This window comes from Clostridium brassicae (assembly GCF_026738875.1).
GTDB lineage: Bacteria > Bacillota > Clostridia > Clostridiales > Clostridiaceae > Clostridium_H > Clostridium_H brassicae.
The window spans coordinates 1-57671 of record NZ_JAPQFJ010000020.1 but is presented as its reverse complement, the minus strand read 5'-3'; the positions used below and the strand labels follow the sequence as shown (position 1 = coordinate 57671).

Genomic DNA, 57671 nt, shown 5'->3' with positions numbered 1-57671 from the left:
TAGGGAATTATTATATTATTTGATTCCTGTCCATATATTATCACTCTAGGAATAGATTCTAATCCACTTTTCAGGTAATAGTATAATCGTTTTTCATATTCTGCTATATTTTTAAGTCCTTGAGATTTTAAGAATTTAAGAGCTGCCCCCATTGCCATAACTCCAAATATATTAGGAAAACCAGCTTCATAACGATGTGGTGTGGGAGCATAAATTACTTTCTCACTGCTTACAAAACTAGTGTTATCTGATCCCTGTATGGGTGGCAAATATTTAGCGAAAAATTTACTTGGTCCAATTAGAGCTCCACCATCAAATGGAGTATAGCATTTATGAGCACTAAAAACCACAAAATCTATATGACTACTATTATTATGTGGTTTCATACTAAATGGTCGGTGCTGAACTAACTGAACAGCATCTACCAATATTTTAGCTCCATAATCATGAACTATTTGTGCAATTTTATAAATTGGTGGTCCAATTCCAGTTACATTACTAGCACCAGTTACTGCAACTAACTTCACTTTATTCTTATATATAGTTAATTTGTATACAAGGTCATCTATATCTAAGTCTCCTTCTTTTGTTATATCTACAGTCGCTATTTTAAACCTACTTTTGAAAGGTAAATAATTAGCCATATGTTCCATAGATGTTGTTATAACTACTTGATCAGAATCTTCTTGATAAAAAAGATCTGCTAATAAATTTATACCTTCAGTTGAGTTGTGTACATAGATTACCTCATCTTTATCTACATCTCCTCCCACATAATCAAGTATAATCTCTCGTACATATTCATATTTTTTAGTATTTCTTTTACCAAGATATCCTGCTGCTTCAGTATATGTAATGAACGGAATATTTTTATTCACCTCACATATGACGGGCCTCAAAGCTAGTGCAGTACCTGAATTATTAAAATAAACACGTTTAACTATTTTTCCGTCCAAAGTCTCAACCGGAATATTCGCCCCCTCAATATATCTAGATAAGTTACTTAATAACATTTTATTTCACTCCTTATATTTCACCTAAAATTATACTAATATTTATTCCACTTATTTATAGAAAAGAACTCATTATTTATAATCCAAGATTTCTGTAAGGTATCTGTATTTGCTGTATAATTCCCTATTTACTAATAATTTTTTAATCCTTTAGGTAAATAAGTAACTATTTACTAACCTTATGAAACAATTTGGTTTGGTGTTTTTATGAAATTCACCATCACACTCAAAACATCTTGTTAGTTTCTAAAGCTTCATCTGAATTGTTAAATAAAACATTACTCTTCTTATACTTGTCATAACTCTTATCCCTGACCTGTTGCTTTTCACGTATATATTACAATCGTCTGCAAATATACAAAATCTATGCCCCTTTTCTCAAGTTCTTTATCTATTTCATCAAGCATAATATTAGCAAGTAGTGGACTTAGTGGACCACCTTGCAGTGTGCCTTTATCTAACTTTTTTTCATATCTCTTAGCATATTCTCCCTAGCTAGAGTTCTTTCAAGTAAGTTATTAGTATCATCTATTCCATTGTTTTCTCTTTCTTTTTACGTATTCAAAGTCATGTGTAGAACATAAAATAGTTTTCCCAGACTTATTTTCTAACTCTTGTTTTTATCTTTTCTTCTAACTTAAACTTCCTAAGCTGCCATTTGCAAATATAGCCTATGGAGCTTCTTAATAAATAAAGATGGCAACTACAATGTAGTGCCATCTTTTGTATCAGAAATTTGTTTTTTCTATATAGTGACAATTAACGTCGATATGGTTTAAGAATAACAATAATCTTTCATAAAGTGGGTGAGTTTTATCACCATACTTTGCTTCTAGATTTTCTCCAATATCTTTTACAGTTTTCTTGCCATTTATTTGCAAAAACACATAACTCCCATATTCATCCATGGAAATTCTTTTATATTCTGGAATTCTAAATTTAAGTTTTCTAAAGAAGTTTTGGATCTTGTGATCTTGTTTTTCAAGTATTGTCACAGTATTGTCCTTATCTACTTCATATTTTAAACTATCAGAGACTTTAAATATTATACTTAAGACCTCTTCATTATTATTCATCATTTTTTACCTTACTGTTCATTATAGGTATTATAGTAGCTATTATAAGACCTGCTAATATTAAAAATGCCATTCCATTAGAAGCAACGAATCCACTTGGTCCAGCTCCTTTTATAACACCTGTTACTTGAAGTACTATACCTACAAGTCCTATTATAGAACCACCAGCAACAAGTCCAGATGATAAACTTATACCATTAGAAACTTTAACTTCTTTTTCTTTTTCAGATTTACAAGTTCTTTCTACAAATAAACGAACTAATGCGCCTATTAGTATTATAGAAGTTGTAGATATTGGTAAATAGAATCCTATAGCAACTGTCATTACAGGAAGGTTTAATAAGAATAAAACAACTCCCATAACAGCACCAGCAATTATCATAACCCAAGGTAATTTACTTGACATTATACCAGCAGTTAATGTTGACATTAAGTTAGCTTGAGGTAGTGCAAATGGAACGTTATCACCAGTCATTGCAAGTTGGTTAGAAAGTAACAATATAGTACCAACAACTACTGTAACACCAACTATACCAGCTATAGCAAAGTATTTTTGCATTTCATTTTTGTCGCCACCTATTATGAAAGTAACTTTTTGTGATTGAGAATAACCACCAGCCATAGCTATAGCAGTAACTATAAATGTACCAAATAAAAGTAATGATTTGTTGCTTTCAGAATTTTTCCATCCCATTGCAACGAATAATAATGTTACAACAACTATAGAAGCTATAGTCATACCAGATACAGGAAGGTTCGAAGTTCCTATAGTACCAGTTAAACGACCAGAAACTATAACAAATAGTAATGATAAGAATAATGATAAAATAGAAGCAGCTATTGCCATTAATATATTACCACCAGATATCAAGAAACCGCCTATGAAACATATTACTATACCACCAAGTAATATTATGTTTCCAACAGATGAACCCTCACCACTATTTGAAGACTTAGCATTAATAGTTTCTTTTATGGAAGATACTATTGTAGGTATAAGCTTTATAGCACCTATTAACCCACCAGAAAGCATTATTCCAGCACCGATATATTTTACATAACTACCAGCTATATGTTTAACCTGCATAGCGTTTATAGCAACATCAGGATTATTCCATACAGCTGCGCCGTGTTGTCCAAGAGCAGCGAAGTAACCTATTAAAGGCATAATACAGAAGTTAGATAATATAGAACCAGCAAACATAGTTAAAGAAACCTCTAAACCAACTATATATCCTATACCTAATAATAGGGGATTGACTTCAATTTCAAATTTCCACTTGTAGAAGGCTTCGTTTACATAGCTTATAACATTGTTAGCTACATTTAAAAATGAACTAGTTACAACAGTTATAATACCGCCTATTCCAAACCCGATTCCCATGTATTTCATTGATTCTCCAGCACCTTCTGAAGCAACAAGTGTTTCAGCTATAGCCATTGACTCAGGATACATTAATTTACCGTGTTCTTCAACCATTAAGTAGTTGTGAACAAGAGAAGCTATTCCTATACCGAATAAAACTCCACCTACACCAACAGCAAAACCTTCTAAAAAAGTAACTTTAGAACCTATTAATAGAATTGCTGGTAAAACAAATATTATGCCACTAGCAACAGATTCTGCACCACTTGACATACCTTGAATTAGGTTTTTACCAAGAATACCTTTTTGTTTAGAAAATACAGCTATAAGAGCGGAGCCTAGTATAGAACCAGGTATACCAGCCGCAACTGTAAGACCTGATTTCATACCTGAATAGGCAGTAGATGCTGCAAACAAAGCAGCCAAAATGATACCAATTATCAATACGACAACGTTTCCCCCAGATCTAGAACCACTAGAAACGTAAGGTACGTAGTCTTTACCAGCTACACCACCATATGCATATTTAGATAACTTATTATCCACAATATATCCCCCTAATGTATTATATATACATATTATAATATAATTACCATTAAAATATACCATTTTTAAAATATCAATTTTTTTACTTATTTAATTGCAATGAGGCTACTAATTAGAACAATAAAATTTACATTTAAAAGACACAGAACATAGGACAAGGAAATAAACAGATTTTTAAGCTTCAGATGGAGTTTTTAATTCCACTGCAAATTATTAACAGAATTCTTAAGGGCTTTATTCTTTAGAAGTCGTTATCCAGAGACGTAGCCACTCTTTACTTCCACTTTGAAGAAGATAGGAGTATTAGAACAGGTAGTCATTGGATAAATTATAAGGACCAAAGATCAAAATCTTTGGTCCAAACATTTAATTATTTTACATTTTTTAATACCTCCAATAAGTATTCCCACGTCCTCTGAACTGAAGAAATACTCATGTGTTCATTTGGAGTGTGAACATCATATAGATTTGGTCCAAAAGAAATAGCATCTATTTGATCAAATTTTTCTGCAAACAATCCGCACTCAAGTCCAGCATGAATTGCAGTTATATGAGGTTTCTTTCCATACATTTTTTCATATACATCTTCAAAAATTGTTCTTATTTTTGAATCAGGATTATATGCCCATTCAGGGTAACCAGATTCCGCAACAACACTTCCGCCATTCAGTTTAGCCGTTACAACCAATCTATTATATAATTCGTTCTTTAAGCTTCTAACGGAACTTCTGATTGAGCTTATGAATTCTACCGAATCTTTATGAGTAACAATTACTCCAAGATTCAAGGAGCTTTCTACTAAACCATTAATATCCATGCTCATCGAAGTTACCCCATTTATAACTAAGTATAAGTAGTTAACTACATTATTAGTTGATTCTTTTGAAAGCATTTCTGGAGGCAAGGTAGGTAAAACTTCAAATTCTACTCTTACGTCAGGATCTGGTGTTCTCAATTCAGTTTTAAATAATTCTTCACACTCAGATATTTTTTGCTCAACTAAAGCTTTATCCTCAGCTCTTACTAAGATAACAGCATCTGTCTCACGTGGAATAGCATTGTGCTTAGATCCACCATTTAATGAACTGAGTCTAAAATCTATTTCAGATAAAATGGACATAAGTATACGACCCATTAATTTATTAGAGTTGCCTCTTTCTTTATCTATTTCCATTCCAGAATGTCCACCTTTTAAGCCTCTTATTCTAATTATATATGGAACAAGGTTTGCATCTATTGCTTCCCATGCTACAGAAATTGTTGTTTTAGCTGTAACTCCCCCAGCACAACTCACTAATAGCGTACCTTCTACTTCGGAGTCTATATTAATAAGTGTTCTTCCTTCTATATTTTTAGGTTCTAATGTCATTGCTCCACCCATTCCTGTTTCTTCTGAAGTGGTAACAAGCAATTCTATTGCCGGATGTTGATATTCATTAGAAGCCAAAATTGCGAGTCCCATTGCAACCGCAATTCCATTATCTGCTCCCAAAGTTGTGCCAGTTGCATATATCATGTCATCAATTACTCTTAACTTTAGCGGATCCTTAGTAAAATCATGCTCTATACCTATATTTTTTTCACACACCATATCCATATGACCTTGCAAAACAATAGCAGGACTGTTTTCATATCCGGGTGTTGCTTTCTTTTTTATAGCAACATTTAATGCAGAGTCCTGAACATATTCTAGGCCCTGCTCCTTAGCAAAGGATACTAAATAGTCGCTAATCCCTTTTTCATTTCCAGACCCTCTTGGAATCTGTGATAGCTTTTCAAAGTATTTAAATACTTCAACTGGTTGTAAACCTTTAAGTGCTTCTTTCATTGTTATCATCACCCTTTCTGATTTTGTATTATTTATGGAAATATTTCAAAATATTGTAAATATCTCTATATGTATATTTACCACAAACTAAAATAAAAATCAACATGTTTTATATCATACTCCCTAATTAAATGAGCAATAATATTCTTTTTTCCATAACAAAACAGCTTTCTATGATAGTTATATTTTATCATAGAAAGCTGCTATATTTTGTAATTTACATACTTTTTCACAATCCCTACTATTTAATCTAAAAATAGTAAAAACCTCATTTACTTATGATACGCTTCATTATAAATAATCCTAAATTTATATAAAAGGTAAAAAAACCTTAACAATAACTATCGTGGGTTTTAATGGTGGAGGCGAACCTCTTAAAACTCCTATAAAAAATAACTAGTTACATTCTTATCTTAGCCCCTCTCATACTTTGATGGCAAATCTCTTTTGTGTTTATTATACTCATGCTTCAACTTAATTTTCTTATCTACTTCTTTATCACCACAGCTACCATTTTCTATATACTTATTAATTTGCTCATAAGAAAAGCCTAACTTTTCCTCATCCGATTTTCCACTTAACCCATCACTTGGAGTTTTATGAACCAATTCATAAGGTAGCCCTAAAGAGTCTCCTACTGCTACAACCTCTTCAGTAGTTAAATCTCCTATAGGATTAAAGTCAAAGGCGTTATCACCCCATTTTGTTGTATATCCTACAAAACCTTCTGATTTATTTCCAGTACCACATACCCTATAGTTCATGTTAGTGCCAATCGCATACAAAGTAGTCATTCTAATTCTCGGAGGAATATTGATTTTAGCATCAATAGATAAACTTTCATCTGCAATACCCTCTAATAATCCATTGTAAGCTTTCTCTATATTAACTATTTTATAATTAATTCCTAAAATATCTACAATTCTTAAGCTATCAGCTATATCCTTCTGCTCACCATTTGGCATTAAAACTCCAAATACTCTTTCTTTTCCTAAAGCTTCAACTAATAACTTAGCTGCCACCAAGCTGTCCTTACCTCCACTAATTCCAATAATAGCTCCCTTAGCATTAGACTGAGCTTTAAAATATTCTTTAATCCAATTTATAATATTTTCACATTCGTTTTTTGCATTAAAATCTCTTCTCAATTTTTTATACCTCCCATAAAAATGAAAAAATTAATTTCCTGCCCTATTCTAAATTGTAGCTTTTGAAAATAATTACTACAAAAATGTTACTATAAGTTCCCATGCAGCCTATTTCTTATTTCTGATAATGAATAGTCTTTTATCAACTTACCATCTTTAAATACGGTTTCTAGTAGATTATCCTTATATTCTGCTTGTTCTTTTATAGTTAATTCATCTTTATATAAAATGTCTTGTCCTTCTCTATATACATAACACATTCCCTTTTGTGACTTTTTAAAATTATCCTTATCTGTTTTAGGAGCTTTGAAGATAAACTTTTCTTTACCATCTATTACTGCATGAGTAGCCTTTAGGGCAAATCCAAAAGTATCTCTAGTATTATATTGGTAGGTATATGACCCTATACCAAACACACAGTTATTTACTGCAAATCCTTTTTCTTCTAGACCCTTACAAATCTGCTCACATCTTTCCACAGTTATACTGTCTCCATAAATTGTCCCTATTTTACTATTCAAAACCTTATATCCTTTTGAATTGATTTCTCCCCCGAATATATCCCACAGTAGCTCAACAGTTCCCTTATATTCCTCACTATCCTTTGCCACATCCTTATCTCCACAAATTATTTTTACTGGATCCCCACTATCCCCTCTAATAACAATTTTGCCATCTCTATTTAATATATTTTCTTTCAATCTTGGAAGTATACCTGTTATAACATTCCAATAATCATAGGTATCAGATACTATGCTCAAAATTCCACTTGGGAACACCTCAGTGATTAATCTCTTATAGGCTGAAAACTCATCTTCACCGTAGCTACACATTACACTATGTTCTGTAGAAGGTGTTCCTAAGCCAATTATTTCCTCTTCTATATTACAATTATAATATTCCTCTAAATAACTAATGGCAGGTATTGTTGCTGTTCCTAAAAATGAAAGCAAGTGTGCTGCACCACTAAGTTCCGCACTTTCCACAGAGCTAAAACCTCTCATACTAAAATCTCCACAAGCCTTTTTTACATCCCCATTTTCTACAGTAATATTAAAATACTTTTCTACTATTTCTCTGTATCTATATGCAATAGTGGCACTTGTCATTGGCTGCCATATATTGCAGCTCATAAATGTTTCTAAATAATTCACTATCCAAGCAAAATCAGGCTGTGTATTGGTAATCTCAATCATTGGTGTTTTAATATTTACTCTTGAACCTTCTGCTACAGCTTTAATTTGTATTGGCAAATATCCTAAGTCATGCAAAGCTTCAATATGCTTTGTATCAGCTACAATATTTCCCATGGTTTTAGAGATGACTCTTTTATACTCAGAAACCACATCTTCCTTATCCTTTTGGAAGAAGTTTTCATTAAAGTATTGAATTAAATACTTCTTTATAAAAGGTTGTAGTCCAAACATAACAACTTTATCCATATTTTCTTTTCTAGACATTCTGGGAGTCCAGTAACTTACTAATTTAGTCATTCCCTGTGCATAGCACATATGATGAATTGTTTTATAAAAATCCGTTAACAAAAATGGATTTATCATCATAAGTTCCCCCTATTAATTACTTTTACCTGTAGACCTTCCATTACATCTAATGCTTTTTCATGTAGTTTATCATCAAAACTAGCACAAAGACTTGCATCTACTATAATGTCAGCATTTCTGTATTGGGACTGAAACAATACTACGTTACTAATTACACATATATTGGTAACAACTCCAACTATCTCAATTTCCTTGATATCTTCTCCTACTTCATTAGCTATTTGAATCATATCTTCTGGAGATATTCCAAAACCTTTTTTTTCATAATGCATCGTATTTTCTGAACTTGAAAAATCCTTTATTTTTCCATACAGCTTATGACCATTGGTATCTTTAATACAATGTACCACAGGTAAGTTTTTACCTTCTCTAGTTTTTAAATATTCTTCATAATGAGTATCATAAGTAAATATCACCTTATATCCCTCTTGTAAATACTTAGTAACCTTATCATATATAGACTTTTCTAATGTTTTTGCTTTTTCAAATCCAAGTGTTCCATCCACAAAGTCATTTTGATAATCAATAACTACTAATAGTTTTTCCATAATTAATCCCCCCTTTAAATCTCATACACCTTAATTTTTTCATGCCCTTTACTTAAAATACTATTAGTTGTATATAACCTAGTTATTAAACCACTAGTTAACAATTCACCTTCAAAAACTGTATTTTCACAATGGGTAACTACTAAGTATATTTCCGTTGCCCCCATTTCCTTTAACTTAGAAGCTGTAAGCATAAAAGTACCACCTTTTGAACATAAATCATCCACTATAATAGCCTTAAATCTTTTACTTTTCATATTCCCATTAATATCTAGTTTCTTAATAAATCCTGTTTTAAAGTCTCGTTCTTTGCTTGCAGTTAGGTTTTTTTCATAGTCTATTTCTTTTCCATATCTCTTAGCTGCACCTGCATCAGGATAAACTAAATATATCTCTTCTTTTCCATTATTCATCAATTCTTTTAAGAGGCTCTCAGCTAGCATTTTTGACATATTTACTACCTTAACCCTATCCAATAATGCAGTACATACATCTGAATGTGGTTCATAAATTGTTACGCTTTCAAATTTTAAACTATTAATTAATTTGCACAGATGCTTTAAAGTAAAAATTGCTATTCCCTCAGTTCTGTCCATTCTACTATAAGGCATATAGGGAAGTATTAAATTACATTTTACTTTTAATTCATCTAAATGATTTTTCAAAAATATTAGTTGAGTTATATCTTCATCATTCTCAAAATAAAGTCTAATCTCATTATCATCACTTTTTAACTTTAAATTTTTACTATAAATAAGAGATTCACCATTAGGGAATTTCTTAATCTCAACTCTCTCATTATTAAAATAAATCATTTTGTAACCTCCTGATTTTTAAAAATTATGCTCCCAATTTTCATTAAATTTAAATACCTTAGCTGGTCTAAAGGCTTTACCCTCTATTTTTTCATCAGTTTCTATAATCATTTCCCCCATCTTTCTTCTGAAATTTAAAATTTCTTTTCCCATTATCGCTTCATAGACATTCTGTAGTTCCTTTACAGTAAATACTCTTGGCAAAAGATTAAAAGCAATTGGTGTATACTCAACTTTATTTCTTAATCTATCTATTCCATAATCTAATATCTTATAATGATCAAAAGCCAATTCCTTTGTAGAATTATTTAATAATTTATAAGAAATTTCCTTTCTTCTAAAGATGTTTCTTCCAATTTCCTCTGTTACTTCGTAATTCATTATTGTTTTTTCATCAATAGATTTAAGAGATAAAAGATGTTTGTTTTCTGTATATTGTTCTTGCTTTTCAGAGCTGATAAGAGTCTTATCTATCCAAAACCACTCACTTTTCTTTTGCAAATCTACTTCTTTAAATCTTATGCTGCTCTTTTCTACTAAAGCAATATTTCCCACACTAATAACCCTTGTTCTTTTATCTCTATCAACATCTCCAAAAGTATAAAGCTGCTCTGTATAAACATTGTCTATTCCTGTCTTCTCCTTAAGTTTTCTCCTAGCACCAACTTCTAAGTCTTCTTCTATATCAATAAATCCTCCTGGCAGTGCCCATTTTCCTATATAGGGATAATCATCTCTTTTAACTAAAATAACCTGAAGTCCTTTTTTTGGTACCTTCCGAAGATTATCTTCTTCCTTATCATCAGTTGTAAATATTATAATATCATTTGTAACACTTGGTCTTTTATAATCATTCTCATCATAACTTCTTAAGAATTCTTCTTCCTTATCTATAAAATGTTTATCCATATTATTTTCCACCTCAACATATTTTCAGTTAGATAATATCAAATTGATGTTATCTAATAATAGTACAACTTATTCCATCATATGTCAATAAATATTTTTAAATAAAATCTCCATTATTTATATAAAATTTATGTCCATTTCTTCCAGGTAAGATACATATCATATAAATTTCCTTACAATTTTAAAATAATCCACGACAACACATTTCTGTATTGTCGTGGATTTCATAGTGGATGCGAGCCTTCACCAAACAATATCAGCAGCTAAGGCTAGTTTAATAATTACAAAAAACTTCTGACATAAAAACTTATTATCTGTACAAAATAACTTAGAAGGTGGTGATTATAAAATGGCTATTAAAAACAACCATTCTAATTTAAACCAACATAACAATTGCTCAAACTCTAAGCAGCAAAATAACTCTTTTAATATTATCCATGAGAACGAATTCTCTAACTCTAAGAAATATAAAAATGTTGAACCTCTTCCAGAATCCTCACGCCCAAGACGCGATGGTCCTGGTGGAGAGAATGGAGATTAATTTGTATTAAGTTAAATAAACAAGTGACAATATTCATACATATTATCACTTGTTTATTTAATCCTCTTTTATATTTATACTTTTTATATTTTTAGAAGGTTGTCAGTTATATTAAATCTTCTATAACTTTAACCACCTTATTTACCCCTCCAAAATTTATTAATTGCTCCCTTGCTTTTTTAGCATTGTTTACATAGGTAGGATTGTCAATAAAATCATTAACAATCTTTTTAATTGTTTCATTATTAAACCCAGTCTCTTCTAATGAGACCCCTGCCTTCAAGTTAACTATTGAATTGGCATTATATCTTCGCTCAAAAACATTGCCTGGATAAATTATTTGAGGAACTCCATACATTAATCCTGTCATAATACTATTTTGACCTCCATGATTTATGTATGCTATGGCTTCTGGCATAAGTTCACTAAAATCAAACCTTTTATTAACATTTATATTATTTTTTTTGTATGGCTTTACTTGTCCAGTCGCAATATATACTTGAAAATTCGTTTCTTCAAATGCTTTAGTTAAGTTATCTATAACTATTTTAGGATTAATTGTTCCAAAACCCATATACACTATGATTTTATTTTTTGGTTTTTCTACAAATTCAATATTGGATGTAAGGAATGGGCCCGTGAAAACTATATTTTTACCATCAATTGGTTCTAACTCGTATGAACTTGGAATTACTTTTAAGTCAGCCCAATCAAATATATCAAGAACTGAATCAATTTGAGGTAGTTTATTTTCCTGCAAAAATCTCTTAACATTTGTACTATATTCAGGATTTGAAGCAAAAGACTTTTGAAGTGGATAACTATATCCTGAGACTACTTTAACACCTGCTAATTTTGAAGCGACAATTGCAGAAATTCTGGCTTCGGCATATACTATATCAGGTTGAAAATCTTGAATAGCTCTTCTTATATAAAGCACATCTTTATAAAAGTGTTTCTTACTAATTGCCCCAACAAAATGCAATACCTGTTCAAAACTATTGACCTTTTTATTTTTCTGAACTCCAAGTAACTGTACCATTTTAAGCATTTTCTTTCCGATAAACATGGGTGTCCCAAATGGTGACGGGACAGGAGCATAATAATTTTTTACATTTTCTACACTTCTAAAATTAACATCTTTCGCTGAACAAAATGCAACCTCATGCCCCTTCTCAATTAGTTTGTGACATAGAGCAACTGATCTGGAAATAGGACCACTTGTTTCTGACATTGCAGACATAGGTGCTATTAATACTCTCATATTATTATCAATCCTTTACATATAATTAAACAAATATTGGTTTCCTTCTCTAAAATCTACTATCTTCGTATAAGCACTGGCTACATTACATTTATATCGTTGTTTACCATTGTATTTTCCGTTTCTTGATACAGTTTCAGCACCGCAATGAGGGCCATACTTTCCCCTTGACGAATCTAAATTCTTTAACTTCCTGTGTAATTTGGTTTACTTGTGAGCCTAATACAAACATTTCCTCTAAAAGAGAATATATATGCTGTTGTTGTATTTGAATTTGCCATAGTTAATGCCCTCATTCCATTGAATTTAGCATAATTACGAATTTACATCACATTTCAACATTGATTTAAAACATAGCCTTATTTTATTATATAAAATATTAATTACAATATCAGCCATATTTTTTTATTTTTGCAACAACCAGCATCCTCAACTTCACAGGGAGCAATTTTTGAATTCTATTTACGAAACCAGGAATAGTAATGTCTTTATTTTTCATAAATCGTTTATAAGCATATCCAGCAACTTCTTCGGCAGTCATTGCACTTCGTGGAGTTTTTGTTCCTTCTCGAGCAAAGAAATTAGTTTTTGTAGCACCAGGACATAATGTACAAACTTGTACACCTTTTTTCTTTGCTTCATAACGGACTGCCCTACTATAACTCAACACAAAAGCTTTACTGGCAAAATAAGTACTAGTATATGGCCCTGGCTGAAAAGCCCCAGTAGAAGAAACATTTAAAATTTTACCATTCCCTTGCCTATACATATCAGAAATATACAATTTACAGAGTTCTACAAGATTGATGATATTTAATATCATCATACTTTCATCCTGTTGTAAATCAATTTTATCTGTAGAACCAACTAGTCCTACTCCTGCATTATTTACAAGTATGGATATGTTTAATTTATCTTCTTTTATTCTACTATATAATTGTATTGCCGCTCCTATATTTCCCAAATTCTGTTGATAGATTAATACCTTTGTTTTGAACTGATCTTCTAATTTTTTCTTAGCTTTTTTCAATCTTTCACTGCTAGCAGAAACAATAACAAGTCCGTAGCCGTCTCTAGCAAAATTCTTTGCAAGTTCAAATCCTATTCCACTTGTTCCTCCAGTAATTAACACATATTTCATATATAAACACTCCTTTCTTCTTACATCATTATAGAAGAAAGAAATGTCATAGTAATTCACATAGGTTAATTGTAAGAAATATTTTTCATTTCTTTTCTTATCCTGCTCAAAGATGCAGCCCTAATACCTATATAGGATGCAATATACTTTAATTCAACTCTATCATGAAGATGAAGATATTGTCTGCAAAAATCAATATATCGCTCTTCAGCATTCATTAAAGCTGAATTTTTAACCCTATTTTCTAATTTTTCGATTTCCTGTAGATAATACTTAATAAATATATTATTTAAATTTTCATCTGCTTTTATAATTTTATATATCAATACATATGGAAGCTGAATACACTGGCAATGCTCTAGACATTCAATTGTAAATGATGAAACGCTTTCTTTCCGTAAGCCTTCAGAAGAAAAAAACTCATTCTCACTGCTGAAACATTTTGTAATATCATTCCCCTGTTCATCAATATAATAGCCTCTAACTATTCCACTGATGATAAAATAAAGGTTTGTCGATTTCATTCCTTCCAATAATACAATATGTTTTGCTGGGAAATCCACAAAAGAAGCTTCATTATTAATCATATCTGAAACATTTGCATCTATTTTTATTTTAAGTGCTAGTTCCAAATATCTACTAGCATTCATCAATTTTATCAACTCCTTTAATTTCATTGATAAAATGGTTCATTTTATCACTACTTAATTTTTCATTGTAACATATTTTGGTAATGGTCCAGTTCACTATATCACTATAATTGTAGTTTTTATAAAACTTATCCTCTATTTTTGTGTAACTGTAAATACTACACTATTTGATATAAAATTATTATCACCTATAATACCGTAAAAAAAGTGATGATTTCTGTATCTATGTTCATCCAGTAAGTGAGTTAAGTCATCTTCTGAATAATAATGATTATATGATCGATACACATCAAATCTATTTGAATCTAAAAGTACAATATTCTGATCTAAAAATACTTTTTCTTCTGGGTAATGAAACACTTCAGATAAAACAATATGATTTTCATTGCCCCAAAAGTCTTTCTGACTAGTATACCAGTTTTTCTCTATAATCTTATCCTTTTTAAAGTCCTCTGTAAATACATCAAAAATAAAAAATCCACCTGGCTTAAGTGCCTTGTATACCTTTTGTAGAAGCACCGCTCTGTCTTCATTACTTAATACCCCAAAGTCACAGTATATAAGAATAGCCACATCAAACTTCTCATCATAATCAATTTCTAAATAGTTTTGATATATGTATTCAATATTTAACTCTTGCTTCCTATCAGATTCTTTCGCATACTCAATAGACCGCTTTGAAAAATCAATTCCTGTTACATGATATCCTAATCTTGCTAGTCTCTCAGCATATAATCCAGGTCCACAACCCAAATCTAGTATTGTAGAATAGTCTTGTAAAAAGTTATCATTTATCCAAGCTACAGTTTTATCTATAGTTTTTGGTTTTCTACTGGCTGCATCCCAATCTGGGTTTAAATGAGCTTCTAACATATTTTTTGATATATAAGAATCATGCCAAAAGTTTGATGTTCCTGGTTCAAATACTTTAGGTTGTTTAATAAACTTAAATATATCATTAAAATCCATAAATTTATCTCCTTTTATCTAATAAATTTGTGTAACAATATGATTATATAAAAATAAAAAAGAACCGTAGTTTATTCTACGGCTCCTAGAAACAGAGTTACATGTTATTACCGAAAGAATAAGAGTAAAATCTTAATTGATAGACTAGGCATAACAAATAAACTGTTAGGACTAACAGTCTTTTTTGCCTATTCAACTAAAGATTCTATCTTTCTTCTCCACGTTTCACTTATATTAGATGATTACTTAACATCAAGTGCGCCGGATAACATGTCCCCTTTCAATATCATAATGTTACGTATTAAGTATAAGAACATATCTACATCACGTCAATACTTTTATAAAAGATTATTACCATTCTTAAAATTACAATACTTTCTCTATCTTACAAGGATTAATACTATTTTTACCAATTGATATAACAGTATCACATAGCACTCTTTATTCAAATAATTAAATCATGATATAATAATCATAATAACAGTAACTATAGGTCAATAAGCTTTAATATATGTTTAGATATAATTTTCATAACAGAAATATCTTTTGGAAAATCAATTTTATTTACTTAATTTCTTGTATTGGAAACAATATTATAAATCTGTTTAAACCCTTAATGTTTATTTATAAATTTCAAATTACTCCCATCTAAAAAACTTAATAGATACCCCAATACATATCACAGCAAGCATACTTACAAGTAAAATTGGTAGTATTGCCTTATCTATGCTTAAGTTAAGTGATGCACTTTTTAAAAGCTTTATTCCCTGAGTTAAGGGTAAGATATCTGCCACTTTTTGAAGCGCTGTTGGCATAACCTCATATGGTAATGTTGCTCCTGAGAATATAAGCATAGGAAAGTATAGAATACTGGCAATAACACCTGCCATTTTAATATTTTTCGCGATTCCCCCCACCATAAATCCAATGCTGAACATTGATGTCATCACTAATGCATATGCGCCTAAAAAGTTTATCCATGAACCTCTAAATTGAAACTTGAAAAATACTTTTGCTGTTAAATAAACAAGTATTAATGAAGAAATAGCATATAAAGCATAGATTACTCCTTGAACTATTAAAATCATAGATGGAGTAACTGGTGTTACTCTAAATCTTTTTAATATCTTTCTATGACGGTATTCAGATAATACTAATGGTAACCCCATGACACCACCTGCACATATTGCAATGGTTGATACAGCCGCAAAGGATTGTTCCAAGAATGTAAAATCTGCTTCAGGAAATGCGGGTTTATTGCCATAAATAACACCTAAAATAACAATTATTAGCACTGGCATACAGATTGCAAAGATGAACATATCCAAGCCTCTTAGTGATAACTTTAATTCAGTTTTTAACATTGCTTTAAATACTTTCATCATCCAATTCCTCCTCATCTACAAACCATAAATAAGCATCCTCAAATTTTTCATATGGACTCAGTGCCACTGCTTCTTCAACTGTTCCATAAAAATCTATTACTCCATTTTTTAAAATACATATTTTATCGCACAGAACTTCAACCTCATCCATAAAATGAGATGTTAAAAAGATTGTGAGTCCTTGCTTCTTTAAGTTTAACAAGCACTTCCACACATCTCTTCTAGACTTTACATCTAGCCCTGTTGTAAGCTCGTCTAGGAATACTACCTCTGGCCTGGGAATTAGCGCTAGGATAATAAATAATCGTTGCTTTTCACCTCCAGATAGTTCGCTTACTAGATTCTTAACCTTATCTTGAAGATCAAATTGCTCTAATAATTTATTACAATCTAATGGATTTTTGTAAAGAACTTCAGTTATTTCACACAACTCTTTCACTGTAATCTTATCTTGATAATTAGATTCTTGAAACTGAACCCCAACTTTCTGAAATAGCTGTTTTCTTTCTTTTTGAGGATTCATGCCTAGGATAGATACCTGCCCACTATCAAAATTCTTTGTACCTAAAATACACTCTATAGCAGTACTTTTTCCGGCCCCATTGGCCCCAAGCAATCCAAATACCTCCCCTTTCTCTACCGTTAAACTAACACCCTTCACCACTTGAACATCCCCATAGGATTTATAAAGATTATGCACTTTTATTACTTCCATGTGTTATTCCCTCCTTTTGATAAAAGAATAACACCATCACAAAGTCTGGTGTTAAAGTGTAGAGTTTGTATTAAATTGGGTTTTCATAAATTCTAATTGCTTCAATATACTATTTGCATTTTTTTCTGCATCACTTAAGGAAGTAAGAAGCTTATCACATGCTGTAACAATGTCCTCATCCTCTTTTGGTTTATTGATTACCTCTCTAATATCAATTTCCTTACTTTCTGATATGGCATTAAGCATTCTCAAAATTGCTGAAAGGGAATAGTTAGCACAACGTAAAGTACGTATTATTTTCAATCTATTAATATCACTTTCAGTATAAACTCGATATCCATTCTGCTTTCTCTTAACAGTAAGTAAACCATTCATCTCCCAATTTCTTAATGTGTCTATTGTGACTTGCAGATAATCTGCAGTTTGTTTTCTCGTAAAAAATATATCATTATCTTTAGCATCTATGCCTAATAAAAGCTTCTTTGAAAGCTCTATGGCTTCCTCTGCATTTTTTCGCTCTTGCTTTATCTGATTTATATAATCATTTGCACAGTTAATTGCTTCTTGAAACTCTCCCTTGGCAGATAACTTAACAACATTGATTATCTTCTTTCTAAGCCCATTTTGTAGAACCTCTACTTTAAAGGCAGTTCTAGAAAGGTTAAACTGCTTTATATGATAGTCAGTAAATACTCTATAACCATTTGGTAATCTATTCACCTTTGGTATTAATTCAAGCTTTTCGTACAAACGTACAGTGTTGGAATGTACCCAACGCTTTTAGCTACTTCTGCTGTTTTATATATCTTACCCATACTATTTATTTGCCCCCCATACCACTATCTATTCCGCATCAAAATCAATAAAGTACTTTTTCTCTGGGGTATGTATCGTAAGGGTCGCCAAATTAATATTGTCATCTAAAATATCCACTCTGTATTCGAACATGATGTCGTCATTTTGCTTCTTCAAGAATAAGTAACTTCCTTCTTCTTGTTCCTCCACCTCATCACTTATTTCATCGTAGATTTCTTCACCACTAACTTCTCCAGAATATCCTGATTTTCTTATCTTCTCTTCTATCGCTTTAAAAAACTGTTCCATATATTTTCTCTCTCTTTCTTTTTTATATAAGTATATCATGTTTCTAAATAAAAGTAGTCCTAACCATTATTAATTAATGATCAAATCCAAAATCGCATTTATTTATGACACGGTTGAGCGTATCATAAGTAAAAAATCTTAGACTTTCCTATATACAATATAATTAATAATATTTCAAATTCAAGTTTCAACTGTATGTTTTATATTATATTCAAGCACCAACCATTTCTTATAGTAAGTACTGTTTTAATTATTCAGCTAGATTATTATACCTTCAAAATGATCCATTTCATGTTGAATTATTTGTGCTGTAAATCCAGTAAACACTTGCTTTTGTTTCTTAAAAGTTCTATCAAGATACTCCACCTCTATCATTTCATATCTCTTTGTTTTTCTAAAGCCAATTAAAGATAAACAACTCTCTTCTGTTTCATACAGCTTTTCTTTCTTTAATATAACTGGATTTATCATAGGTACAATAAGGTTGCCTACAGTAAATACCAATATACGCTTTTTTACTCCTATCATGTTCCCAGCTAATCCAACACAATGCTCTAAATTTGCGCTTAATGTATCTATCAAATCATCAATTACTACTATATCATTTTTAGTTGCCTCTTCTGATTTTTGTCCTAAAAACAATATATCTTTTACAATTGGTTTTATCATAATTTATACCTCTTTTTCAGTTATATTTTTTATAAAAATAGTATATTCATCTATACCCTTTACTCAGCACTCTTAAGTGATTCTATCATATCAATTTTATCAAATCTTTTGTACATAGCTAAATTCACCACTACAGAAAATAATAATGTCAGTAAAATAGAATATACGAAATAAATTGGGCTAATTTTCTGCAAAAACATTATAACATTTGTTTCTGCAGTAGATGTAATAAACTTGTTTAGGATTATTCCCACAAATATTCCAGTTAAGCTACCTAGCATAGTTAGTATTATATTTTCTCTGTATATATATGCTGCTAACTCACTATCATAAAATCCTAAGAGTTTTATTGTTGCAAGTTCTCTTCTTCTCTCAGTGATGTTTATATTTGTAAGATTATATATTACGACAAAGGCCAAAACCCCTGCTGATACTATTAATAAAAGCACCACAGTATTCATGGTATCAACACTCTTATTAAAATCAACCTGTACATTATTTTTAAATACTACAGAATTAACACTACTAATACCTTTCAAGGTGTTTAATGTATTATTTTTCATAGCCTCAGATTTATTATTAAGCAATCCGTAGAAACTATTAAAGGTTACATTGCTTCCTGTTATCTTTTTATAAAGATTAGGACTCATATATATATAATGTTGAATATAATGTTCCGTTACAGCAGATATTTTAGCTTTTATAACCTTATCATTTAGAGTAATTTCAACAGTATCTCCAGCTTTTTTATTTATAAGCTTGGAAAGTTTTTTAGTTAAAATAACTCCATCATCATCAAGGCTTAATTTTTCACCCTTCATAGTTAGCTTTACATAGCTGTTAAAAGCGTCTTTATCTTCTGGAACAACTACATAGGCATCTTGACTTTTAGAATTTTCAGATTTAACTGAACCATTCTTTGAGTAGGTAAATAATATAGATTTAACATTTGAGTCCTTCAATGCCTTTATTTTAATATCCTTCTTACTAGTTTCATTTACATTTTTATTAAGAGTGGCCTGCATATCGTATTTATAGATTTCACCAAATTGGGCTTCTGTTGCACCAATTACTCCTTCTTTCAGACCGAAGCCTGTTATCATAAGTCCCGTGCAGGCAGCAATACCTATAACAGTCATAAACAATCTTTGCTTATACCTGAATATATTCCTTGCAGTAACCTTCTTTGTAAAGTTGAGTCTTTTCCATATAAAATCAACTCTCTCTAAGAATATTTTTTTACCTGATTTAGGTGGTTTCGGCCTCATTAAAGAAGCTGGCACTTCTCTTAATTCTTCTAAAGTTGATGCCACTGCTGCTATAGCTGTGAAAAATACAGCTACTAAAGATGCCTGCAAGGCAAGACTTGTATTAAAAGGTGTTACCGACTCTGGAATAGCATAAAGAGAACTATAAGCATTCATTATAAAGGGTGGAAATAATCTAAATCCAATTGAAACACCAATAATGCTTCCAATGGCACTTGCAGAAAGTGCATAAATAAGATAATGAGATACTATTGCCCCTCTTGAATATCCTAAAGCCTTGAAAGTACCTATTTTTATTCTCTTATCCTGAACCATTCTAGTCATTGTAGTAAGACTTACCAGTGATGCCACTAGGAAAAATATTAAAGGAAAAGCTTTTCCTATATTGTCAATTCTGTCACTGTCCTGCCTATAACTTTCATAACCTACATTTTGCGTTCTTCCTAGCACATACCAGTCAGGCTTTTTAATATCATTAAGTTTATCTCTACTCTTCTGAATTTCAGCCTCTCCCTCTGCAAATTTTGCATTTGCCTTTTCTTCTTCTGATTTTAATTTTTCAGTATTCTTATCAATTTCTTTTTGTGCCTCTTGTAACTCTTTTCTTCCACTATTAAACTTCTCTAACCCTTCCTGTCTTTTCTTATTTAACTGAACCTCAGATTCAGCAATTTGTTTCTTCCTTGCTTCAAATTCTATAATAGCTTTATTAAGTTTAGCTTCACTCTCTTGAAGCTGCATGTTGCCCTCACCAAGCTGAAGCTTTGCATTTTCAAGTTCCTTTTTTTTAACCTTTATCTCATTTTCTCCAGATAGAATCTGCTTTTTTCCATCCTCTATCTGTTTAGTACTCTCTTCTATCTTTTGATTAAAAAGAAGCTCATTTTTTCTAAGCTCTTCCTTACCTTTAAGGATTTTATCTCTAGCATCATCTAACTTATTATATCCATCAGCAAACTTCTGTGCTGCTTCTTTCTTAGAACTGTCTAATTTACCTTGTGCTTCTGCTATCTTATCCCTGCCCTCTTTTAAAACCTCAGCATATCTTATTTCATTTCTTAATACTCCAAGGTTCTTAAGATCCTTTTCTATAGTATCAGTGTTTTCTTTATAACTCTCATTATTTAAAAGACTGTTTTTTGAGAATTCATTGTCAGTCCTTGCATATATTTCTGTATAAACTTCACTCTTGAAAACTTCAGAAAGTATATATACAAACCCTCTTACAGTACCATTACCAACAGAGCTAAGCTGCCTTTGCTCAGAAACATATATTGGAGATTCTGCCGTTCCTACAATCTTGAATTCTGTATTTTTTAAGCTATCTTCTATATTTGTGTCATTGCCAGACTTAATAAGTATCTTGTCCCCTAGCTTTAGTTTGTTCTTTTCAAAAAACTTTTCCTCAACTACAGCTTCATCAGCCTTCTCTGGTCTTCTACCTCTAATCGTTCTTATATTATTAATGCCCTTTTCCTCAGGCAAGGAGTTTATATTCAGCACTAACTCCTGTTTATTCTTTTCTACTACTGCATCTATGGAGTAAGAACCCTCTGCTTGTGTTACACCACTTTGCTTTTGAAGCTCAGCTAAATCATTTTTGGTAAGTCCTAGAGTAGAAATTAGTTTGAAATCCATAAAATTGTTTTTACTAAAATAATAATCTGCTGACATCTTCATATCCGGGCTGGTAGCTCTTACACCTGCATAAAAAGCTACACCAATTGCAATAATTATAACTATTGATAAAAATCTTGAAAGGGACTTTTTTATATCCCTAAATAAATTCTTAAAAAATGTCTTCTTCATAACTACCACTCTATACTTTCTATGGAAACAGGATTTTCATTTCTCTTAACATTTTCTATTTTTCCACTTTTCACAGTAATTATTTTATCAGCTATTGGTGCTAAGGCAGAGTTATGGGTAATAACAACAATGGTCATATTATATGTTTTTGCTGTATCTGACAATAGTTTTAATATTGCTTTCCCTGTATTATAGTCCAAGGCTCCTGTAGGCTCATCACAAAGAAGGAGTTTAGGATTTTTTGCAATAGCTCTTGCTATGGATACCCTTTGCTGTTCTCCACCAGAAAGCTGGGAAGGAAAATTATAAAGTCTATCTTCAAGTCCAACATTTTTAAGTACCTCTAAGGGGTTCATGGCATCTTCGCATATTTCCACCGCTAACTCTACATTTTCCATGGCATTTAAATTCTGAACTAAATTATAAAATTGAAATACAAACCCTATATCTTCACGCCTGTATTTTGTAAGTTGCTTTTTATTATACTTGCTTATTTCATTGCCATCTACAAGTATGCTTCCTTCCGTTACATGATCCATACCGCCTAGAAGATTAAGTATTGTTGATTTTCCTGCACCACTGGCACCAAGAATAATAACAAATTCGCCCTGCTCCATAGAAAAAGAAACTTCATCAACTGCTTTAATAACTACTTCCCCCATATCATAGCTTTTTCTTACATTTTTAAACTCTACAAAACTACTCATCTTTAGTTAATCACTCCTTATAAAGTTTTAACAGTAATCGTTTTCTTTTATATTAAAAATATGTTCCTTTATTGTAGAAACATATTTTTTATAACCCTGTTTAATATTGATTATTAACTCTATTTTAAATTGTTGAGTTCATTATAATGAAGATTATACCAAATCAATAATTACCTAAAACATAGCCTAATTATTAAATAATCCAGCCCCTTTTATGATTTCCTGTTCCCTAAATAAACTTAAAACAGCTTCATTATAATCTCTTAACTTTTGTGACTTCTTTATTTTTTTAGCATATTTTTTATTATCTGAAAATATGCAAGCCATATACCCCCATAGTTCTTTCATTTTAAACATTGCATTTCTATCTTCATTAAATAATTCTATATACTTATTTAAAATTTCATCATGAAAAGCTTTTAATACTTTTTTATCTATATTAATATTATTTTTAATCTCATTCATTAATCCTGGATTGGCTAACATCCCTCTTCCAAGCATTATTGTTTTTAATTCTGGAAAAGCTTTTGTTAATTTATTATAATCACTAGCAGTAAAAATATCCCCATTATAACATACTGGATTGACACTTAAAGATAATGCATCTTTAAATACTTGTAAATTAGGTTTATTTCCATAAAAATCTTCTCGAGTTCTTGGATGAATAATTAATTCTTCTAAAGGATATTTATTGTAAATTTTTATTAGCTCATAAAATTCTTCTGGACTATCTTTTCCTATTCTAGTTTTTATAGAAATTTTCATATCACCCATTTTAAATATTTCATCTAAAAACCTATCAAGTTCTTCTCTTTTGGCTAGAAATCCTGAGCCTCTATTTTTCGAAACAACCGTTCCAGCAGGACATCCTAAATTTAAATTAACCTCATTATAACCTAATTGTTGTAATTTTCTAGAAGTAATAACGAAACCTTCCGAATCGTTAGTAAGTATTTGAGGAACTATATTCATCCCTTTATTATTTTCAGGCAAAACATCTCTTAATTCTTTAGTCTTAAGACTTCTACTTTTATTTGTAACAATAAAAGGTGTAAAATACTTATCAATATTACCAAAAAATTTTTCATAAGAATTTCTATATATGTATCCCGTAATTCCTTCCATTGGTGCTAAATAATATTTCATTTATTATCTTTAGTAAGAGAATGTATTATACGTACCAAACTCTCACTAAATCTATCCCCCTTTCATTTTATACACTTTTTAGTATCTTTAATGCTATATACATACAAGCTATTATCAAAAATATTATAGATAAATATTATTCTCCAAGGATCATTTGAACAATTATAAAAACCAATGGACTTAATGGTATCACATCTTACTCTTTATTCCAACAATTAAATTATGATATAATAGCCGTAACGTATTGGAGGTGTTTTTATGAAGGTCATTGATACATTCAGCTCTAAATCAGCTTGCTCCTTGCAAAGACTACAACAAAGTCAGCTATGCTTTGTTTGGGGCCTAAGCTGTTAAGTTAGCTGAAATGCGTACATGTTTTAGGCTCTGTAACACATAGCTTTTTAGTATTCTTTGCTTTAATACTACGATAAAGGCGAAGGAGTAAGGAAATGAAATATATAAAAGCACATGATGTGTTACCAGAGGAAATTGTTAAAATAATACAAGAATATGTGGACGGGGAATATCTTTATGTACCCAGAAAAAAGGAAAATCATAAAGCCTGGGGAGAAAAGAGTGGTATAAAGAGTACTCTTAAGGTAAGAAATAATGAAATTTATAAAAAGTACATTGATGGGACTACTATTAATGAACTAGCTCAAAAATATTACCTGTCAGAAAAAAGTATAAGAAGAATAATAGGTCAAGAAAAACTTCTATGCTCACAATCATTATAGAATTATTTATTAGATTGAATGCTTATTTTAAATTATGTTATGATTTCATTGTGGCAATCCAATGAGAGTTATCATTTCTAATTTAAGACAAGGTTCAGAAGTAAAATGATTGTGAATATGTAGTATTATGTTTTAAATCAAGATGATTATTGTTACTCTCAGTTAGAGTGATAATAATCATCTTTTTTGTTAGTGAAAGCTATGTTTTAGTGACTTGTTAATGACCTATAATTTCAAAAACAATTTTAAATTTAAAACAAATCCTAAATTTAAAACAACATATTTTAGAAAAGAGGTGCTCAATTTTATGAATGCTTTTATAAAAAAACATGAGTATAATTATATAAAAAAATGTTTAAATGATTTAAATAATGCTTTTAGAGGTTGTACAGATCCTAATATTATTGGAGCAACTAAATCATATATACATGAGAAAATATTACGTCTTTTTACAAATTTATCTGAGGAGGAAAAAGAACTACTTGATATTAGTAAAATAAATGACCATTTGCAAATTGACACGTATTTATCTTCGTTGAATAAATATGTATATGGAATGCCAACTGTTACTAATGCGCAAATTAATAAATTATTTAAAAAGGAAAAGAAATTAAAATTACCAAGCATAAATGCACAAGATTCAAAAAATGTGTATTTAGGTTGGATTGATGAATCTGTTAGAAAATTATTTGTAGTTTACAATATGAATGGTAAACTTATAGGTATGTCATGTAGAATTCCAAATTATAGTTCCAATAACACTCATGTGTGTACCCTTTGCAATCGTGCAGGCAACGAAAATGAGGTAGCCTTTGTTTCGCCTATCTGTAAAACAGCTAATTATAGGTCAATAGGTTTTCATATGTGTTTAGATAGCACGAAGTGTAATAAGCGAATTGCATCTGTTGAAAAGCTTGAGAAAATTCTAAAGGATGTTAACAATATCAAGTAATTCTTAGCTTCAAATGAATTAACATCCATCTTGAGAGACCTTATTAATAATTGAAACAGCTATTAAAGATTTTATGCCACTTCATTACTGCAAACATCCTTAACTAATAAACCCTATGTTACTTATTAAACTAACATAGAGTTTATCATTATAACTAAATACTCCAACTATTAATTTGTTTAACATACATCCATTTAGCAAATAGATAATATATTGTTTGTAACACTAAATATATTCCTGCAATAAATATAAAATATTTTGCATATAAAAGTCCAACGGATTTTACAGCAAACACAGCATGAAGTGTTGCTACTGTAAGCGGCAAGAAAAACATTGTAAAGCTTTGAATACTTACTGCCTTTTTTATCTCTTCCTGTGTAACACCTATCTTTTTTAATCCTACAAAATCTTGCTTATCTTTCTCAATTTCATTAAACATCTTGAAATACAATATACTTCCTGTTGCAATGAAAAATATCATTGCAATAAATGTTCCTATAAACAATAGTACAGATAAAATCTGCATTAATCCTGCTGCACTTATTACTCTTTCAGTAAAGAAATTTTTTTGACTTTTTGTAACTTCATTTTTTATTTCAGTTACTGCACTAACAGCTTTTAAATTGTGTTTAATATTGTATCCATAATAAATACACTTATTACTATCTGAAACCTTATTCCACAACTTTTGAAAATCACTATTACTTACAATTATGGTATTAGTATTTTCAGTATCTGCGTTTATAATTCCACCTTTTAAATTATCTAATATATCAAAGCTACTTACTTTACCACTAATGTTTAGGTTCAAATTCTTCTGATTATTAAAAGGAAGTTCTGTTTTTTGATTGACTATATTATTAGTTAAATCATAAGTATATATTACCACTTGTCCATTTTTTAAATCTAAAGATTTCTTATCATACTGTTTTGCAAGTTCATTAAAACTACTCTGAGACATTATATTAAAATCAGTTTTGTTTATTTTTATGCCATAAGTATTTTTCTTAGTTTCTTGCATTATATCATTATTTTTTCCTTTTATTAGTTCTATTTTATTTTTATATTTTATATCAAATTTATACTTTTTTAGTATATCTTCAACTTTTCCATTAGGTATAACTTTATGAGAATTTATACCTTGTTCTATAAATCCTATGTCCTGTGGACAATTTTCTTCAAGAGAAGATAAAGTTACCTTTTGTAGAGAATAAACTGATATAGCTGATGCAAGAGTAATTCCACTGAGTATTGAAGTAATAAACAATACCTTTGCATTATCTTTTAATTTATATATAATTTGAGACAATGTTATCATATTTATTCCTTTATAATAAACATTTTTATTATTTTGAAGCTTATTTGTAAAATATACACTAAACTGAGAAAATAAAAAGCGAGTTCCTATTATTACAACTATAAGTATTGGAATCATTGTAAGTATAATAGCTGTCTTAGAAAGTAAACCTACAACATATCCTGAAAGAATAAGTATTATTGCGAGTGTTGATTTTACTTTGGAGAATTTAGGTGTTTCTTTAGGTATTCTCTCACCTTTTAATAATTCTGCAATATTATTATTTTTTATTTTAAAGCTTGTAATAAAACTTATAACGTTCAAAAGTATTAAAAAGCTTGCTACTGTTATTTTTACAGCTTTACTTGATATTAGAAATGGAATTTCTGAATTCAAATCTAAAATTACAGATACAGCCATAAAAAATAATTTTGAAAACATCATTCCAAAGAAAATCCCTGTTATGATAGAAACAATTGAAATTATTATATTTTCAAACATAACATATCGTCTTATTTGACCTTTAGTTAAACCAAACATTGATAAAAGTCCAAATTCTTTTTCTCTAGACCTTAAAAAGTTAGTTATTGAATAACTTGAAAATATAAAAGTAAAAATTATTATTACAAACTCACATAAATACATTAATCTACTAGCAACATCACCTATAGTCTTGTCACTAATATTACCGGTACTTACACTTGGATTATATATAAAATTAGCAAATATAAAAAATATGGTTACAACTATTACATTACTCAAATAATACATAACGTATTTATTTAAATTTCCTTTAATATTTTTAATAGCTATATTATTAATTGTCATTTTAATCCTCCCCTCCTTAGAGTGTATAATTACTAGGCCTACTTCCTAAAAGTGAAAGAGAATCCATAATTTCTTTAAAAAATGCTTGTCTATTTCCTCCATTCACAATTTCTAAAAAATACTTTCCATCCTTAATCATAATTATTCTTTTACAAAAACTTGCAGAAAAAGGATCATGAGTAACCATCATTATAGTAGCCCCCTTTTTTTCATTTAGATTTGTTAAAGTTTCCATAACATCCTGAGACGCTTTAGAATCAAGATTTCCTGTAGGTTCATCTGCAAGAATTATAGAAGGATTATGAATAAGCGCTCTGGCACAAGCTGCCCTCTGTTGTTGGCCTCCTGAGATTTCATAGGGCTTTTTATTTAAAATATCTTTAATATTTAATAGGTTTGTAATATCTTCAACCCTATTTTCTATTTTTCTTACATTAACCTTCTCTAATACAAGTGGCAGTATTATATTTTCCTTAACAGACAACGAGTCTAAAAGATTAAAATCTTGAAATATAAAGCCCAATTCCTTCCTTCTAAATAAAGCAATATTTTTTTCATTTAGCTCTATTGGATTTGTACCATTTATAAAAAGTTCTCCTGATGAAGGATTATCTATAGTTGCCATTATGTTTAATAATGTTGTTTTACCACTACCTGATGGTCCCATTACTCCAACAAATTCACCTTCTTCAATTTCTAAACTAAATTTATCTAAAGCTTTAAACTTCATTCCACCCTTTTTTCCACCATAAATTTTTGTTATATTTTCAACCTTTAAAATTGACATATTAAAAACCTCCTATTTCGCATGTTCTTCAAAGACTATATATTTATTATAAAAAAAATAGAGAAATCTTAATATCGATTTCTCTTTCATTTCCAATATATATCTTACAATTTTGAAAGATTACAGTTTAAATATATTTTTACCTTTATAGAAAGTAATATAAAACTTTGCTCCATTCCCTTCCTCTGATTCAACATATAGATCATTTCCAAGCTCTTTGCAAATACGTTTTGATAAATGCAATCCCATACCTGTAGACTCAGAAGTCTTCCTGCCATTTTTACCTGTAAAGAAAGCATTAAATACCCGTCCTAAATCTTCCTTTGGTATACCAATTCCATTATCCTTAATACTTACTACTACTTTTTCAGTATCTTCGTTTATATTAAAATTTATAACTTTTCTATGCTTTTCTGCTACGGCGGTATATTTTATTGCATTAATTACAATTTGATTGATAACAAAATACATCCACTTTTTATCCGTTTGAACAATTGCAGTTTCCCCTGTAATTTCAGGGAATATCTTATACCTAATAAGTAATTTTTTATTATTGTTTATCACTTTTCTTAAAACCAACAATATATCTGTATCTTCAACATTAAAATCATGATTAAATTGATTTATTCTTGCATTATACAGCATAATATTAAGGCCTTGCGATATCTTTTCATTTTCTTCACCAATACTATCAAGAATCTCCTTACATTCGGATGTACTTTCTTCCTGTAATATTAAATTGATTACAGACACAGGAGTCTTCATTTGATGTACCCATTGATTAGTAAAATATGAATACTGCTTTTGAATATCTTCATATTTATAAATATTACCTTTATATGTTTTATGCAACTTTTTCAATATATTTGCAAAAAGTTTTTGTTCTATAGTTCTGCCTTTTCCTACATTTATAATATCTTCTATAATATCTTCAGAATTTAATGCTTCATAAAGCCGACTGTAAAATAATCTTACCTTTGAATATTCATATAACAAAAATATAATAAATATCACTGTAGAAACGAAATAGGCATATACTATATTAGTTAAGGGAAAATCTACTACTTTCATAATTATTGTCAAATACGTTATTAAAATAGCTAAAGATGTACTGACGAAATATACTATTACATAAGCTATTCTATCTTTTAAAAATTCTATAAAGTTCATCTTATTCACCAACTCTTTACTATACCCAATTATTAATAAGGCATATAAAAATAAATAACAAATCAAAGATGCGACGGATATTTTGTGAAATACAATGACTTGGGTTCTGCTAATAGTTATTCTATTAGTAGGTTCCAAGCAAGAAGTAGCTCTCAAAAAAGGCTAGCATACTGACTAGTTATTTATTTGAATGTGCCTAAATATATATCCTTGTCCACGTTTTGTCTCTATAGCATCTTTAATACCTACTTCTTCTAATCTTTTTCTAACTCTTGTAACATTAACAGAAAGGGTATTATCATCAATAAATTCTGTATCACTCCAAAGAATCTCAAGTAAAGTATCTCTTGAGACAATTTTATTTATGTTTTTTACAAGATGAAATAAAAGAGAGAATTCGTTTTTACTAAGCTCAACTTTTCTATCTTTAAATTCCAGTATATTTTTATTTGTATATAATATTAAATCATCAATCTTTATAAAATCTGTATCATTTTTAGCGTAACTACCATAAGCTCTTCTTAATACACCTTTTATCTTTGCCAATAGTACATCATATGAAAATGGTTTTATTATAAACTCATCTCCACCATTATCTATTGCCATAACTTGATCCATATCCGAATCTCTAGCTGATATAAATATTATAGGAACTTTTGAGTAACTTCTTATCTCACTACACCAATAGAAGCCATCAAAGAAAGGAAGATTTATATCCATTAAAACAAGATCTGGCTTATACTCCAGAAACTCATTTTTTATATTTGAAAAATCTTTAACTAAAAATGTTTTATATCCATATCGTTCTAAATGTTTTTTTATAAGTTCAGCCATTTTCTTGTCATCTTCTATAATCATAATACTATACAAATTTATCCCAACCTTTAAATACTTAATAATTTTTACACCGTAAATTAATGATATACCATAAATTTTTATAACATAAGTAAAATATTAGCTAAAAATAAATTAATCAAATTATAATCTTCTCATTGGAAAAAATAAATATAATTGTCCATTCTCTTTAGGACAATTATAATCAAATACAGCACCTTCTAATTTAATATTATTATTGTCCATGTAATTTAAAACATAAGAAAAGGCTTCTTCGTACTTATTATCAACTTTTATATAAAGATACTCAAATGCAGGAACTGTCCACTTTATCCAGGTATCAGGCACTTCAACATCATCCATGACTTCTACCCCTGCTAAATACAATCCTCTTGTAAAATTCTCTTCCCAGGGTTTAAAGTTTCTTGAAAAATCACTCATTAATCCCCATATTCCTGAAATATTCCCTTCTTCATCTTTCTTTGCTAAAAATTCAATCTCATCAAAGTGGTTGTTGGCATTTTCCCATAAGTTCTTTACAAAATTATTTCCATCATCTGTTGAGCCTTCTTTGCCAATTACTGAAAAAGAAGTTTTAATACATTTTTTGATTTCCATATTGATTTGCCCCCCTATATACATTAACTGTGACTGCTTCTTTCAACTGTACATCTATTTAATTATATACCATATAATTTTTCCATAAAGTGTTACTTCATTATCGTCTACATTTTTTTTACTGGTGTAAAAGTTATGTTACTGTCACCTTCCTTGGTATTCTTATTACTGCTTTCGTTTCTTTTCCATTTTCACTTTCAATGACTAAATAGCCGTGATGAGCTTCAATAACATTTTTTTAATTTTTTGTAACTACTGGCCTAGTTGCTTATTTAAAAGAAATATATTTTCTATTTCATTTCCCTGCTCATCATAATATTTTACATCTGCTCCTGTTATATACCCTAATGTATCTCTATGAAGTACACGCCCTTGAATATTTAATAATGATTCTTCATTCATGGGTAGCTCTACTTCTTTTGTTTCATAATCTGTTTGGCATACTATCTTTACTTTCATGTATATCATTCTCCTTTATAGATTAGTATGCTTCAATAAAACCTAAAATATTTTAACATATTACCTACCATATTTTTATGATATCGCTGATTTATAGCATTCTAATAAATTCATCAAAACCTGTACAAAATGCCTTAATAATCATACAGATCTTTTGAATATATTAATCCAACCTGCATTAAGTGTTGTATCAATTGCCTAATCTAATCACTTCATACTAGAGTTATTATACTTAATTAAAATATCTAAAATATCTTTAGGATTATTCAACTTATAAGTAGCTTCCAAATTATCAGAATCCTCTATACCCCATAAGGCTAACACTGAATGAACTCCTGCATTTTTAGCACACTGCATATCATATATCGAATCACCAACATAAATTGTATCTTGTCTCCTAGCATTAGTAATTTCTAAATACTTTTCCATTGGATCTCCATTTGGTTTATGTTTTTTAGTATCATCAGCACAAATTACCACATCAAAATAAGAATCTAATCCAAATCTTACAAAGTCGCTTTCATATTCTTTTCTAGTTTTAGATGTTATAATTCCTAACTTTATAGACTTAGATTTTAATGCTTGTACTACAGATCTTATCCCATCAAAAAGAGTAATCTCATGGGAATATTCTTTAGAATATTCATCCCACTTTTCTTCTACTTCTTCTAAGTTTTCTATATCAAGCCTTGATAAAGCAACTTTTCCCGGTATTCCTAGAGCAAATCTTAATTCTTCTAAACTTTTTTCTATCCCTTTCTCTTCTAAAATTGTTTTTTGTAAAGAATTTAAAACTGCCTTTTCTGAATCTATTAAAGTACCATCGATATCAAATACTACATGTGAATATCTCATATAAACACCTCCACTTGTTTGATTAATTATTAATCTATTAGCTCACTAGCCATTTTACTTAATCCATATTCATAGTCATCATTAAAATCATTAGATAATATAATTTCTGGCATCGCCTCCTCTGGAATTCTAACTTTACAATACTGCTTAACTTCTTCTAATTTGTCTGATATATAGGAGTTGTTATATATAACTATTAAGTTTGGATTTATCAATGCTATATATGATTGAATTATTTTCCCATAATATTCAACAATATCTATTTCATCAAAACCATTTTTAGCCTGCTCTATATTATCATCACAAATAGGAAGATAGTGTAGTTCACCAGCAAAATTAGATATTCCCCTCCATACTTTGCCATTTATAACCATGCTAGAGCCAATTCCATTGTCACCTATGTATATGTTCACTACTACTTGCATGTCTTTAGTATCATGTCTTTCCCAATACCCTCTAACAGCAATATTCATATCATTTTCAACATTTACAGCAATATTATACTTATCTTTAAAATACTTAATTATATCTACTCCTTGCAATTCATTATATTCCATTTTAGATATAATTTTTCCATCATTAATATTACTTGCTACACCAATAATTACACTAGACAATTGGCAATAACGTGATTTTACTAATGCTATTATTTGATCCATTTTTTTTAATATTTCATTTTCGAAAATTACATTTCCAGATTCTATCCTATTTCTACAAAAATCATTTATTATCCAATTTATTTTATTTCCCTCTAAGTATAACAATAATGAAACTGCATACATTGGATTTAAACTATATTTTTTTGCACATCTTCCTCCAAAAGAATCTTTTCTTCCAACCTCATTTACCTCTTTCTTATCAATTAAATACTCTATTACACTACTAACTGTTGGAAAACTCAATCCAGTATATTTAGCTATATCAGTTTTGCTAATAGATTCATTTGCATTTAATACCTTAAGAATATTTTTAATATTTATACTTTTTATAGTACCTGAGTTTGCCATTTTTATTTGCTCCTTTAATAATTATTAAATTAGTTTTTAAAACCGTTTTAATAATTACATTTAAACAGTTTTGCTTTAATTTGTCAATGATAATGTTAAAATATTATTAATCTAATAACATTTTATCTATCGTAGCTACTAAAATAACTTGCTTAGGTCCATTATTGGAGTTACTCTACCTCCATTTCAATCAATATTTACAGCAGTCATATTCTTAATAGAATTATTAACTTGTATAGTGTTACTTATAGAAAAAATCTCAAAAATAGTACCCCTATTCACAATTAGGAGATACTATTTTTAGTTAATCTTAATCTTGTTTATTTTATTTCTATTTATAAACTGAATAAATTTCTCTACTTCAAATTTATTTAATTCTAAATAGTTTTTAATCATACTTCCATTTATTCCTTTACCCAATAACTATTACAATCATTTGTTCTTTCAATAAATCCATATTCTATTAACTCTCTTCTTATAGTTGCATAATCTTCATATATCCTTTTCAAAACTCTATTAATCTCTTTTTCTGAATAAGTCTTTCCTTTTGAAAAATTCTTAACTATCTCTTCTAATATAATAATTTTCTTTTTTGCTTTAGACGGATAACTCTTTAATGCTCCTTCATCATTCATATAAATTTTTATGATATCTTCTTTTTCCTTATCCGTAATATTATATCTATCATCTAAAGTTGTTGCTGTTTTATGAGCATCACATATAACCTCTTTTTCTAACTTACTAATTTTTTCATTAGTATTTTTTGAAAGTAGCTCCATCAAAGCTAAAAATATTTTTGCTTGCTTTTCTTTTTGTCTTAGTTTGTAACGATGATTTCTGATAGTTGATTGAGCAACTCCAAGTTTTATAGCAACCTCCTTATCAGATAATCCTTGAGACATAAGAGTTAATACTTCTCTTTGTATATCTGACAATCCTGTAAAAACAGAATTCATTTCCAATAAATACCCCAGCATTGAACCATGATTTATTTCTATATGAAATTCAGCAGTCCTCTTCGCGTCATATAATTCTGAATTTATTTTATATATACGTCCTTTTTGAAATACTTCTTCACAAATTATACATTTATATTCTTGTTCATTCTCTATAAAACCATTTCTTAACTCTTCTATTGTGGCACTCCAAAATAATTTATTTGATTGTATATCCATAAAACTCAATTCCTTTCAATATTATTTATTTTCTTTTTTAATTATATATAATTTACAAACATTTGTCTACATATATGCAAACATAAATTTATTTTGTTTATTATTATAAATTATAATTAAATTTTAATAAAACTCCTTAATAATATAATAAAAATAACCCCTAGATAATACATGTCTATATTATCTAGGGGTTCATATTTAAGTAAAACCTATACTTTCGTATATCTAAATTCAACAAAAATCGCCCTTACTTATGATACGGTTCTCCATAACTACCCCAAATGAGGTTTTTCCACTTTATCCTTCTGGAGTATTATAAAACTAGTCCTCAACGGCTATATATACATCCATATAGCAAATACCATCCTTCTCATATACCTTTTCAAAACAATGTATGATATCTTTACCTTTCTTATGTTTATAACAATTTACTTCCATATATATCATAAGTGTCTTATATGCATTTGGAATAAGAGAAAATGGTTCAATAAAAGGTTCCTTAATAGTAATAATTGCATAGTGTTGTTCTTTTTGAGTTATAACTTCTAAGTTATTATTCCCTATTTCAGAATTTAGAGGTAAAATACATGCTGCCTCATATCCATGCATATTATACACATTGGTTTGTTCCTGTGATACATATGGAAAATCCCATCCTATTATTTCTGGTTGATTAATTCCATTACTATTAGCCCAATCTTTTATGTGTTTTATAGCATCATCTTCCGGCTCTACACTTATTACTGCATATTTAACAAAAGCAAATGAGGTTACTTCCTCTACTCTAAGATTTGAATAAGCTTCATTAATCATATTTATATCTTCCCTAACTAATTTATCCATAGAGCATGAAAAAAGTTTACATAGTTCTATTACCTTATCCATTTCAGGATATGTGCCATCAAGTTCCCACTTCGAAACAGTTTGACGAGAAACTCCCATTTTCCCTGCCAACTCTTCTTGAGTCATCCCCTTATGCATTTTTCTTAAAAATTGAATATTTTGTCCAAAACTCATTTTATATACCCTCCTTTATATTCCGATAAACTTATTATAACGAAAAGTAGGCTTATCCTTACACCAACCTTTAATTTCTTTTATATCATTTTTAGCAACTTAAAGTTGCAAATTCTATCATTTAGAATTAGTTATCTAAATGAAAAACTTTATGCCACATTTAATGGAAAATAAATGGCGTGAATTATCATAAAAATATCTTCATTTTGTAATTCATATACTCATTACTCTTTCTTTTAACTTTTTAATTCTAACTTGTACTTTATCCGCTTCCAAACTAATTGATTTGGTTTTATTAATACATGGATCTCATAACTCCATTTAAAAATTCCTATAAAAATTACATTTTGAATTATCATGTGTACATTTATATAAATGAATTTCTTTGAAATAACCAAAGAAAGCCGAAGATTTGCTCTACGGCTTTCACCCAAAAAGGTTATTATATGCTACTTTAATCTGTTTTCTTTTTATTTTAACCTTACCATTAATTATACTCCTAAATTCTATACAAGTATCACTTATAAACTACTTTAGCCCTGTATTCATAAGCAATTTTCCAATCATTTTATCTATTGAAATTTCCCTATTTCCCATCATAGTTTTAACTGCATTCATTAGAACACGCACATCGTATTGGCCCTCATAAACTGGAATAACTTGCTTATCAAGTTTAAGTAATCCATAAACTGCCATCATCGCAGAACGAACAGAATATTCTACACTAATATTCTCTACTCATCCAAGAACTCCATTATAACCTGTGCAACTTTCTTAGGATTAGAGATCATAACTGGATGACCACCATCATTAAATAAATACATTTGCCCATCATTAATTTGTTCAAGTATCTTGGAATACGTATTTTCACAAATAGATCCAATAAATTCATCCTTTTTACTAGCAATCAATAGTGCCTTTGTATTTAATAATTTTAAAGATTTATGGAAAAATTTTTTTACTTTTATAGCATGTTCACATACAGCATTAGTATCATTATCTACAACTTGTTCCCAATCTTCTCCATGACAAAATGAATAAAAAAGCCTTGCTCCCTTATCTTGTTTTGACATTTCCCTTTGTTCCTGTAATTTATTAGTAAATTGAGCATTTGCAATTTCTCCCTCAAAACTATCCGCAACTACACATTTTACTAAATCAGGTCTTTCTAATGCTACATTTAGTGCAACTAAAGCACCACCACTACTTCCAATAATCTTCACTTTTTTATACTTTAAATTCTCCAATAACGCTATAACTTGCATAGCCTCATCAAACCACAAATCTACAGGAAATTTATCTATTCTTTCTGATTGTCCTTGCCCTAAAAAGTCTATTAACACTATCTTGTATCTAGTTTGATATAAATTTATTACAGATTGAAACATTTTTGATGATGCAGTATTTCCATGTAATAATAGTAATGGTTCACCAGCTCCAATTTCTTCATAGTATACATTTCTCTCTTTATATTTGAAGTATGCCATTTTTTTCTCCTTTAACTTTATATTTTTTATTACTAAGTAATATTATTTTATCATTGTATAAATTCTTATAATACCTCACACTTTTTTATGAATAAAAAATGTGCCATAATTTTTATGGCACATAATTCTTACTTCTTATTTTTTTCTTGTCTAATAATGCGTTGAATACTTTTTTCCACTAAATAATACTTTTCCGATAACTGTTTAATGCTTATTCCATTCTTGTATTCCTTATAAATACAAAAGTTTCTACGATCAATATATTGTTTAGTCTCTGTATTCTCCCCCCATGATTTCTTGTTACAATATTTTCTAGGAATATATATGTATTCACCATCTATATATTTTTGTACTTCGTCTAGTAACTCTGTTGGTAATATCTCATTTGCATTTTTATAGCCCATTATGCTCCTCCTAATCACTTAATCATAGGATTAGCAAAGGCCATTACATTTGTTATTCTAATTATAATATGCAATAGCCTTTGCTATGCATATATCCAAATCCCCATATTCTCTGTACCTTCTTTCTATAAAGTTTACTATTATTAATTAATTTAAATTATTATATCATATTTTCTGTATAATTTATTACTGACAATTAGATTTATTTAATAACATAGGTTATTTTTTATTACAATTCTCCTTTATACATTGCATAAATACTTTATAATTCAATTAATTATAACTTCTTATACCTTTTTCTATTTTATAGGAATATAAATATCAATTTCTGATAAATGATTATTTGCACCTTTAAATCGTTCATCATATAATTCAAAATCATCTCTCATATTAAGCTCTATCTTAGAAAATGGAATCCATGTACCCCAAATATACTCATAAGTTTCCTGTAACTTCTCTACACTTCCTTTATGAGTAAATACTACATATTTCCCCTTTGGAATGACTTTAGATATCATTTCATCTGGTATATATTCAAACGATGTAACTTCTACACCAACAATTTCACTGTATGCTACATTTTTACCAAATTGATTATTAGACCTATCATTTTCACAAATTCCATAATATTTAAGTGGTTCAGCCTTATTTATTATTTTTGAACTATTTTTATTAAAAGCATTCCATAAGTCAGGCAATAAATTATTTTTCAGTGAAGTCCTTCCTTTTATACCTATAACCTTAACTTCAGGTATAACTTTAATTACTGGCTGAATGGTAATATTATTCAAAATATGCTTTAATCTTTCATTATCTATATATTTCTTATTGCCCTTAAGTACATCAATTCTATTTCTTCTATATTCAGTGGGAGTAGCATCATATATTTTTTTAAATGATCTTGCAAATGCTTCTGGTGATTTAAATTGAAAATCTAATGCTATATCTATAATTTTTTTATCTGTATATATTAAATCTTGTGCTGCTTTTGTAATTCTTCTTTTTCGTATATAATTTCCAATAGTCTCACCTAACAATCCTTCAAATAAACGAGTGAAATGATAGTAAGAATAACCAATTGACTTAGCTACATCCTCTGTTTTTAAATCTTCATTCAAGTTTTCTTCAATGTACATAATTGCTTTTTCTAATGATTTAATATAATCCATAATATCTTACAAAATCCTTTCTTGATTATATACTTCAAATCACTCCAATGCTTAACCTTCTTTTTTAACTTCTTATATCAATTCATAGAAATCTTTTGGTGCTTTATCTTTTATAATTTTTACTGGATACTCTGAATATTTTTTATTATTGCCTATTTTAAAAGTATGCCATTCATTCAAAGCTGTAGATCCAAAACATACATCTACAGTACCATCATTTAAATCAAATACCATTCCCCTTAATGTTCCGAAAAAATCTTCATAATAATGACAACATAATCCTTCTGGATAGATGGTAGATAACAATGACTTAAGATTATCCTGTGAAACTATTTCTATATTATTTAAATATTTATTGATTAAGCCATATCGTACTACTGAGTTTTTCATACTTTTAGGCTCATATTTCTTTAATTCCTCTAAATGAACATGATTTGTAGAGCATAGAAACTGTTCTTTGGTATTAGCTGAGATACTTTTAATTGCTTTTTTACCATCAAGGCTTTCAATTAAAGCTGCATTTCCCATTTTGTCAGCAACCATAAGATTTATATTATATGCTATTGGTACACTTTGCATATATTTTATAGCTTCATTGACATCTTTACAATTTTCTAATATTGATCTTATAACTGCCCAAAATTGTAATCCAATAATTGCAGGCTTTCTACTCCACTCAAAATCACTAACTGGTAAACCTGCTGAAGTTTGACTAACTCCAAGTCCACATTCATTCATGCCATCCCCTCTACCAAATTGAATCATGGATGTACCTATATGAGCATATTTCCCTTTAATTCTTGTAGTACATAAAATAAGTTCTTCCATCTCATCATTAAACTCATAATTTCTAGCTAATAACACATGATTGTTTTTAGTCTTTTGAGGCAATACAACCATTTGGCTACATCCTGGTTTAAGATATGACATTATATAATATATTGCTTGAAATTTATCAAGTCCCAATACATCTGTAAATCCTTCAATTTCTTCATTAATTCCTGGACAATATTCATCAAACATTTCTATAATTTGTATTTCTTCCTCTTTTGAGAAAGGAGATTTTTGAATTTTTTGCATATCTACAAACTGTGGCACAGCTTTCATTCTTTCTCCTAATAATTTACCCACTTCATAATTTGTACCTTCTAATTCATAATAACAAGCTTTTAAGTTTTTCATAAATACATTTCTCCTTTTATTATTTTGTAATATAAGGCTATCATTTTGAGAAAATGTATTCCTGATATTTTCTGCTATTTACATCAAATCAAATAATTTTTATTTTTTATTACATTTAAAAAATATCCTACTAAAAAATGTGCCACCTAAAACAAATTAGGTAGCACATTCTATGTTATGACATTTTCTCTTTTCTAAAATAATCCTTTGTATGGTTTTTGGTGATAAATAATACTTATCTGAAAGAGATTGTGTACACATTCCTTTTAAATAATCTTCATATATACTTGCATTCCTTTTCAAAAGTTCATTTTTGCTATTGGTTAATTCACCCCATGCAATTTTATTTTCTTCTTTCTTCGGTATATAAATATATTCACCATCAACATAGTTTTGAATTATTTCTAATATTTCATTAGGGAAAATATCCCTTGCATTTACATAGCTCATTTTATGCTCCTCCTAAATATAATTTTACTTTAGGATTAGCAAAGGCTATTTTTATATTTTATTAATTAACCACCCTTATGCAATAGCCTCTGCTATGCATAAATAATATATCTTCTCATAAAACTATGCTCCTCTCTTAACTACGCTTATACAAATTTTATCAAAATTGACCCATAATAACAATAGATACTTTATAATTAATATAATAATAGCTCATACTATGGCCTCTAAAACTTTTATATTCTCTACTACCTTTAAAACATGTATTTCCATTCCATCTCTTACTTTTATATTTAATGAATTTTTATCATTTTTAATAAAAATTAATCCTTTTTTATGCATATTTTTTATTTTGCTTCTTGAAATTCCAAGTTTATCACTTAAAAGCTTATCTACTCTCAATTCTATTGGATACTTACAAACAATTTCAATAACAAGTTCATTTTCACTTATATAATATGTTTCTAAATTCTTTTGTATTAATTTATAATTTATATCTTCTAAAATAACCTCAGCTTTATTTTTATTATATATACTTAAATTAAAAGCATATTCTCTAGCTAATTCTTTGTCATTAGAAAGAAATTTTTCATACTCATATTTATTAATATTACCAGGCTTTATTCTATCATATATTGTCATATTCCAAGTTGATTTACATTTTTCGCATTGATAAATCAGCCAAATATCAATATTGTTTTTATTTGCGTTTACTCTGAATTTTTCACTATTTATATAATGTGTTTTTTCATTACATTTAGGACAATTTCTTTTTACTATTGGTAAGTTTTCAGGAACTAATTCCCATTGATATTTTTTTAAATAGCTCATTTTGCTCCTCCTAGTCATTCAATTTTTAGGATTTGCAAAGGCTATTTCATCACCTTCTTATAATAATGCAATAGCCTCTGCTATGCATTAAAAATATCTCTTGTCATAAATAATTCCTCCAATCTTTTTTCTATATATATTTTATCAACTCCACATATTACATAGAACCTCATTCTTATTTCATAAATAAAAATGAGCCAATATGCTAAAAATCATATTGGTTCAATGCTTTACATAATATCTCAATATTATTTTCCACCCTTCCTACTTGTTCTTAAAAATGGATATTATAAAGGAGTTTATTTAATCTACTTATCATAATGCTGCCTTATAATTTTAAGTGCGATTTCTTTAGCCTTAGGTCCAGATACCTGACTACTGTTCTTATCATTTAAATGAATTGCAAAGAAATATTTTTGGGTATCTTTCTCAATCATTCCTACAAACCAACCATTGTCCTTATTTCCAGTACCTGTTTTACCGTAAATAGAAATATGATCATTTTTATCCACTAACATTATATCTTTAAGAATTGCAATATTTTTTTCTGAATATTCTGTATTGCCATTAAAAATATTTGCTAAAACTTCTACTTGCTCTTTGGGTGAAATTTTTAGAGATGACTCTAACCAAAAACCATTTAAATCAGATAGTGGATTAATATTTCCTCCTTTCCATTGGCTTATATCACAGTTCCCATATTTAATTTTTTTAAGTGCTTTTTGCATATTATCTTTTCCAATTTTGTCTATAACTTTTCTAAAATACCAAACACATGATGTTTGAAAAGCCTCTTTTAAGTTCAAATCTTTATTCCAAGCTTTTATAGGATAAGAAGTTCCATCATAATTCATTTTTGAATCGATAGAGGTTATTACCCCTTTCTCAAGTCCAACTAATGTGGCTATTATTTTAAATGTTGAGCAAGGAGATACCTGTTTTTCACATAATTGTTCATTATAAAATCGATATTCTTTCATATCACTATTATAGAAAACAGCGCATCCATCAATACCATTAAAAAACTCCTTATAATTAGCAGCTTTCTTTGATGTAGATGTGTTCTCTACTACAGCATTTTCCTTTGACATTGTATCCTTATTTTTCATAACAACCGAAGATGTTGATTCTTTTTTATCTTTAGCTGATTGCTGATTTACATTATTATTTATATTACTGCATCCAATCATATAAATACATATCGTACAAACAGAAGCAATTTCTACAATTTTTTTCATTATAATTCCTTCTTCCAAATCAATATAAGTTGTATAGCCATTATTGCATCTCAATATTTTACTATTTTTCATTTATTTTATTATACTGTATGTAAATTGAAACATCAAACAAATTGTAAAAGCATTTTTAAAAGTATTTTTAAATGGTTATTCTACTCGTAAAGAATTTAAAAACGTGCAAAATCATAGGATGTGTAATTAAAACGCCTTGATTTTACCCCAATATTTAAGATTATAATAAGCTTAAATATTGGGGTTCACTTTCAAAACTTTTAATAAAATATGATATTATAAAATAAATCATATTCTAATTTTAATAAAATAATGTCTATTAAAACATACGGGAGGGGCACTAAATATGAATAATTATTTTAGTATAGGAGAGATGTCCAAACTTCATAAAATAAGCATACAAACATTAAGATATTACGATCAAATAGATTTATTTAAACCACTACATGTAAATAAAGAAAACTGCTATAGATATTATTCAATTAGCCAATTTTCTCAACTAGATTTGATTAAATATCTAAAATGTCTAGGTATGCCACTAAAAGAAATAAAAGTTAAGTTAAATGGTAATAATGAAGAAATGTTGCAACTACTAGATAATAAAATAGATATAGTCAATTCAAAAATAAGAGAACTAGAGATTATAAAAAAAGTTTTAACTAAAAAAAAGGAGACAATTGAAAATGGCCTAAAAGAGAATGAAATTGGAAGAATCTCAAGAAAATATTTTCAAACAAGAAGTATTCTTTCTGTAGACTATGAAAAAGAACTAAGTTATGAACGAACACTGGAACTTGCTAGACGTAAAATTGCCAATATGATGGAAGAAAATTTATCTATTTTTTATGGTGGTGTAAGTGGATTAATTAATACAAACGATTTCTTAAATAATGAAAAAGTACATTATAAAAAAAGTTTTGTAATAATAGAAAAAAATATATTTAATACTAAACTTAAACCATATATAAGCGAAATTCCTTCTGGAGAATTCATTTGTATGTCTTATAAAGGATCCTATAAAAATAATTATAAACACATAAAAAAACTCATGGATTATATAGAATATAAAAGAATCCCTGTAGAACAATATATATATGAAATTTGTATAATAGATCCATTGTCCGCTACCAGTGAAGATGATCTTTTAACGGAATTACAAATTAAAGTAAAAAAAAGAGATATAGATTTAAGGTGCCTAGTATAAAACTAAATATATATTTTACATAAAAAGCAAATATAATATTTGCTCTTTTTTTGTTCAAATATATCAATACTATATAGTTACTATAGTGTTTTACTTAGTTTTACAATGGAATTATATATATTCGCATATAAAAAATAGATAATTTTTATCAATTAAAGTATTGACACTATAGTAACTATATACTTTATTATATTTACATACACAAAATAATGTATGAGTTTGTACATTTAAAATATAAATAAATCCTTACACAATAAGAAAACGTTGTTAATAATTTTAATTATAGGAGGAAGATATGAGTAATAATTCAAATTATGATTTAGAAACTAAAATAATTCATTGGGGTCATAAACCAGACCCAACAACAGGAGCACTTAGTTCACCTATATACCAAACAGCCACCTTTGCTGCGAAAACAGTAGAGCATTTTGAGGAACTATGTCAAACTTGGGGGTACGTTTATTCTAGAGAATGTAATCCAACTTTAACTGAGTTAGAATCAAAATTAGCTATGTTAGAAGGTGGAGAAAGTGCTATTGTTAGTGCTTCTGGAATGGGAGCTATAGCTTCTACTATATTAGCTTTAGTAAAGAGTGGAGATCATGTAATAAGTTCAGATGGAATATTCTCTCACACAAAAATACTTATAAGTGAATTACTATCTAAATTTGATGTAGATATCACATTTGTACAAGCTCAAAATTCAGAAAATGTAAAAAAAGCATTAAAACCAAATACAAAACTGGTTTACATAGAAAGCCCTCTTAATCCCTCACTGGATATGGTAGATATAAAAAAAATAGCTGAATTAGCACATGAAAATAAAAGTTTACTCATAGTAGACGGCACTTTTGCTACACCCATAATACAACAACCTATAAAATTGGGTGCAGATTTAGTAGTTCATAGTTTAACGAAATTTATAAACGGACATGGAGATACATTAGGTGGTGCTGTAATCGGTTCAAAGGAATTAATAGAGCTAGTAAGATGGCCTAGTTTATGCTGTTTTACAGGAGCAGCGTTACATCCTATAAGTGCATGGATGATATTAAGAGGAATAAACACTTTAGATATGAGAGTAAGAAAACATTGTGACAATGCTTTACAATTAGCTGAATTTTTAAGTGAAAATGATAATATTGAATTTGTAAAGTATCCGGCTCTAAAATCACATTTACAATATGACCTCTGTAAAAAACAAATGAACGGACTTGGTGGCGGAATAGTAACCTTTAAACTTAAAGATGGAATAAACGGAGTAATCAGAGATAAAGCTAGCAGAGATTTAATAAATTCTTTAGAATTAGCTACAATAGCAACTAGTTTAGGAGAACAACATACATTGATTCAAATGAATGGTGATAATTTAATAAGAGTAGCTGTCGGTTTAGAGTCAGCTCAAGATATAATAAATGATTTTAAACAAGCTCTATCTAAAATAAATAATACCCTACGTACTTATTAATGGAGGATTAAACAAGGTGAAAAAAAACAAAAATTTAAAAAGATTTTTAATAATATTTATATTAGCATTTGGAACAACCGCTATGTATAGTTTACCCTATATGAAATCATCATTTTATGATCCAATGCAACAATCATTACACTTAACTCACACTCAAATTGGTAACTTATTAAGTTTATACGGAATGATAGGAATGATATCTTACTTTGTAGGTGGTTGGTTTGCTGATAAATTTTCTGTTAAGAAATTAATAACATTTTCATTAGTCTCTTCTGGTGCACTAGGTTTTTATTTTGCAACATTGCCATCATATAATATGCTACTTCTAACATTTATATTATGGGGATTTACAACTATTTTAACCTTTTTCTCAGCATCTATTAAAGTTGTCAGAATGCAAGGTAGCCAATCAGAGCAAGGAAGAATATTCGGTTTTTATGAAGGTTTATCAGGTATAGCTGGTACAATAATATCATTTATAGGCTTGTATTTGTTTGGTAAATTCACACAAATAACAGTTGGATTTAAATATGTTATATGGTTATATTCAGCTTCTTCTATAATATGCGGTATATTATTATTTTTCTTAATTGAAGAAAATAAAGATGATACTACATCTGAAAATGCATTAAATTTTAAATCTATGGCGAAAATAATTGCTATGCCTAAAGCTTGGCTAATAGGTATTATAATCTTTTCAACATACTTAGTATTTTCAAGCTTAACCTACTTAAGTCCCTACTTATCAAAGGTATATGTAATGCCTATTACATTAGTTTCAGCTTTATCTATAATAAGAACCTATGTTATCAAAATGGGAGCATCTCCTATTGCTGGTATACTTACTGATAAAATAGGTTCATCTATAAAAGTTATGTTTGTAGGATTTATACTAACAGCCATAAGTGTTGGAACTTATTTAATAATCCCTAAAGCTAATACTTTTATATGGATTGCTGTTATAAATATGTTAGTATTAACATCAATATTATGTGGATTTAGAGGTATATATTTTGCCTCAGTCTCTGAATCAAACATACCAATAGAAATAACAGGCGCTATCGTTGGATTTGCCTCTTTAGTAGGTTTTTCACCAGATGCGTTCTATTACACACTAGCAGGAAATTGGTTGGATAAATACGGTCAAAAAGGATATAACTATATATTTATACTTTCATTAATGGCGGCAATATTAGGAGTTTTTGCAACTTATCTATTAAATAAAATAAATAAAAAAGAAAAAAACAGCAATTAATAATGACTAAATAACTTAAATATGATTTTGAAATTCTAATAAACCAGAACTCTATTTACTTAATCAATTAATTAAATAGAGTTTTAATTATTAGGAGCACATACATATATATATATTAATTTATATATTAGATTATCTATAATTTATTTTTGCTTATAGATTATAGCATATCTTAAACTCTATATAAATAATACAGGAGACTATTTATGAATTTAAAAACTAGTGTTAGAAATATAAAAGCAAGAAAATCAATACTAATACCTATGTCTATAATATTCTTAGCAATAATAATTATGGGTATATTTGAGCCCCAAAACTTATATAACATACAAAATAAAATAGTAACTATAGCATTTAATAATTTTGGATGGTTATTTCAAGTAACTGCAGTAATGTTTACATGTATATGTATATGGTTAACTATGTCTAAATACGGAAATATAAAACTTGGTGGTTCAGATGCTAAGCCTATTTTAAGCTATTGGAATTGGTTTACTATATCACTTACATCAGGAATAGGTACAGGGATATTATTTTGGGGAATTGCTGAACCTGTAACACATTTTATTAACCCTCCTCAAATTGGTGGAACCATTAAATCTGGTAGTGAAGCAGCAGCAATGCTAGCAATGAATATATCTTTTACACATTGGACATTCATACCCTATGCAATGTACGCTACATCAGGTGTAAGTATAGCTTTTGCTGTTTTTAATATGAAGTTACCATGTAGAGTTAGTTCTGTATTGTATATACTTAGAAATAAACCAGTCAATAAATTTATAGAATCTATGATAGATAATATATGTTTATTTGCTATAGCTGGTGGTGTTGCAGCTGTACTTGGTGTTGGAACAATGCAAATCAGCACAGGACTAAATTTAATTTTAGGAACTCCTAATACAAAATCAACATGGATAATTGTAGTTTTTATTATTGTAATCACATATATAATTTCTAGTATAACCGGATTAGAGAAAGGTATTAAATGGATTGCTGATAAAAACACCAAATTATATATAGGGCTCTTAATCTTTATATTTATATTTGGTCCAACAACCTTTATTTTTTCATTAGGAACTCAGTCTATTGGATATTCATTGGATCATTTGTTTTCCGTATCCACATATCTTAGCCCTATAGATGGTTCAAAGTGGTCTAGATGGTGGCCTATATATTATTGGGCAATATGGTTAGCATATTCTCCTTTGATGGGAATGTTTTTTGCCATAATAAGCAAAGGAAGAACAATAAGAGAGTTTATGATTATGAATTTTATAATCCCATCTATATTCGGTGTTTTTTGGTTTATTATATTCGGCGGCGCATCCATTCACCAACAAATTAGTGGAACAGGTCTTTGGCAAACTATGCAATCAGTAGGTACAGAGGCTGCCTTATTTGCATTTATAAAAAATTATCCATTTTACGCCATAACCTCTCTATTCTTTATCATAGCTATATTCATCTCTATAGTAACTATGTGTGATACTATGACAACTACTATTTCTACATTATCTACAGACACAAAAGAAGCAGATGAAAAAAACGTTCCTTCTCGAATAAAAATGTTTTGGGGAATTTCAATGGCGTTTATAGCTATTATAAATTTAATTTCCTCTGGAGACACTATAAGCGGTATAGATTCAACTAAACAATTAGCTACAGTTGCAGGATTTCCTATATTATTTTTCATGTTAATACTAGCATTTTGCGGTATTAAAATGATTATAAACAACCCAAAATATGATTTAACGAATTGTAATGAGATTGAAGATAAAAAACTTCAATAATTATATTTTAAATTTAGAATATGTTAAAGAAATGTATTGATAATATGCAATTTTTTAAGGGAACTCATTAAAGAGTTCCCTTAATACACATTTTAATAAAAAAGTAAAACAACTATTTTCAAATAATATCCTAATGAAATTCCTGTGGAGCAAAGCACATTCTTTAAGCCTATAGCATACCATAATGTTATAGTTCTATGAAAGGAATGATTAATTAATATGTATAATACTCGTAAAGCATATCCATGTCCTTATTTAGTTAACATGTATAATGCTTATAGAGGATATCCATCTCCTCACTACATTAATACACCGATATACAATCCATACTTTCCTACTGAATATATTCCTTTTACTGATGAAGATGAAATGGAGTATTATTCAAGATGCGATTCTTTCGAACCCGAAAGAAGTGATGCTTCAATTCAGTTAAAAGATTATGGTCCAAAACCTTTTGTAATTAATATTACGGAAGCAACTAAGCTAAACAATAATTATCGTACTGCTTTATGGACAGGAAAGCATTTACAGCTTACCTTAATGAGCATAAAAGTTGGAGAAGACATAGGTTTAGAAGTTCATCCACATCTTGATCAATTCCTACGTATTGAAGAAGGTCAAGGGATTGTTAAAATGGGTAATAGTAAATATAATTTGGATTTTCAAAGAAGAGTCTCAGATGATTTTGCAATAATCATACCTGCTGGTACATGGCACAATGTAGTCAACACTGGTAATACCCCACTTAAATTGTACTCTATTTATGCACCACCTCAACATCCATATGGCACGGTTCAGGAAACCAAAGCAATTGCAGAAGCTGCTGAAAAAAACCAAAGAGATTAATGTAAAAATTATCAAATAGATTCTATAAAATTCACCTTAGTAGATTGATTAAATTTCCTGAAGTTTATGTACTTAAAGGCTCAGTATAAAATTATGTATAAATAAATGTGATAGCTTAGTATTTAAGTTATCACATTTTTTAAATTTTTCTTTTATCTTTACACAAAATAAATGTAACACTCAATATTAAGATTCCATAATCTATATATGATATAAATTTTAATAAGGATGGCGAAAAATGAAAAATTTTTTATCCTTCAAAGGCACTATCACTACAATTAGAGATTTTTATACAGGAGAAAATACTGAATCAATAGGATGTTATAAATTAATGTCCGTGGAAAATGAAGATGGTAATTTAGTAAATTTCGTTGTATCACCAAATACTTACTTTGTAGATCATGTAACCATGGTACCAGGAGATATGGTAATTGGATTTTATGATGGTAATGCACCTGTTCCACTTATTTTCCCACCACAATATAATGCCATTGTAATGGCAAGGTATACACCCTATCAAAATGTAAAAGTAGATTTTTTCAATAATGAATTAGTTAGTAGCGATAATACATTGAAATTAAATATTGCCCCATGTACTGAGATACTACTTGAAAATAATCAATCTTTTATACAAAATCCTTCAAATCGATATCTAATTGTTGTGTACGGGCCTACCACAAAGAGTATCCCAGCTCAAACTGTACCATATCAAATCATAGTTATGTGTTAATAAAAAAATGAATAAGATTTTCACCTATACTATCTTACACTACTATTTTAAAATATATAGGTGAAAATCTTATCCATTCTATTAACTTTAATACAAAAGAATTTATTCTAAGAAAATTTATTTTCTACATAAATAGCTATAACTTTTTAGTAATCAATATAGCATTTAGGTAAAGCCTTTTTTAATGCTTGTTTGTCTAAATCACTTAATTGATTCCCCTCTAAAAAGAAGTATCTCAATTTACTTAAATTTTTAAATCCATCTATATCTTTTATATCCTTAATTTTATTAACACTTAAGTCAATATTTTGTAAGTTAGTTAATCCTTTTAATGCACTTATATCCTTAATTATATTACACCTTAAAGAAAGACTTTTTAGATTAGTTAATGTCTTTAATCCACTTATATCCTCAATTTGATTACTATCTAAAATAAGCGTTTCTATATTAGTTAATTCTTTTAAAGCACTTACATCTTTAATTTTGTTCCAGGTTAAATTAAGAACTTTTAGATTGGTTAATTCTTTCACTTGTGATACTAATACACTCATATCTTTAATTTTAATATCATCTAAATTAAGCGATTCTAAGTTAGTTAATCCTTTTAAGGCATTCATATCCTTAATTTCATTCCAACTTAAATCAAGTTTTTTTAAATTAGTTAATCCTTTTAATCCACTCATATCTTTAATTTCAGTCCCATGTAAATTAAGCTCTTGTAAATTAATTAACCCTTTTAAGTCATTTACATTATCAGTTTTATTATCACTTAAATTAAGATTTTCTAACTTAGTTAGTCCTTTTAATGCACTTATATCCTTGAGTGGATTAGAATGTAAACTAAGTTCTTTTAGATTAGTTAATTTTTTCAATGCACTTATATCCTTAATTTTATTAACATCCAAAATAAGAGTTTGTAAATTTGTTAATCCTTGCAAAGGAGTTATATCTTTAATTTCATTAAGGACTAAATTAAGTTCTTTTAGATTAGTTAATCCTTTTAATGCGCTTATGTCATTAATCTTATTACTATATAAATTAAGATTTTTTAGGCTAGTTAATCCTTGTAAGTCATTTATATTCTTAACTTTATTATAAGTCAAGTTAAGATTTTCTAACTTAGTTAGTCCTTTTAATACACTTATATCCTCAATTTCATTGGAACTTAAATTAATATTTTTTAAATTAGTTAATCCTCTCAGCACATTTAATGTACGTATATCCTTAATTTCATTATCACTTAAATCAATCTTTTCTAACTTAGTTAATTCTTTCAATACACTTATATTCTTAATTTTAGTCCAACTTAAATTAAGCTCTTTTAAATTAACTAATCCTTTTAATGCACTTATGTCATTAAGTTTATTACCAGTTAGGTTGAGATTTTTTAGATTAACTAATCCTTGTAAAGCACTTATATCCTTAATTTCACTAGATTCTAAATTAAGATTTTCTAACTTAGTTAATCCTTTCAATACACTTATATCATTAATTTTAGTAGCACTTAAATTAAGATTTTTTAAGTTAATTAATCCTTTTAATGCACTTATGTCATTAATTTTATTACAATCTAAAATAAGAGTTTGTAAATTGGCTATTCCTTTTAAGGCACTTATATCATTGATTTTATTTTCTTTTAAATTAAGCTTTTCTAACTTAATTAACCCTTTTAAAGCGCTTATGTCATTAAGTTTATTACCAGTTAAATTAAGGTTTTTTAGATTGGTCAATCCTTTTAATGAATTTATATCATTAATTTTATTCTCTTTTAAACTAAGATTTTTTAAATTAATTAATCCTTCTAAAGCACTTATATCACTGACTTCATTACGTAAAGTCAACCTATTTTCTAATTCATTATCCAAATTAATATTTTCTAAATTAATAAGTCCTTTTAATGGACTTATATCATCAATTTGGTTATCACTTAAATCAAGATTTTTTAGATTAATCAATTTCTCAATTCCATGTATACTTTTTATATTTTGATTTTTTGCATTTAAATCAGTTATTTTTTCAACATCACTTTTATAAATGTTTCCTCCTTGCTTGTTTATGGCCTTTCTTACAACTCGTTCCAAATTTTTATCTTTAAATGTTACTATTGAATTATTATCTTTGATACTAAAATGTATTTTTTGCTCCTTGTTTAATACCTTACCTTTGGTAGAATGTACTTTAGCTTTAACATTTAATGTATAACTTTCTCCTTTTATATATCCATTTTGTGGAGCTGTCACTATAAGTGTTTTTCCATCTTGTCCTAACTTAACACCTACCTTTACAGCAGTGCCTTTACTATCTGTTACAACTATATCTTCTTTAGTTACATCATTAAATTCGATATCTTCTGTAAATTTAATTGCCCAATTTTTATTAGAATCTACTGTTTGATTATCTATAAAATTTGCTGCTTTTACATTAGGAGTCATTAATAAAAAGCTACTTAAAAAAGTTGCTATTAAAAGCTTATTTTTCATTTTGTATTTCCCCCTTATTATCATTAATCAAGCTTACTATATTTAATTCATTAATAACAAAACACTTAATACTTTTGTATGTTTTGTTTCCTATAAAATGAGTACTCTAAACCTTCCCCCCCCCTTCTCTGTAAATAATATTCTAAATATTCTAATAAAAACTCGTTACTCCCAATTATACCATACTATCCCTGAAATGTAATATTCATTTACATATTTGGGTAATTAATTTATATATTCTCTTTATTTTGTATCCTATAGTTATGAACATTTTCTATAAAATAACTGAGGGCTTTAGGATCATTACTATAAAAATAACTTTAACAGACTGGAAATTATTTTCCAGTCTGTTGTGCTCTAAAGAATTCATCTAACAGTTTCACCCCTTCCTGATCCATAGGACGACTCCACAGAAGTTTTCTATGCTCTATAAACAGAAGATAGGTGCAACTTTTATAAATCAATTTTTAATTTTTCTTATTTTCCAAGCTTCCATCCTACAGACTTTTCACGCCTACTGATAAAGTCTGAATATATTCCACCTTCATTTAAAAGCTCTTGGTGTTTACCACGTTGAACAATTTTACCATTCTCTACAACCAAAATCTGATTAGCATTTTGAACGGTTTTAAGTCTATGCGCAATCATGATAATAGTTTTATTTTTTGTTAATTCCTCAATGGCTATCTGCAATTGCATTTCATTCTCAGGATCTACGTTAGCAGTAGCTTCATCAAGAATAATTATAGGTGCATCCTTTAGGATTGCACGAGCTATGGAAATTCTCTGACGCTCTCCACCTGAAATAGTTGAACCACTTTCACTAATTACTGTATCATATCCATTAGGTAACGCCATTATAAAATCATCACAACATGCCTTTTTTGCTGCCTTCCGAATTTCTTCAAGAGTCGCCTCTGGTTTACCAAACTTAATATTGTTTGCAATAGTATCATTAAAAAGATATACATTTTGAAACACCATACTAAAATTTAAAAGTAAACTATCTAAGGTGTAATTCTTTATATCAATACCACCAAGAGTAATATTTCCTCTATCCACATCCCAAAATCTTGTAATTAAATTACAAAGAGTAGTCTTACCTCCTCCTGAAGGACCGATAATAGCCGTTGTTGTACCTTGTTTAATAGTAAAACTTACATCGTCAATAATCTTTCGTTTATCATAAGAAAAACTTATGTGCTCACCCTTTATAGTGTAGTTATTAGGTTTAATTATTTTTCCTTCCTTATCCATTATAGGAGTTTCATTAATTGCATTTACCCTATCCATAGAAAGATCTATTGAGCGAAGTAACGCTGACATACTGCCTGCAGTTTCAAGCTGTGTGTAAATAATAAATGCAGAAATCATCATCATGAGGCAAATAGAAAGTTCCATTGTTCCAGCAAGATAAAAACTAATTGAAGCAATTACTATAAGTACACTAACCCATTTAAGAAGCACAGTTTGTAAAAACATAAAAGGTATAAAAGTTACTTCTAAACTAACATTTTGCTTTTCACATTCGTTAATAGAACGATCTATGGTCTTATTAGCATTACTTGCTAGATTAAAAGATCTAACAACACTCATACCTTGCACATATTCTAAAATAGCCCCAACTAATGAAGCTTGTGCTGCCACACGTGCTGGAGATACTCCTTGAGATTTTTTTTGCATCATATTATTTACTGCAAGGAATAAAAGAATTCCTCCAAGTATAATCAATCCCATACGCCAATCAAAAAATAAAAGCATAATTGTTATAACTATTGCATGGACAAGTCCATGAATTGTTTTGTCCATAACACGAGGCGCTACATCTTGTATATCCTCCATGGTACTTGTAACAGTAGCTGTAATAGCACCTAAACTGTTATCATTAAAATATCCCATAGGCATATACTTCATTCGATCACCTATTTGTGTTCTCTTATCAGCACACATAAAAAAGCTACCTTTGGTTTCAGCCATAGTTGACATATTCTTTGTAACAATACCACCTACAGTACTTATTAGCATAATTCCAAAAGATGTCCACGCAGTGCCTACTGTTACATTCTTATCTACAATTCCCTGTAACACCACATAAAGTGCCATAATTTGCATTGCTTGAAAAAATGAATTGATAATTGCCATTACAATTCCTTTTTTAATTGTTCTTTTTCTTTCTCCTGAAAAGACAAAGAATTTTTTAATAATTTCAGACATAACAATCCCTCCTAAGCAACATCTTTTGAGCTGATATGAGCTTGCCACATATTATTATATAAAGAACATCTATTAATAAGTTCTTCGTGTTTACCCTGAGCTATAATATTCCCTTTTTCAATTACTACTATTTTATCTGAGTCTATAATAGTAAATAACCTATGGGCAATAACAATCAAGGTTTTACCCTCTGTCAACTTACTAATTGATGCTTGAATAACTGCCTCATTTTCAGGATCTGTATACGCAGTTGCCTCATCCAAAATAACAATAGGTGCATTCTTAAGCATTGCACGAGCTATAGAAATCCTTTGACGCTCTCCACCGGAAAGATGACTTCCTGCACCGCCTGCAACAGTTTCATAACCATTTTCCAAAGACATAATAAAATCATGACAACCTGATTTTTTTGCAGCCTCTTTCACCTCATTATCTGTTGCCTTTGGATCGCCCATACGAATATTTTCTAAAACCGATTGGTCAAATAAATAATTATCCTGTGCCACATAAGCAATTTTCTCCATAAGCTGGTGGGCAGGAATATCCTTAACATCTACATTTCCTATAGTTACATTTCCAGACGTTACATCCCAAAAAGATGCTATCAGCTTTGCCATAGTACTCTTACCACCACCTGAGGGACCTACAAAAGCTGTAACACTACCTGCGGGAATTGTAAGATTTACACCATGTAAAATTTCAGTTTTTCCATATCCAAATCGAACATTATTTAATACAATCTCTGTTCCATTGAGTCTTACATTTTCTATTGGTCGAATTTGCTCTGGTTCGTCAAGAATACTTCCTATATCCTCCATGATACTTCCTATCTTTGCAATATCATCTGTAAAATACATAGCTGATAATAAAGGGGAACTAATTCCTAATGCCAAAATCATAATTGTAATAAAGGTTGCCCCATCTAGTGTTCCATTCATATAAAAAATGCATCCTATAGGTAGAACTCCAATTAATACAGCAGGCCATATACCAATACCCATAGCAAAATATATCTGGCATTTTTTCATCCAGTCAAGACCATAGTTTGCATTTGCCTTTACTGCATTAGAAAATTTTTCATATGAGGTTGCTGATTGACCAAATGCCTTAATTACCTCAATACCATTTATATATTCTACAGCAGTAGCATTCATATGTTTTCCAACTCTCATATATTCTTTAAAATTAGTTTCATAATCCTTCATCATTCCCATGTAGCAAATAGCACCAATAGGTAAAGTGATAAGAGAAACAAGAGCCATTCTCCAATCTAATGTAAACAGATAAATAATTATTCCTACAGGAATTAAAAGATTAGATGTCATCTCTGGAAGAACATGTGCAAGTGTTGGCTCAATACTATCTACTTTTTCTACCATAGTATTTTTAATTTTCCCTGATGGAGTATCTAACACATAGCCCATAGGTACACGAGTAAGTTTTGAGGCAATTCTGCGACGAACCTCAGATATTACAGCAAAAGTTGCCTTGTGTGAGGTTGTAGTAGATAAATTATGGAATAGTGCTTTAAAGAAAAATCCTGCTGCTGATACTCCACACCACATAAGATAATAAGTAAAATCGCCACCTCCTTGTATCAGCTTTACAAGCATTTTTGATACAGCAAAGTAAGGAATCATATTAAAAGCAACTCCCAGAATCGCCAATATGACTGATAAAATATACTTTTCCTTATGAGGAGCAGCATATTCTTTTAAACGGGAAAAACCATTTTTCTTTTTTGTTTGTTCCATATTAACTCTCTCCTTTTCAATAATATTTTTAGTTGACTTTTTTAAATTTATATATTCCTATTGATGTATAATCAAATCCAGAATTTACACCATGAGTTGACTTTTCATGTATTTATCTATTATCTATTGTTCTGGTTAGTCGCAGCTAACCTATTGGCAAAAAAATTGAAGCTTAAAGCCTCAAAATTTTTTGCCATCCTGCAACAAAAAACTCGTGCAATGTATATACATACTGCGTTGCTCTTACTTTAGGCATATCATGGACAACTATCTCAAACAATCCTGAAAACATAGCATTTGATAGTATATGTACCAAATCTTCATCTATATGCAAATAGCTATCACCTGTGCTTTTAATCATATCAATAAAGCTATAGGTGGATGCTGTCTCTATTTCTACGATTTTGTCAATATAGTTTTCATATTCTGTTCCCGAGGAACAACATAAAATCAACTTAAAAGCATCAAAATTATCATAAATATGTTCTATAGTCCAATCCATTCCTTCTTGAGAAGCGTCACCAAGATGATTAATTTGCTCTACTATAGAAAGTTCTTTGAACTTTTGTAATATTGAAAAATAATAATTTAAAAGTTCCTGCGCAGGTTTTTCTACCAAAGCACAAAACAAAGCTTCCTTATTAGTGTAATACCCATAAAAAGCACCTAGAGTAAAACCAGCTTTTTTGACAATATCACGCAAAGAAGCATTTTTAAAACCTTTTTCCAGAAATTCTCGTTTACCAACTTCAAGAAGTTTTTTTTGTGTTTCCGTTAAACTTTGCATATGTACGCTCCTTTTGTCTATGTTATATATCGCCGATATATAACAATGCTATATATCACTGATATATATAGATTACTATTTTTTGTTTTATTTGTCAATACATTCTTCACAAAAATTACAACTCCTAAATTACTAATCCCTTATGCACATTTTTATATCAACTCTACCTTCATGAACTATATATAATTTATAAAAAGTTTTCAGGTTTTAACCTTCTACAAAATCATCATTTATTAAACTTTGCTTATATTACAATTCCTGAATAATACGGTATTTTAATTACCTAGATTTCGTACAAATATAAAAATTATATTTTCATATAATCACCTGTTAATATTATTCAATATATTCCATAGTCGCCCAGATTTTTAGGCGGAGCCTTCTGGAATAATTTCACAGAATTAAATTTGACAACACTAAAGAAAAGTAAAAGTCCATTTACTGTTTTGGAT

Annotated in this window: 51 protein-coding genes and 3 pseudogenes (1 of these 54 running past the window's edge); 9 read left to right on the top strand and 45 right to left on the bottom strand. The window is 29.1% G+C overall.

Translation table 11 applies throughout. The annotated features are described in order from the left end of the window. The 10 genes and pseudogenes from OW729_RS16055 to OW729_RS16010 form a co-directional block, all read right to left on the bottom strand. Positions 1-1013, bottom strand: partial view of an aminotransferase class V-fold PLP-dependent enzyme gene (locus OW729_RS16055; RefSeq protein WP_268062569.1) — the 5' portion only. The gene continues 253 nt to the left of window position 1, outside the view; only the first 1013 of its 1266 coding nucleotides appear in the window; it begins with the start codon at positions 1011-1013; its stop codon lies off the left edge, out of view. Positions 1014-1289: 276 nt separating this feature from the next. Continuing rightward, positions 1290-1477, bottom strand: a pseudogene (locus OW729_RS16050) (reverse transcriptase domain-containing protein); the annotation flags it as partial. A gap of 264 nt (positions 1478-1741) precedes the next feature. Then, the gene (locus OW729_RS16045) at positions 1742-2092 is read right to left on the bottom strand and encodes a PqqD family protein (RefSeq protein WP_268062568.1); all 351 of its coding nucleotides are present in this window, start codon (positions 2090-2092) and stop codon (positions 1742-1744) included. Next, a complete protein-coding gene (locus OW729_RS16040; protein WP_268062567.1) occupies positions 2082-4001 on the bottom strand; it encodes an OPT family oligopeptide transporter in 1920 nt (639 codons plus the stop codon). Before OW729_RS16040 ends, OW729_RS16045 begins: the two co-directional genes overlap by 11 nt. A 370-nt stretch (positions 4002-4371) precedes the next feature. Next, positions 4372-5829, bottom strand: coding sequence for an aminoacyl-histidine dipeptidase (locus OW729_RS16035; protein ID WP_268062566.1), 1458 nt, complete (start codon positions 5827-5829; stop codon positions 4372-4374). Positions 5830-6242: 413 nt separating this feature from the next. Next, positions 6243-6977: an NAD(+) synthase gene (gene nadE / locus OW729_RS16030; protein ID WP_268062565.1), complete on the bottom strand. Its 735-nt coding sequence runs from the start codon at positions 6975-6977 to the stop codon at positions 6243-6245. 89 nt (positions 6978-7066) lie between these two features. After that, entirely contained in the window at positions 7067-8536 is a 1470-nt protein-coding gene (locus tag OW729_RS16025) for a nicotinate phosphoribosyltransferase (RefSeq protein WP_268062574.1), read from the bottom strand. Beyond that, complete coding sequence (locus tag OW729_RS16020; protein ID WP_268062564.1) at positions 8536-9087, bottom strand: cysteine hydrolase family protein; 552 nt, start codon at positions 9085-9087, stop codon at positions 8536-8538. The genes OW729_RS16025 and OW729_RS16020 overlap by 1 nt, the downstream gene beginning before the upstream one ends. Before the next feature lie 14 nt (positions 9088-9101). Further along, complete coding sequence (locus OW729_RS16015; protein WP_268062563.1) at positions 9102-9902, bottom strand: ribose-phosphate pyrophosphokinase; 801 nt, start codon at positions 9900-9902, stop codon at positions 9102-9104. A gap of 18 nt (positions 9903-9920) precedes the next feature. Continuing rightward, positions 9921-10811, bottom strand: coding sequence for an NUDIX hydrolase (locus tag OW729_RS16010; protein WP_268062562.1), 891 nt, complete (start codon positions 10809-10811; stop codon positions 9921-9923). Positions 10812-11160: 349 nt separating this feature from the next. Here OW729_RS16010 and OW729_RS16005 point away from each other — a divergent pair, with 349 nt between their 5' ends. Next, positions 11161-11352 carry a hypothetical protein gene (locus OW729_RS16005; RefSeq protein WP_268062561.1) on the top strand — a complete coding sequence of 64 codons (192 nt, stop codon included), beginning with the start codon at positions 11161-11163 and terminating at the stop codon, positions 11350-11352. Positions 11353-11458: 106 nt separating this feature from the next. On the opposite strand, the gene OW729_RS16000 is transcribed toward OW729_RS16005, so the two are convergent. The 13 genes and pseudogenes from OW729_RS16000 to OW729_RS15940 form a co-directional block, all read right to left on the bottom strand. Next, entirely contained in the window at positions 11459-12616 is a 1158-nt protein-coding gene (locus tag OW729_RS16000) for a glycosyltransferase (RefSeq protein ID WP_268062560.1), read from the bottom strand. Between the two features lie 87 nt (positions 12617-12703). After that, positions 12704-12890, bottom strand: a pseudogene (locus OW729_RS15995) (transposase-like zinc-binding domain-containing protein); the annotation flags it as partial. A 117-nt stretch (positions 12891-13007) separates the two neighbouring features. Then, positions 13008-13757, bottom strand: a complete 750-nt coding sequence (locus tag OW729_RS15990; protein WP_268062559.1) for an SDR family NAD(P)-dependent oxidoreductase — start codon at positions 13755-13757, stop codon at positions 13008-13010. A 65-nt stretch (positions 13758-13822) separates the two neighbouring features. Then, positions 13823-14407, bottom strand: a complete 585-nt coding sequence (locus OW729_RS15985) for a Crp/Fnr family transcriptional regulator (protein WP_268062558.1) — start codon at positions 14405-14407, stop codon at positions 13823-13825. Between the two features lie 135 nt (positions 14408-14542). Next, a complete protein-coding gene (locus OW729_RS15980) occupies positions 14543-15376 on the bottom strand; it encodes a class I SAM-dependent methyltransferase (RefSeq protein ID WP_268062557.1) in 834 nt (277 codons plus the stop codon). 638 nt (positions 15377-16014) lie between these two features. Further along, positions 16015-16758, bottom strand: coding sequence for an ABC transporter permease (locus OW729_RS15975; protein ID WP_268062556.1), 744 nt, complete (start codon positions 16756-16758; stop codon positions 16015-16017). Further along, positions 16745-17476 carry an ABC transporter ATP-binding protein gene (locus tag OW729_RS15970; protein ID WP_268062555.1) on the bottom strand — a complete coding sequence of 244 codons (732 nt, stop codon included), beginning with the start codon at positions 17474-17476 and terminating at the stop codon, positions 16745-16747. Before OW729_RS15970 ends, OW729_RS15975 begins: the two co-directional genes overlap by 14 nt. 51 nt (positions 17477-17527) lie before the next feature. Further along, positions 17528-18291 (bottom strand): annotated as a pseudogene (locus tag OW729_RS15965) (MerR family transcriptional regulator). Positions 18292-18319: 28 nt separating this feature from the next. Beyond that, positions 18320-18580 (bottom strand): hypothetical protein, encoded by a 261-nt coding sequence (locus tag OW729_RS15960; protein ID WP_268062554.1) that lies wholly within the window; start codon positions 18578-18580, stop codon positions 18320-18322. 258 nt (positions 18581-18838) lie between these two features. Beyond that, the gene (locus tag OW729_RS15955; RefSeq protein WP_268062553.1) at positions 18839-19249 is read right to left on the bottom strand and encodes a peptide deformylase; all 411 of its coding nucleotides are present in this window, start codon (positions 19247-19249) and stop codon (positions 18839-18841) included. A 59-nt stretch (positions 19250-19308) separates the two neighbouring features. Next, positions 19309-22326, bottom strand: coding sequence for an FtsX-like permease family protein (locus OW729_RS15950; RefSeq protein WP_268062552.1), 3018 nt, complete (start codon positions 22324-22326; stop codon positions 19309-19311). Positions 22327-22328: 2 nt separating this feature from the next. Further along, positions 22329-23033, bottom strand: a complete 705-nt coding sequence (locus OW729_RS15945) for an ABC transporter ATP-binding protein (RefSeq protein WP_268062551.1) — start codon at positions 23031-23033, stop codon at positions 22329-22331. 186 nt (positions 23034-23219) lie between these two features. Beyond that, entirely contained in the window at positions 23220-24179 is a 960-nt protein-coding gene (locus OW729_RS15940; RefSeq protein WP_268062550.1) for a tRNA dihydrouridine synthase, read from the bottom strand. Positions 24180-24628: 449 nt separating this feature from the next. On the opposite strand from OW729_RS15940, the gene OW729_RS15935 reads away from it, so the two are divergent. Continuing rightward, complete coding sequence (locus OW729_RS15935) at positions 24629-24916, top strand: CD3324 family protein (RefSeq protein ID WP_268062549.1); 288 nt, start codon at positions 24629-24631, stop codon at positions 24914-24916. A gap of 307 nt (positions 24917-25223) precedes the next feature. Beyond that, positions 25224-25868, top strand: coding sequence for a FusB/FusC family EF-G-binding protein (locus OW729_RS15930; protein ID WP_268062548.1), 645 nt, complete (start codon positions 25224-25226; stop codon positions 25866-25868). Between the two features lie 154 nt (positions 25869-26022). Here the strand turns inward: OW729_RS15930 and OW729_RS15925 are convergent, their stop codons facing one another. The 18 genes from OW729_RS15925 to OW729_RS15840 all read right to left on the bottom strand — a co-directional run bounded on the left by OW729_RS15925 (position 26023) and on the right by OW729_RS15840 (position 42676). Further along, on the bottom strand, positions 26023-27993 hold the full coding sequence (locus OW729_RS15925) for an FtsX-like permease family protein (protein WP_268062547.1): 1971 nt from the start codon (positions 27991-27993) through the stop codon (positions 26023-26025). Between the two features lie 16 nt (positions 27994-28009). Beyond that, the gene (locus OW729_RS15920; RefSeq protein ID WP_268062546.1) at positions 28010-28780 is read right to left on the bottom strand and encodes an ABC transporter ATP-binding protein; all 771 of its coding nucleotides are present in this window, start codon (positions 28778-28780) and stop codon (positions 28010-28012) included. A gap of 120 nt (positions 28781-28900) precedes the next feature. Further along, on the bottom strand, positions 28901-29950 hold the full coding sequence (locus tag OW729_RS15915; protein ID WP_268062545.1) for a sensor histidine kinase: 1050 nt from the start codon (positions 29948-29950) through the stop codon (positions 28901-28903). A 174-nt stretch (positions 29951-30124) separates the two neighbouring features. Continuing rightward, positions 30125-30820: a response regulator transcription factor gene (locus tag OW729_RS15910; protein ID WP_268062544.1), complete on the bottom strand. Its 696-nt coding sequence runs from the start codon at positions 30818-30820 to the stop codon at positions 30125-30127. Between the two features lie 108 nt (positions 30821-30928). Continuing rightward, positions 30929-31402, bottom strand: a complete 474-nt coding sequence (locus tag OW729_RS15905) for a GyrI-like domain-containing protein (RefSeq protein ID WP_268062543.1) — start codon at positions 31400-31402, stop codon at positions 30929-30931. A 252-nt stretch (positions 31403-31654) separates the two neighbouring features. After that, complete coding sequence (locus OW729_RS15900; RefSeq protein ID WP_268062542.1) at positions 31655-31861, bottom strand: hypothetical protein; 207 nt, start codon at positions 31859-31861, stop codon at positions 31655-31657. 207 nt (positions 31862-32068) lie between these two features. Next, entirely contained in the window at positions 32069-32716 is a 648-nt protein-coding gene (locus OW729_RS15895; RefSeq protein ID WP_268062541.1) for an HAD family hydrolase, read from the bottom strand. A gap of 29 nt (positions 32717-32745) precedes the next feature. Beyond that, positions 32746-33723, bottom strand: coding sequence for an ROK family transcriptional regulator (locus OW729_RS15890; RefSeq protein ID WP_268062540.1), 978 nt, complete (start codon positions 33721-33723; stop codon positions 32746-32748). Between the two features lie 404 nt (positions 33724-34127). Further along, entirely contained in the window at positions 34128-34898 is a 771-nt protein-coding gene (locus OW729_RS15885) for a DUF2087 domain-containing protein (RefSeq protein ID WP_268062539.1), read from the bottom strand. Between the two features lie 321 nt (positions 34899-35219). After that, entirely contained in the window at positions 35220-35915 is a 696-nt protein-coding gene (locus OW729_RS15880; RefSeq protein WP_268062538.1) for a helix-turn-helix domain-containing protein, read from the bottom strand. A gap of 528 nt (positions 35916-36443) precedes the next feature. Further along, complete coding sequence (locus OW729_RS15875) at positions 36444-36614, bottom strand: hypothetical protein (RefSeq protein ID WP_268062537.1); 171 nt, start codon at positions 36612-36614, stop codon at positions 36444-36446. A gap of 35 nt (positions 36615-36649) precedes the next feature. Continuing rightward, positions 36650-37402, bottom strand: a complete 753-nt coding sequence (locus tag OW729_RS15870) for an alpha/beta fold hydrolase (RefSeq protein ID WP_268062536.1) — start codon at positions 37400-37402, stop codon at positions 36650-36652. Between the two features lie 128 nt (positions 37403-37530). After that, entirely contained in the window at positions 37531-37806 is a 276-nt protein-coding gene (locus OW729_RS15865; protein WP_268062535.1) for a CD3324 family protein, read from the bottom strand. A gap of 299 nt (positions 37807-38105) precedes the next feature. After that, positions 38106-38975: an AraC family transcriptional regulator gene (locus OW729_RS15860; protein WP_268062534.1), complete on the bottom strand. Its 870-nt coding sequence runs from the start codon at positions 38973-38975 to the stop codon at positions 38106-38108. 72 nt (positions 38976-39047) lie between these two features. Further along, the gene (locus tag OW729_RS15855) at positions 39048-40157 is read right to left on the bottom strand and encodes a C45 family autoproteolytic acyltransferase/hydolase (protein WP_268062533.1); all 1110 of its coding nucleotides are present in this window, start codon (positions 40155-40157) and stop codon (positions 39048-39050) included. 156 nt (positions 40158-40313) lie between these two features. Beyond that, positions 40314-40607, bottom strand: coding sequence for a CD3324 family protein (locus tag OW729_RS15850; RefSeq protein ID WP_268062532.1), 294 nt, complete (start codon positions 40605-40607; stop codon positions 40314-40316). Between the two features lie 213 nt (positions 40608-40820). Further along, positions 40821-41438, bottom strand: coding sequence for a DUF1062 domain-containing protein (locus OW729_RS15845; protein ID WP_268062531.1), 618 nt, complete (start codon positions 41436-41438; stop codon positions 40821-40823). A gap of 308 nt (positions 41439-41746) precedes the next feature. After that, positions 41747-42676, bottom strand: a complete 930-nt coding sequence (locus OW729_RS15840) for a penicillin-binding transpeptidase domain-containing protein (protein ID WP_268062530.1) — start codon at positions 42674-42676, stop codon at positions 41747-41749. A gap of 358 nt (positions 42677-43034) precedes the next feature. Between OW729_RS15840 and OW729_RS15835 the strand changes: the two genes are divergently transcribed. The 6 genes from OW729_RS15835 (at position 43035) to OW729_RS15810 (ending at position 49984) form a co-directional block, all read left to right on the top strand. Next, the gene (locus OW729_RS15835) at positions 43035-43892 is read left to right on the top strand and encodes a MerR family transcriptional regulator (protein WP_268062529.1); all 858 of its coding nucleotides are present in this window, start codon (positions 43035-43037) and stop codon (positions 43890-43892) included. Positions 43893-44187: 295 nt separating this feature from the next. Continuing rightward, on the top strand, positions 44188-45360 hold the full coding sequence (locus OW729_RS15830) for a trans-sulfuration enzyme family protein (protein ID WP_268062528.1): 1173 nt from the start codon (positions 44188-44190) through the stop codon (positions 45358-45360). A 16-nt stretch (positions 45361-45376) separates the two neighbouring features. Then, the gene (locus tag OW729_RS15825) at positions 45377-46615 is read left to right on the top strand and encodes an MFS transporter (RefSeq protein ID WP_268062527.1); all 1239 of its coding nucleotides are present in this window, start codon (positions 45377-45379) and stop codon (positions 46613-46615) included. Between the two features lie 206 nt (positions 46616-46821). Beyond that, a complete protein-coding gene (locus OW729_RS15820; RefSeq protein WP_268062526.1) occupies positions 46822-48408 on the top strand; it encodes a BCCT family transporter in 1587 nt (528 codons plus the stop codon). Between the two features lie 219 nt (positions 48409-48627). Beyond that, positions 48628-49254: a cupin domain-containing protein gene (locus tag OW729_RS15815; protein ID WP_268062525.1), complete on the top strand. Its 627-nt coding sequence runs from the start codon at positions 48628-48630 to the stop codon at positions 49252-49254. A 238-nt stretch (positions 49255-49492) separates the two neighbouring features. Further along, a complete protein-coding gene (locus OW729_RS15810; RefSeq protein WP_268062524.1) occupies positions 49493-49984 on the top strand; it encodes a hypothetical protein in 492 nt (163 codons plus the stop codon). A 146-nt stretch (positions 49985-50130) separates the two neighbouring features. Here OW729_RS15810 and OW729_RS15805 read toward each other — a convergent pair whose 3' ends face one another. The 4 genes from OW729_RS15805 to OW729_RS15790 all read right to left on the bottom strand — a co-directional run bounded on the left by OW729_RS15805 (position 50131) and on the right by OW729_RS15790 (position 57219). Continuing rightward, positions 50131-52464: a leucine-rich repeat domain-containing protein gene (locus OW729_RS15805; RefSeq protein ID WP_268062523.1), complete on the bottom strand. Its 2334-nt coding sequence runs from the start codon at positions 52462-52464 to the stop codon at positions 50131-50133. A 477-nt stretch (positions 52465-52941) separates the two neighbouring features. Further along, positions 52942-54678, bottom strand: a complete 1737-nt coding sequence (locus tag OW729_RS15800) for an ABC transporter ATP-binding protein (RefSeq protein ID WP_268062522.1) — start codon at positions 54676-54678, stop codon at positions 52942-52944. Positions 54679-54689: 11 nt separating this feature from the next. Continuing rightward, the gene (locus tag OW729_RS15795; protein ID WP_268062521.1) at positions 54690-56432 is read right to left on the bottom strand and encodes an ABC transporter ATP-binding protein; all 1743 of its coding nucleotides are present in this window, start codon (positions 56430-56432) and stop codon (positions 54690-54692) included. A 172-nt stretch (positions 56433-56604) separates the two neighbouring features. Beyond that, positions 56605-57219 (bottom strand): TetR/AcrR family transcriptional regulator, encoded by a 615-nt coding sequence (locus OW729_RS15790; RefSeq protein ID WP_268062520.1) that lies wholly within the window; start codon positions 57217-57219, stop codon positions 56605-56607. Positions 57220-57671 lie beyond the last annotated feature (452 nt).

What these genes read in the sequence shown, in the direction of transcription:
- OW729_RS16045 (WP_268062568.1), bottom strand. Translation starts at nt 2,092, where the DNA reads ATGATGAATAATAATGAAGAGGTCTTAAGTATAATATTTAAAGTCTCT.
- OW729_RS16035 (WP_268062566.1), bottom strand. Translation starts at nt 5,829, where the DNA reads ATGAAAGAAGCACTTAAAGGTTTACAACCAGTTGAAGTATTTAAATAC.
- OW729_RS16025 (WP_268062574.1), bottom strand. Translation starts at nt 8,536, where the DNA reads ATGATAAATCCATTTTTGTTAACGGATTTTTATAAAACAATTCATCAT.
- OW729_RS16020 (WP_268062564.1), bottom strand. Translation starts at nt 9,087, where the DNA reads ATGGAAAAACTATTAGTAGTTATTGATTATCAAAATGACTTTGTGGAT.
- OW729_RS16015 (WP_268062563.1), bottom strand. Translation starts at nt 9,902, where the DNA reads ATGATTTATTTTAATAATGAGAGAGTTGAGATTAAGAAATTCCCTAAT.
- OW729_RS16010 (WP_268062562.1), bottom strand. Translation starts at nt 10,811, where the DNA reads ATGGATAAACATTTTATAGATAAGGAAGAAGAATTCTTAAGAAGTTAT.
- OW729_RS16005 (WP_268062561.1), top strand. Translation starts at nt 11,161, where the DNA reads ATGGCTATTAAAAACAACCATTCTAATTTAAACCAACATAACAATTGC.
- OW729_RS16000 (WP_268062560.1), bottom strand. Translation starts at nt 12,616, where the DNA reads ATGAGAGTATTAATAGCACCTATGTCTGCAATGTCAGAAACAAGTGGT.
- OW729_RS15990 (WP_268062559.1), bottom strand. Translation starts at nt 13,757, where the DNA reads ATGAAATATGTGTTAATTACTGGAGGAACAAGTGGAATAGGATTTGAA.
- OW729_RS15985 (WP_268062558.1), bottom strand. Translation starts at nt 14,407, where the DNA reads ATGAATGCTAGTAGATATTTGGAACTAGCACTTAAAATAAAAATAGAT.
- OW729_RS15980 (WP_268062557.1), bottom strand. Translation starts at nt 15,376, where the DNA reads ATGGATTTTAATGATATATTTAAGTTTATTAAACAACCTAAAGTATTT.
- OW729_RS15975 (WP_268062556.1), bottom strand. Translation starts at nt 16,758, where the DNA reads ATGAAAGTATTTAAAGCAATGTTAAAAACTGAATTAAAGTTATCACTA.
- OW729_RS15970 (WP_268062555.1), bottom strand. Translation starts at nt 17,476, where the DNA reads ATGGAAGTAATAAAAGTGCATAATCTTTATAAATCCTATGGGGATGTT.
- OW729_RS15960 (WP_268062554.1), bottom strand. Translation starts at nt 18,580, where the DNA reads ATGGAACAGTTTTTTAAAGCGATAGAAGAGAAGATAAGAAAATCAGGA.
- OW729_RS15955 (WP_268062553.1), bottom strand. Translation starts at nt 19,249, where the DNA reads ATGATAAAACCAATTGTAAAAGATATATTGTTTTTAGGACAAAAATCA.
- OW729_RS15950 (WP_268062552.1), bottom strand. Translation starts at nt 22,326, where the DNA reads ATGAAGAAGACATTTTTTAAGAATTTATTTAGGGATATAAAAAAGTCC.
- OW729_RS15945 (WP_268062551.1), bottom strand. Translation starts at nt 23,033, where the DNA reads ATGAGTAGTTTTGTAGAGTTTAAAAATGTAAGAAAAAGCTATGATATG.
- OW729_RS15940 (WP_268062550.1), bottom strand. Translation starts at nt 24,179, where the DNA reads ATGAAATATTATTTAGCACCAATGGAAGGAATTACGGGATACATATAT.
- OW729_RS15935 (WP_268062549.1), top strand. Translation starts at nt 24,629, where the DNA reads ATGAAATATATAAAAGCACATGATGTGTTACCAGAGGAAATTGTTAAA.
- OW729_RS15930 (WP_268062548.1), top strand. Translation starts at nt 25,224, where the DNA reads ATGAATGCTTTTATAAAAAAACATGAGTATAATTATATAAAAAAATGT.
- OW729_RS15925 (WP_268062547.1), bottom strand. Translation starts at nt 27,993, where the DNA reads ATGACAATTAATAATATAGCTATTAAAAATATTAAAGGAAATTTAAAT.
- OW729_RS15920 (WP_268062546.1), bottom strand. Translation starts at nt 28,780, where the DNA reads ATGTCAATTTTAAAGGTTGAAAATATAACAAAAATTTATGGTGGAAAA.
- OW729_RS15915 (WP_268062545.1), bottom strand. Translation starts at nt 29,950, where the DNA reads ATGAACTTTATAGAATTTTTAAAAGATAGAATAGCTTATGTAATAGTA.
- OW729_RS15905 (WP_268062543.1), bottom strand. Translation starts at nt 31,402, where the DNA reads ATGGAAATCAAAAAATGTATTAAAACTTCTTTTTCAGTAATTGGCAAA.
- OW729_RS15900 (WP_268062542.1), bottom strand. Translation starts at nt 31,861, where the DNA reads ATGAAAGTAAAGATAGTATGCCAAACAGATTATGAAACAAAAGAAGTA.
- OW729_RS15895 (WP_268062541.1), bottom strand. Translation starts at nt 32,716, where the DNA reads ATGAGATATTCACATGTAGTATTTGATATCGATGGTACTTTAATAGAT.
- OW729_RS15890 (WP_268062540.1), bottom strand. Translation starts at nt 33,723, where the DNA reads ATGGCAAACTCAGGTACTATAAAAAGTATAAATATTAAAAATATTCTT.
- OW729_RS15885 (WP_268062539.1), bottom strand. Translation starts at nt 34,898, where the DNA reads ATGGATATACAATCAAATAAATTATTTTGGAGTGCCACAATAGAAGAG.
- OW729_RS15880 (WP_268062538.1), bottom strand. Translation starts at nt 35,915, where the DNA reads ATGAGTTTTGGACAAAATATTCAATTTTTAAGAAAAATGCATAAGGGG.
- OW729_RS15875 (WP_268062537.1), bottom strand. Translation starts at nt 36,614, where the DNA reads ATGATGGCAGTTTATGGATTACTTAAACTTGATAAGCAAGTTATTCCA.
- OW729_RS15870 (WP_268062536.1), bottom strand. Translation starts at nt 37,402, where the DNA reads ATGGCATACTTCAAATATAAAGAGAGAAATGTATACTATGAAGAAATT.
- OW729_RS15865 (WP_268062535.1), bottom strand. Translation starts at nt 37,806, where the DNA reads ATGGGCTATAAAAATGCAAATGAGATATTACCAACAGAGTTACTAGAC.
- OW729_RS15860 (WP_268062534.1), bottom strand. Translation starts at nt 38,975, where the DNA reads ATGGATTATATTAAATCATTAGAAAAAGCAATTATGTACATTGAAGAA.
- OW729_RS15855 (WP_268062533.1), bottom strand. Translation starts at nt 40,157, where the DNA reads ATGAAAAACTTAAAAGCTTGTTATTATGAATTAGAAGGTACAAATTAT.
- OW729_RS15850 (WP_268062532.1), bottom strand. Translation starts at nt 40,607, where the DNA reads ATGAGCTATGTAAATGCAAGGGATATTTTCCCTAATGAAATATTAGAA.
- OW729_RS15845 (WP_268062531.1), bottom strand. Translation starts at nt 41,438, where the DNA reads ATGAGCTATTTAAAAAAATATCAATGGGAATTAGTTCCTGAAAACTTA.
- OW729_RS15840 (WP_268062530.1), bottom strand. Translation starts at nt 42,676, where the DNA reads ATGAAAAAAATTGTAGAAATTGCTTCTGTTTGTACGATATGTATTTAT.
- OW729_RS15835 (WP_268062529.1), top strand. Translation starts at nt 43,035, where the DNA reads ATGAATAATTATTTTAGTATAGGAGAGATGTCCAAACTTCATAAAATA.
- OW729_RS15830 (WP_268062528.1), top strand. Translation starts at nt 44,188, where the DNA reads ATGAGTAATAATTCAAATTATGATTTAGAAACTAAAATAATTCATTGG.
- OW729_RS15820 (WP_268062526.1), top strand. Translation starts at nt 46,822, where the DNA reads ATGAATTTAAAAACTAGTGTTAGAAATATAAAAGCAAGAAAATCAATA.
- OW729_RS15815 (WP_268062525.1), top strand. Translation starts at nt 48,628, where the DNA reads ATGTATAATACTCGTAAAGCATATCCATGTCCTTATTTAGTTAACATG.
- OW729_RS15810 (WP_268062524.1), top strand. Translation starts at nt 49,493, where the DNA reads ATGAAAAATTTTTTATCCTTCAAAGGCACTATCACTACAATTAGAGAT.
- OW729_RS15805 (WP_268062523.1), bottom strand. Translation starts at nt 52,464, where the DNA reads ATGAAAAATAAGCTTTTAATAGCAACTTTTTTAAGTAGCTTTTTATTA.
- OW729_RS15800 (WP_268062522.1), bottom strand. Translation starts at nt 54,678, where the DNA reads ATGTCTGAAATTATTAAAAAATTCTTTGTCTTTTCAGGAGAAAGAAAA.
- OW729_RS15795 (WP_268062521.1), bottom strand. Translation starts at nt 56,432, where the DNA reads ATGGAACAAACAAAAAAGAAAAATGGTTTTTCCCGTTTAAAAGAATAT.
- OW729_RS15790 (WP_268062520.1), bottom strand. Translation starts at nt 57,219, where the DNA reads ATGCAAAGTTTAACGGAAACACAAAAAAAACTTCTTGAAGTTGGTAAA.